General features: G+C 66.7%; 53 protein-coding genes and 1 pseudogene (1 of these 54 cut by a window edge). 32 read left to right on the top strand and 22 right to left on the bottom strand.

Annotation, left to right across the window (positions count from 1 at the left end; all coding sequences use genetic code 11):
• From cheA to flhD, 8 genes are all read right to left on the bottom strand, one after another.
• Positions 1-118: the beginning of a chemotaxis protein CheA gene (gene cheA, locus ACI48D_RS21820; RefSeq protein WP_435573346.1), read on the bottom strand. It extends 2,051 nt beyond the left edge of the window; the window shows 118 of its 2,169 coding nt (coding positions 1-118); the start codon lies at positions 116-118; its stop codon lies off the left edge, out of view.
• Between the two features lie 32 nt (positions 119-150).
• Positions 151-516 (bottom strand): response regulator, encoded by a 366-nt coding sequence (locus ACI48D_RS21815; protein WP_435573345.1) that lies wholly within the window; start codon positions 514-516, stop codon positions 151-153.
• Positions 517-696: 180 nt separating this feature from the next.
• Positions 697-1,245 (bottom strand): chemotaxis protein, encoded by a 549-nt coding sequence (locus ACI48D_RS21810; protein ID WP_435573344.1) that lies wholly within the window; start codon positions 1,243-1,245, stop codon positions 697-699.
• A 14-nt stretch (positions 1,246-1,259) separates the two neighbouring features.
• Positions 1,260-2,240 carry a flagellar motor protein MotB gene (motB, locus tag ACI48D_RS21805; RefSeq protein WP_435573343.1) on the bottom strand — a complete coding sequence of 327 codons (981 nt, stop codon included), beginning with the start codon at positions 2,238-2,240 and terminating at the stop codon, positions 1,260-1,262.
• A gap of 27 nt (positions 2,241-2,267) precedes the next feature.
• Positions 2,268-3,128 (bottom strand): flagellar motor stator protein MotA, encoded by an 861-nt coding sequence (motA, locus tag ACI48D_RS21800; protein ID WP_435573342.1) that lies wholly within the window; start codon positions 3,126-3,128, stop codon positions 2,268-2,270.
• Positions 3,129-3,267: 139 nt separating this feature from the next.
• Positions 3,268-4,068 (bottom strand): class I SAM-dependent methyltransferase, encoded by an 801-nt coding sequence (locus tag ACI48D_RS21795; protein WP_435573341.1) that lies wholly within the window; start codon positions 4,066-4,068, stop codon positions 3,268-3,270.
• 45 nt (positions 4,069-4,113) lie between these two features.
• Positions 4,114-4,662, bottom strand: a complete 549-nt coding sequence (gene flhC, locus ACI48D_RS21790; protein ID WP_435573340.1) for a flagellar transcriptional regulator FlhC — start codon at positions 4,660-4,662, stop codon at positions 4,114-4,116.
• A gap of 134 nt (positions 4,663-4,796) precedes the next feature.
• A complete protein-coding gene (gene flhD, locus ACI48D_RS21785) occupies positions 4,797-5,114 on the bottom strand; it encodes a flagellar transcriptional regulator FlhD (RefSeq protein WP_229437064.1) in 318 nt (105 codons plus the stop codon).
• A 522-nt stretch (positions 5,115-5,636) separates the two neighbouring features.
• Here flhD and kynB point away from each other — a divergent pair.
• The 5 genes from kynB to ACI48D_RS21760 are packed head-to-tail and all read left to right on the top strand — an operon-like array spanning position 5,637 to position 10,041.
• The gene (kynB, locus tag ACI48D_RS21780; protein ID WP_435573339.1) at positions 5,637-6,275 is read left to right on the top strand and encodes an arylformamidase; all 639 of its coding nucleotides are present in this window, start codon (positions 5,637-5,639) and stop codon (positions 6,273-6,275) included.
• A 17-nt stretch (positions 6,276-6,292) separates the two neighbouring features.
• Positions 6,293-7,570 (top strand): kynureninase, encoded by a 1,278-nt coding sequence (gene kynU / locus ACI48D_RS21775; protein WP_435573338.1) that lies wholly within the window; start codon positions 6,293-6,295, stop codon positions 7,568-7,570.
• 10 nt (positions 7,571-7,580) lie between these two features.
• Positions 7,581-8,420: a tryptophan 2,3-dioxygenase gene (kynA, locus tag ACI48D_RS21770; protein WP_435573337.1), complete on the top strand. Its 840-nt coding sequence runs from the start codon at positions 7,581-7,583 to the stop codon at positions 8,418-8,420.
• Positions 8,417-8,971, top strand: a complete 555-nt coding sequence (locus tag ACI48D_RS21765; protein ID WP_435573336.1) for an RBBP9/YdeN family alpha/beta hydrolase — start codon at positions 8,417-8,419, stop codon at positions 8,969-8,971. The genes kynA and ACI48D_RS21765 overlap by 4 nt, the downstream gene beginning before the upstream one ends.
• Positions 8,950-10,041, top strand: coding sequence for an acyltransferase family protein (locus tag ACI48D_RS21760; RefSeq protein WP_435573367.1), 1,092 nt, complete (start codon positions 8,950-8,952; stop codon positions 10,039-10,041). Before ACI48D_RS21765 ends, ACI48D_RS21760 begins: the two co-directional genes overlap by 22 nt.
• Positions 10,042-10,122: 81 nt before the next feature.
• Here the strand turns inward: ACI48D_RS21760 and htpG are convergent, their stop codons facing one another.
• Positions 10,123-12,045 carry a molecular chaperone HtpG gene (htpG, locus tag ACI48D_RS21755; protein WP_435573335.1) on the bottom strand — a complete coding sequence of 641 codons (1,923 nt, stop codon included), beginning with the start codon at positions 12,043-12,045 and terminating at the stop codon, positions 10,123-10,125.
• A gap of 216 nt (positions 12,046-12,261) precedes the next feature.
• Here htpG and ACI48D_RS21750 point away from each other — a divergent pair, with 216 nt between their 5' ends.
• From ACI48D_RS21750 to ACI48D_RS21705, 10 genes are all read left to right on the top strand, one after another.
• Entirely contained in the window at positions 12,262-12,765 is a 504-nt protein-coding gene (locus ACI48D_RS21750) for a VOC family protein (protein WP_435573334.1), read from the top strand.
• Positions 12,762-13,187 carry a YciI family protein gene (locus ACI48D_RS21745; protein WP_435573333.1) on the top strand — a complete coding sequence of 142 codons (426 nt, stop codon included), beginning with the start codon at positions 12,762-12,764 and terminating at the stop codon, positions 13,185-13,187. Before ACI48D_RS21750 ends, ACI48D_RS21745 begins: the two co-directional genes overlap by 4 nt.
• 10 nt (positions 13,188-13,197) lie before the next feature.
• Positions 13,198-14,043 (top strand): YciI family protein, encoded by an 846-nt coding sequence (locus tag ACI48D_RS21740; RefSeq protein ID WP_435573332.1) that lies wholly within the window; start codon positions 13,198-13,200, stop codon positions 14,041-14,043.
• A complete protein-coding gene (locus ACI48D_RS21735) occupies positions 14,040-15,350 on the top strand; it encodes an RNA polymerase sigma factor (protein WP_435573331.1) in 1,311 nt (436 codons plus the stop codon). Before ACI48D_RS21740 ends, ACI48D_RS21735 begins: the two co-directional genes overlap by 4 nt.
• A 56-nt stretch (positions 15,351-15,406) precedes the next feature.
• Positions 15,407-16,102 carry a response regulator transcription factor gene (locus ACI48D_RS21730; protein WP_435573330.1) on the top strand — a complete coding sequence of 232 codons (696 nt, stop codon included), beginning with the start codon at positions 15,407-15,409 and terminating at the stop codon, positions 16,100-16,102.
• Complete coding sequence (locus ACI48D_RS21725) at positions 16,092-17,396, top strand: sensor histidine kinase (protein ID WP_435573329.1); 1,305 nt, start codon at positions 16,092-16,094, stop codon at positions 17,394-17,396. Before ACI48D_RS21730 ends, ACI48D_RS21725 begins: the two co-directional genes overlap by 11 nt.
• Positions 17,397-17,411: 15 nt before the next feature.
• A complete protein-coding gene (locus tag ACI48D_RS21720) occupies positions 17,412-18,452 on the top strand; it encodes a bifunctional UDP-4-keto-pentose/UDP-xylose synthase (RefSeq protein ID WP_435573328.1) in 1,041 nt (346 codons plus the stop codon).
• 52 nt (positions 18,453-18,504) lie between these two features.
• Positions 18,505-18,963, top strand: coding sequence for a RidA family protein (locus ACI48D_RS21715; RefSeq protein ID WP_435573327.1), 459 nt, complete (start codon positions 18,505-18,507; stop codon positions 18,961-18,963).
• Positions 18,964-19,209: 246 nt separating this feature from the next.
• Positions 19,210-20,403 (top strand): PLP-dependent aminotransferase family protein, encoded by a 1,194-nt coding sequence (locus ACI48D_RS21710; protein ID WP_435573326.1) that lies wholly within the window; start codon positions 19,210-19,212, stop codon positions 20,401-20,403.
• Between the two features lie 223 nt (positions 20,404-20,626).
• A complete protein-coding gene (locus ACI48D_RS21705) occupies positions 20,627-21,964 on the top strand; it encodes a diguanylate cyclase (protein WP_435573325.1) in 1,338 nt (445 codons plus the stop codon).
• A gap of 109 nt (positions 21,965-22,073) precedes the next feature.
• Here the strand turns inward: ACI48D_RS21705 and ACI48D_RS21700 are convergent, their stop codons facing one another.
• The 3 genes from ACI48D_RS21700 to ACI48D_RS21690 are packed head-to-tail and all read right to left on the bottom strand — an operon-like array spanning position 22,074 to position 26,823.
• Positions 22,074-23,633, bottom strand: a complete 1,560-nt coding sequence (locus ACI48D_RS21700; RefSeq protein ID WP_435573324.1) for an FGGY-family carbohydrate kinase — start codon at positions 23,631-23,633, stop codon at positions 22,074-22,076.
• Positions 23,630-25,234, bottom strand: coding sequence for a glycerol-3-phosphate dehydrogenase/oxidase (locus ACI48D_RS21695; protein WP_435573323.1), 1,605 nt, complete (start codon positions 25,232-25,234; stop codon positions 23,630-23,632). Before ACI48D_RS21695 ends, ACI48D_RS21700 begins: the two co-directional genes overlap by 4 nt.
• Positions 25,231-26,823, bottom strand: coding sequence for an FAD-binding oxidoreductase (locus ACI48D_RS21690; RefSeq protein WP_435573322.1), 1,593 nt, complete (start codon positions 26,821-26,823; stop codon positions 25,231-25,233). Before ACI48D_RS21690 ends, ACI48D_RS21695 begins: the two co-directional genes overlap by 4 nt.
• A gap of 107 nt (positions 26,824-26,930) precedes the next feature.
• Here ACI48D_RS21690 and ACI48D_RS21685 point away from each other — a divergent pair, with 107 nt between their 5' ends.
• Complete coding sequence (locus tag ACI48D_RS21685; RefSeq protein WP_435573321.1) at positions 26,931-27,953, top strand: AraC family transcriptional regulator; 1,023 nt, start codon at positions 26,931-26,933, stop codon at positions 27,951-27,953.
• 16 nt (positions 27,954-27,969) lie between these two features.
• Here ACI48D_RS21685 and ACI48D_RS21680 read toward each other — a convergent pair.
• A pseudogene (locus tag ACI48D_RS21680) lies at positions 27,970-28,695 on the bottom strand (YoaK family protein); the annotation flags it as partial.
• 120 nt (positions 28,696-28,815) lie between these two features.
• Here ACI48D_RS21680 and dapC point away from each other — a divergent pair.
• The 7 genes from dapC to ACI48D_RS21645 all read left to right on the top strand — a co-directional run bounded on the left by dapC (position 28,816) and on the right by ACI48D_RS21645 (position 36,908).
• A complete protein-coding gene (dapC, locus tag ACI48D_RS21675; RefSeq protein ID WP_435573320.1) occupies positions 28,816-30,060 on the top strand; it encodes a succinyldiaminopimelate transaminase in 1,245 nt (414 codons plus the stop codon).
• Positions 30,061-30,103: 43 nt separating this feature from the next.
• Entirely contained in the window at positions 30,104-30,928 is an 825-nt protein-coding gene (gene dapD / locus ACI48D_RS21670; RefSeq protein ID WP_435573319.1) for a 2,3,4,5-tetrahydropyridine-2,6-dicarboxylate N-succinyltransferase, read from the top strand.
• A 153-nt stretch (positions 30,929-31,081) separates the two neighbouring features.
• Entirely contained in the window at positions 31,082-32,230 is a 1,149-nt protein-coding gene (locus ACI48D_RS21665; RefSeq protein ID WP_435573318.1) for a PilT/PilU family type 4a pilus ATPase, read from the top strand.
• A gap of 152 nt (positions 32,231-32,382) precedes the next feature.
• Positions 32,383-32,745 (top strand): ArsC family reductase, encoded by a 363-nt coding sequence (locus tag ACI48D_RS21660; protein ID WP_435573317.1) that lies wholly within the window; start codon positions 32,383-32,385, stop codon positions 32,743-32,745.
• A complete protein-coding gene (gene dapE, locus ACI48D_RS21655) occupies positions 32,742-33,893 on the top strand; it encodes a succinyl-diaminopimelate desuccinylase (protein WP_435573316.1) in 1,152 nt (383 codons plus the stop codon). The genes ACI48D_RS21660 and dapE overlap by 4 nt, the downstream gene beginning before the upstream one ends.
• A gap of 28 nt (positions 33,894-33,921) precedes the next feature.
• A complete protein-coding gene (gene prmB / locus ACI48D_RS21650; RefSeq protein ID WP_435573315.1) occupies positions 33,922-34,809 on the top strand; it encodes a 50S ribosomal protein L3 N(5)-glutamine methyltransferase in 888 nt (295 codons plus the stop codon).
• Between the two features lie 110 nt (positions 34,810-34,919).
• Positions 34,920-36,908, top strand: coding sequence for an ATP-binding cassette domain-containing protein (locus ACI48D_RS21645; protein ID WP_435573314.1), 1,989 nt, complete (start codon positions 34,920-34,922; stop codon positions 36,906-36,908).
• A 39-nt stretch (positions 36,909-36,947) separates the two neighbouring features.
• On the opposite strand, the gene ACI48D_RS21640 is transcribed toward ACI48D_RS21645, so the two are convergent.
• Positions 36,948-37,430: a chemotaxis protein CheW gene (locus tag ACI48D_RS21640; RefSeq protein WP_435573313.1), complete on the bottom strand. Its 483-nt coding sequence runs from the start codon at positions 37,428-37,430 to the stop codon at positions 36,948-36,950.
• Positions 37,431-37,744: 314 nt separating this feature from the next.
• Here ACI48D_RS21640 and ACI48D_RS21635 point away from each other — a divergent pair, with 314 nt between their 5' ends.
• The gene (locus ACI48D_RS21635) at positions 37,745-38,671 is read left to right on the top strand and encodes an HDOD domain-containing protein (protein ID WP_435573312.1); all 927 of its coding nucleotides are present in this window, start codon (positions 37,745-37,747) and stop codon (positions 38,669-38,671) included.
• 39 nt (positions 38,672-38,710) lie between these two features.
• On the opposite strand, the gene ACI48D_RS21630 is transcribed toward ACI48D_RS21635, so the two are convergent.
• The 3 genes from ACI48D_RS21630 to ACI48D_RS21620 all read right to left on the bottom strand — a co-directional run bounded on the left by ACI48D_RS21630 (position 38,711) and on the right by ACI48D_RS21620 (position 43,110).
• Entirely contained in the window at positions 38,711-40,633 is a 1,923-nt protein-coding gene (locus ACI48D_RS21630) for a M2 family metallopeptidase (RefSeq protein WP_435573311.1), read from the bottom strand.
• A 43-nt stretch (positions 40,634-40,676) separates the two neighbouring features.
• Positions 40,677-42,575: a flagellar assembly protein A gene (locus tag ACI48D_RS21625; protein ID WP_435573310.1), complete on the bottom strand. Its 1,899-nt coding sequence runs from the start codon at positions 42,573-42,575 to the stop codon at positions 40,677-40,679.
• A gap of 103 nt (positions 42,576-42,678) precedes the next feature.
• A complete protein-coding gene (locus ACI48D_RS21620; RefSeq protein ID WP_435573309.1) occupies positions 42,679-43,110 on the bottom strand; it encodes a hypothetical protein in 432 nt (143 codons plus the stop codon).
• Between the two features lie 223 nt (positions 43,111-43,333).
• On the opposite strand from ACI48D_RS21620, the gene ompR reads away from it, so the two are divergent.
• From ompR to ACI48D_RS21595, 5 genes are all read left to right on the top strand, one after another.
• Positions 43,334-44,092: an osmolarity response regulator transcription factor OmpR gene (gene ompR, locus ACI48D_RS21615; RefSeq protein ID WP_435573308.1), complete on the top strand. Its 759-nt coding sequence runs from the start codon at positions 43,334-43,336 to the stop codon at positions 44,090-44,092.
• Between the two features lie 23 nt (positions 44,093-44,115).
• Positions 44,116-45,477 (top strand): ATP-binding protein, encoded by a 1,362-nt coding sequence (locus ACI48D_RS21610; protein ID WP_435573307.1) that lies wholly within the window; start codon positions 44,116-44,118, stop codon positions 45,475-45,477.
• 22 nt (positions 45,478-45,499) lie between these two features.
• Positions 45,500-46,471, top strand: a complete 972-nt coding sequence (locus ACI48D_RS21605; protein ID WP_435573306.1) for a threo-3-hydroxy-L-aspartate ammonia-lyase — start codon at positions 45,500-45,502, stop codon at positions 46,469-46,471.
• Between the two features lie 125 nt (positions 46,472-46,596).
• Entirely contained in the window at positions 46,597-47,400 is an 804-nt protein-coding gene (locus tag ACI48D_RS21600; RefSeq protein ID WP_435573305.1) for a fatty acid desaturase, read from the top strand.
• A gap of 79 nt (positions 47,401-47,479) precedes the next feature.
• The gene (locus tag ACI48D_RS21595) at positions 47,480-47,890 is read left to right on the top strand and encodes a YXWGXW repeat-containing protein (protein WP_435573304.1); all 411 of its coding nucleotides are present in this window, start codon (positions 47,480-47,482) and stop codon (positions 47,888-47,890) included.
• A gap of 157 nt (positions 47,891-48,047) precedes the next feature.
• Here the strand turns inward: ACI48D_RS21595 and ACI48D_RS21590 are convergent, their stop codons facing one another.
• Entirely contained in the window at positions 48,048-48,989 is a 942-nt protein-coding gene (locus tag ACI48D_RS21590; RefSeq protein WP_435573303.1) for a c-type cytochrome, read from the bottom strand.
• Positions 48,990-49,263: 274 nt separating this feature from the next.
• On the opposite strand from ACI48D_RS21590, the gene ACI48D_RS21585 reads away from it, so the two are divergent.
• Entirely contained in the window at positions 49,264-49,614 is a 351-nt protein-coding gene (locus tag ACI48D_RS21585; protein WP_435573302.1) for a DUF4124 domain-containing protein, read from the top strand.
• Here ACI48D_RS21585 and ACI48D_RS21580 read toward each other — a convergent pair whose 3' ends face one another.
• The 3 genes from ACI48D_RS21580 to ACI48D_RS21570 form a co-directional block, all read right to left on the bottom strand.
• On the bottom strand, positions 49,615-52,563 hold the full coding sequence (locus ACI48D_RS21580) for an EAL domain-containing protein (protein WP_435573301.1): 2,949 nt from the start codon (positions 52,561-52,563) through the stop codon (positions 49,615-49,617).
• 106 nt (positions 52,564-52,669) lie between these two features.
• A complete protein-coding gene (locus ACI48D_RS21575; protein ID WP_435573300.1) occupies positions 52,670-53,428 on the bottom strand; it encodes an N-acyl amino acid synthase FeeM domain-containing protein in 759 nt (252 codons plus the stop codon).
• 105 nt (positions 53,429-53,533) lie between these two features.
• A complete protein-coding gene (locus ACI48D_RS21570) occupies positions 53,534-54,406 on the bottom strand; it encodes a PhzF family phenazine biosynthesis protein (RefSeq protein ID WP_435573299.1) in 873 nt (290 codons plus the stop codon).
• A 128-nt stretch (positions 54,407-54,534) separates the two neighbouring features.
• On the opposite strand from ACI48D_RS21570, the gene ACI48D_RS21565 reads away from it, so the two are divergent.
• Positions 54,535-54,828 carry an autorepressor SdpR family transcription factor gene (locus ACI48D_RS21565; RefSeq protein ID WP_435573298.1) on the top strand — a complete coding sequence of 98 codons (294 nt, stop codon included), beginning with the start codon at positions 54,535-54,537 and terminating at the stop codon, positions 54,826-54,828.
• Positions 54,829-54,830: 2 nt separating this feature from the next.
• A complete protein-coding gene (locus ACI48D_RS21560; protein ID WP_435573297.1) occupies positions 54,831-55,478 on the top strand; it encodes an SdpI family protein in 648 nt (215 codons plus the stop codon).
• Positions 55,479-55,578: 100 nt separating this feature from the next.
• Here the strand turns inward: ACI48D_RS21560 and ACI48D_RS21555 are convergent.
• On the bottom strand, positions 55,579-56,794 hold a 1,216-nt coding region (locus tag ACI48D_RS21555; protein ID WP_435573296.1), incomplete at its 5' end, for an amidase.

Here is a 56,794-nt window from a genome sequence, read left to right as displayed (position 1 = left end):
GGTCTTCCGCGTCCGGCGCGGCGATATCGACGGCCAGCAGCAGACGCTCCTTCTCGGCGAGGAGTTCTTCCGCCTCGTCGAAAAAGACCTGGTAGAACTGGCTGATGTCGATGGTCATGATGTGTCGCTTATCGCTTATCGCTTATCGGCTCAGCCGATGACTTTCTTGACCACCTCGATCAGGCGCTGCGGATCGAAAGGCTTGACCAGCCAGCCGTTGGCGCCGGCGGCGCGGCCCTTCGATTTCATTTCGTCCGACGATTCGGTGGTGAGCATCAGGATCGGCACCTTGGCGTAGGTCGGCAGGCTGCGCAGCGACTTGATCAGCGTGAGGCCGTCCATCTTCGGCATGTTCTGGTCGGTCAGCACCAGGTCGACGGTCTGCTGCTTCGCCTTGTCCAGGCCATCCTGTCCATCGACGGCCTCCACCACCTGGTAGCCGGCGGCCTTCAGGCTGAACGCCACCATCTGGCGCAGGGAACTGGAATCATCGACTGCAAGAATAGTTTTAGCCATTGTGTGTGTGCTCCGTTGGGGAGGGGTCAGAGCCCGGTTCTTCTTTTAGGGGGCTCTGACCCCGGTGCTATCAGTTAAAGTTCGTATCCAGTTAGATGGGGTCAGAGCCCACCCGTGAAAACCGGGCTCTGACCCCATGGTCCACCCATGAAAACCGGGCTCTGCCCCCATGGTTCATGCTTAAAACAGCTCCACGTCGCCACTCTCCAGATGCCGCTGCTCCACCGACTTGCGCAACATGCTGCGCAGCTCGAGCGACTGGATCGCCAGCGCCATGCTGACCTTGCCCAGCCGGTCGACGATTTCCTCGCTGTGGCTGTCGGGCGCAAGGTCGGCGCCGTGCTCGCTCAGCGTGGTGAGGAATTCGCGCAGGCCGGTCACGCGCCGCAGCGTGCGGTCGAGCAGCTGGCTGGTCATGTCCTGGAACTGCATGCTAGTGATCGCCGTATTCACGTGCACGCCGATCTCGCCCGACATGCCGGTCAGCTTTTCGCTTTCCTCGGCCGACGGCGCCTCGCCCGCCAGCAGACGGTTGATGCTCTGCTGGCGCGCATCGACGGCTTGGTGGATTGCCAGGAAGCTGGAGGTCAGCTTGTCGACGGCTTCCTCGAGCAGCAGCGTGGTCTGCACCAGGTCGGTCTCGACTTCGGACAGGTGGCGGCGCCCGTGGTCGGACACGCCCGACAGCAGGCGCTTCACATGTGATCCTAAAATCTTTTTTCTTGGCATTGAATCCTCCAGAACTATCGCGCGTCCTGCTTCGCTTGCGGGGCCGGGGCCAGGCCGCCCCCGGTCGCAGAGGCGACCGCCTTGACAGCGCCGTCGGCATCGGCCGGGACGTCGAGCGAATCGCCGCTGTCGCCGCCGGCGCGCAGCAGCGCTTCCTCGGTGCGCTTGTTCATCACCAGGATGCTGATGCGGCGGTTGACCGGGTTGAACGGGTTCTTGCGGTCGAGGTGGTTGGCCGCGGCCAGGCCCACCACGCGCAACACCTTGTCGTCGGCCAGGCCGCCGCGCACCAGTTCGCGGCGCGAGGCGTTAGCGCGGTCGGCCGACAGTTCCCAGTTGCTGTAGCCGCTCTCGGTCATGTAGGGCGTCGAATCGGTGTGGCCGGACAGGCTGATCTTGTTCGGCACGTCGTTCAGCACCAGCGCCAGCACGTCGAGGATGTCGCGGGTATACGGTTGCAGCTCGGCCCTGGCCATCTCGAACATCGGGCGGTTCTTCTCGTCCACGATCTGGATGCGCAGACCCTCGTTGGTGATGTCGAGCAGCAGCTGGTTCTTGTATTTCTTCAGCAGCGGATTGGCGTCGATGGTCGCCTGGATGCGTTCCTTCAGCTTCTGCAGCTTGGTCGATTCCTCGTGCTCGAGGGCGGCGCGCGCGGCCTTCAGGTCGTAGGTCTTCTTGTCGGCCGGGATCTCGCCCTTCTTGACCTGGCCGTTGCGGCGCGTCAGGTCCTGGCCGCCGCCCTGCAGGATCGATGAGCTGTCGCCGCTGCCCGAACCGCCCTGCATGGCGACCTTCAACGGCGTCTTGAAGTAATTGGCGATGCCTTCCATGTCGCCCTTGGTGGTCGAGCCGAGCAGCCACATGAGCAGGAAAAAGGCCATCATCGCCGTCACGAAGTCGGCGTACGCAATCTTCCAGGCGCCGCCATGGTGGCCGTGGCCGCCCTTCTTGACGCGCTTGACGATAATCGGCCGCTGGCCTTCGTCAGGCATGCGAGCCTCCGGCGTAGCTCAGCTTTATCACTTGGCCTTCGCTTTCTTGATGTGGTCTTCGAGCTCGGCGAAGGTCGGGCGCTCGGTCGAGTACAGGACCTTGCGGCCGAATTCGACCGCCAGCGCCGGCGCATAGCCGTTCAGGCTCGCCAGCAGGGTCACCTTCACGGTCTGGAACATCTTGGTCGATTCCTCCAGTTTCTGTTCCAGCAGGCTGGCGAGCGGGCCGACGAAGCCATAGGCCAGCAGGATGCCGAGGAAAGTACCAACCAGCGCGTGCGCGATCAGGATGCCGAGCTCGGCAGGCGGCAGGCCCACCGATTCCATCGTGTGGACCACGCCCATCACGGCCGCCACGATGCCGAAGGCCGGCAGGCCGTCGCCCAGCTTGGCGATGCATTGGGCCGGGACCGCTCCCTCATGATGGTGGGTCTCGATCTCGTTGTCCATGAGGTTTTCGATCTGGAAGGCATCCATGTTGCCGGAAACCATCAGACGCAGGTAATCGGTGATGAATTCGACGATGTGGTGGTCGGCCAGCACCATCGGGTACTTCGAAAAGACCGGGCTCTGCTCCGGGCTTTCGATGTCGCCTTCGATCGACATCAGGCCTTCCTTGCGGACCTTCGACAGCACGTCGAACATCAGCGACATCAGCTCCATGTACATCTCGCGCGTGTACCTGGAATTCTTGAACAAGGTCGGCAGTGCCTGCACGGTCGCCTTCACCGCCTTCGGGCTGTTACCGACGAAGAAGGCACCGATCGCCGCGCCGCCGATCATCAGCAGTTCGAGCGGCTGGAACAGCGCTGCCAGGTGGCCCTTGTTCAGGACGAAGCCGCCGAAGACCGATGCCAGGACGACAATGTAACCAACAATGACAAACACAGGACTCCTGATCGAGAAATCCGGGAATGAGCCCGGTGTCTTGAACCCAAGTTAATGAATCCAAAGAGAAATATTTACTTACGGAACTAGATTATCTGGAGAATGGACTACGGGCAAGTAAAAGTGCCGAAAATGTGGCTCAAAAGTGCCATATGTAGAGAATTTTCCTGCTATCGGTAGTGACAATGCGCTGGTCGGGTTCGCGCTCAGCAATGGGGAATTCGTAACTGAGAAGTACACTGCCAGGGCGCATCTCGGCCTCGGCCTTGCGCCACAGGGCGCCCATCGCGGCCGGCGACAGGTAGGCGAAAATCACGTCGTAGTGGCCGAAATCGAGGCGCTCGTAGTCGCCGCGTACGAAGCGGGCGCGGCTGCCCACGGCCCGGGCGCGCAGGCTGCTGGCCAGCCACGGCAAGGGCGCGAGCTCGATGCCGCTCACCTCGCAGTCGGGCCGGCGCCGCGCCAGGTCCAGCGCCAGGCCGCCCAGGCCGCTGCCGATATCGATGATGCGCAGCGGGCGCTCCGGCGGCAGCAGCCGGGCGACCTCTTCCCACACGCGCCGGCCGGACGGGTAGTACGGCACCTGGGTGCGGAAGGTCGACCAGTACAGCAGCAGCAGGAACAGGAACACGGCCAGGAAGGTCGAGGGCGGCAGGGCCAGCGCAGCGGCCGCGCCGCTGGCCAGCAGCAGGGCCGGCGGAAACAGGAACTGGATCGCGCGCCACCAGCTGGCCAGCCCGGCGCGCCAAGCCAGACCCGCGGCCCAGGCGCCCTGCACCAGGGTCACGCCGAGCCAGGGCTGCATGGCCCAGGATTGCCACAAGCCGGCGCGCGCCAGCAGCCAGACCGTGGCCAGCGTCAGGGGGAAGGCAAGAATCTGCAGCAGCAGCGCGCGGACCGCGGGAGCGCGCCAGATGCGGCGCGGGGCAGCGGCGCTCAAGCCCTGCCCCGCGGGTAGGTAGAAACCGGTCGGATCACGCGCCGATCAGGCGCCGGCGAGCGCGGCGGCATCCCTGGCCTTGCGGGTCTTGCCGGCACGCGAAGGCATGTGGCACAGGCCGCACTGGTAATCGTGATTCAGGTCCAGCGAGTTGACGACATACTTGCCCTTGCATTTCGAGCAAGGCGCCAGCACCAGCATGCCGCCCTGGAAGAAGCGCACCAGGGTCCAGGCACGGGTCAGCGACAGTAGCGGCTCTTCGCCCGGTTCCGGCGGCATCTGCTCCAGGTAGAGCTTATAGGCCTTCATCACGGCCTGGATGCCGCTGGCGCCGGCATGCTCGACCAGGAATTTATAGATATTGATATACAGCGAGGAATGGATGTTCGGCTGCCAGGTCAGGAACCAGTCGGTCGAGAACGGGAGCATGCCCTTCGGCGGCGACACACCCTTCAGTTCCTTGTACAGCTTGAGCAGGCGCTCGCGCGACAGCGAAACTTCGGTTTCCAGCAGCTGCAGGCGGGCGCCAAGCTGGATCAGTTCGATGGCCAGCTGGATTTCCTGGGCTTCCGAGACGACGCTTTTCTTGCTCATGACTCACTCACTCCGACAACCGTATTCTGCGATTCACCTGACTTCGGTCAGACCGGGGTCCAAACCGGGGTCAGAGCCCTTTTAAAAGCAACACCGGGCTCTGACCCCTGCCCTGACCCCTGCTCTGATCCTCTTTATGCGATTTCTTCGGCAGGCTGGCCGGCCATCAGGATGGCGGCGTGCGACTGCGCCAGGGCGCGGTCCTTGGTGTGGCTGGTGAGCATCGACAGGATGGCGGTGTCGTCGAAGCGGAAGCGGGCCAGCATCATATTGCCGCCGGCGAGCTTCAGGATCTGGGCGTTGCTCATGCCTTCGATCAGGTCAGCGATGTCGGCCGAGATGCCGAGACGGAAGATTGCGGTGACCTTGTCGGCGCGAATCATCTGCTGGGCCAGCATCAGGTAGCTCAGGTTCGCATCACGAATTTCAGCCATCATATCGTTCGCAGTCATTTCCATCTCTCCGGTGTGATCTATCGTCGGCGGGTTTGTGTTGCCGTTGAGATAGATTCTGACTGTGAGGAAACTTTTCGTATATTGGAGAGAGTCTGGATTTTTCGTCCGGCAAAGACGAAGTCGATCCGTAGGAGTTTGTCTGACAAACCCTCCAGGATCGTGGTCGCGCCCCTATGAAACCGGGCGGATGAGCATGTTTGATAACTCGGGCTTTTCAGGCCCGTCGACGCCGACAGGAATCTTCGTCTATGTTGGTTAACGTCAACCTTTTTGGGAACTTTAGGGTCGAATCGAAATATTTTTCGATTATTTTTCGGCCCTTCCTTGCCCTACAAACCGTTATCGGACGGCTTTGCGCAAACTTTAGGGTGATTCGCAAAAAAATTTGCGACCCAATCCCGGTCATCTAGGTGGGTTATCGGACGGGTTTTCGGAAACTTGAGGCTTGTCGCGAAAATTTTTTTAGCGATGACTTTCTTGCTACACTGCCGGCTCCGCGCATTCCTCACGAAGGCAAGCATGCACGCTCCTACACTCTGGGATATCAGCCCGACGATCTCGGCCGGCATCCCGGTCTGGCCCGGCGATACCCCGTTCGACGCCAGCCCGACCTGGGAAATCCGGGACGGTTGCCCGGTCCATGTCAGCCGCATGACCATGAGCACCCATCTCGGCGCCCACACCGACGCACCTTCCCACTACGATCCGCAGGGAGCCGCGATCGACGCCGTCGGCCTCGCGCCCTACCTGGGCCCGTGCCGGGTGATCCACTGCATCGGCGTACAGACGGTGCGCCCGCAGGACATCGAAGCCCGGCTCGACGGCACGCCGCCGCGGGTGCTGCTGCGTACTTACGCCAGCGCCCCGCAGCAGGCCTGGGACCCGGCCTTCCCGGCGATCGCGCCCGAGACCATCGCCTTGCTGGCGTCGAAAGGTGTGATCCTGGTCGGCACCGACGCCGCCTCGCTCGACCCGCAGGATTCCAAGACCCTTGATGCCCACCACGCGGTGCGCCGCCACGGCCTGGCGATCCTCGAGGGCGTCATATTGGATGCCGTGCCGCCCGGCGACTACGAACTGATCGCCCTGCCCCTGAAACTGGCCGGCATGGACGCCAGCCCGGTGCGCGCGATTTTGCGCACCCTTTGCGCGCACTGAGCAAGGAGAACGCATCAATGAGCAAGACCACGATTTCGATTTCCTCGCGCGCCGATTGCGCCGCCCTCGACGCCGAGGATCCGCTGGCCCCGCTGCGCGACCGCTTCGACCTGCCCGAAGGCGTGATCTACCTGGACGGCAATTCGCTCGGCGCCCGCCCGCGCGCCGCGCTCGCGCGCGTGCACGAGGTGGTGGCGCACGAATGGGGCCAAGACCTGATCCGCAGCTGGAACAAGGCCGGCTGGTTCGAGCTGCCCAAGCGCCTCGGCGACCGCCTCGCCCCGCTCATCGGCGCCCGCCCCGGCGAAGTGGTGGTGACCGACACCACCTCGCTGAACCTGTTCAAGGCGCTGGCCGCGGCACTCCACATCCAGGCCGAACGTGCGCCCGAACGCAAGACGATCGTCACCGAGCGCAGCAACTTCCCGACCGACATCTATATGGCGGACGGCCTGGCGCGCTGGCTCGATCGCGGCTACGCCATCCGCCTGGTGGATGGCGTCGACGAACTGGCCGCCGCGGTGGACGCCGACTGCGCGGTCCTGATGCTGACCCACGTGAACTACCGCACCGGCTGGCAGCACGACATGGGGCTGCTTTCGCGCCAGGCCCACGCGGCCGGCGCGCTGGCGGTCTGGGACCTGGCCCACTCGGCCGGCGCGGTCCCGCTCGACCTGCACGGCGCAGACGCCGCGAGTTCAGCTGATTTTGCGGTCGGCTGCACCTATAAATACCTGAACGGCGGCCCCGGCGCGCCGGCCTTCATCTGGGTGCCGCAGCGCCACCAGGCCGCCTTCAGCCATCCGCTGACCGGCTGGTGGAGCCATGCGGCGCCGTTCGCGATGTCGCACGGCTTCACGGCAGCTAGCGGCATCGGCCGCGCGCTGTGCGGGACCCAGCCGGTGGCCTCGCTGGCGATGGTCGAATGCGGGCTGGAGATCTTCGAAGAGACTGACATGGAGGCGATCCGCGCCAAGTCGCTGGCGCTGACCGACCTGTTCATCGCCTTGGTCGAAGCGCGCTGCAAGGCGCATCCGCTGGGCCTGGTGACGCCACGCGAGCATGCGCGCCGCGGCAGCCAGGTCAGCTTCACCCATCCGCAGGGCTATGCGGTGATGCAGTCCCTGATCGAGCGCGGCGTGATCGGCGACTACCGCGAGCCGGAGATCATGCGCTTCGGCTTCACGCCGCTGTACACGAGCTATTGCGATGTGTGGGATGCGGTCGAGATCCTGCGCGACATCCTAGACAAGGGCAGCTACGACGCCAATGCGGCGCGCAGCGCGGTGACCTGAAGGAGACGGCATGGACGAGCAAACGAAAAACGCGGAATGGCATGGCGCCAAGATGGACTTCAAGGGGTCCATGAGCTACGGCGACTACCTGGGCCTGGACCAGATCCTGAGCGCCCAGCATCCGCTGTCGCCGAACCACAACGAGATGCTGTTCATCATCCAGCACCAGACCAGCGAGCTGTGGATCAAGCTGATGCTGCACGAACTGCAGGCGGTGCGCGCGCAGATCCGGAACAGCGAGCTGCCGCCGGCCTTCAAGATGCTGGCCCGGGTGGCACGCATCATGGACCAGCTGGTGCACGCCTGGGACGTGCTGGCCACCATGACTCCGCCCGAATACACGGCGATCCGCCCCTACCTGGGCGCATCCAGCGGCTTCCAGTCCTTCCAGTACCGCGAACTGGAATTCATCCTCGGGAACAAGAACCCGGCGATGCTGGCCGTGCACCAGGCCATGCCGGAACACCACGCCCTGCTGGAGCGCGAACTGCACGCGCCCTCGCTCTACGACGAGGCGGTGCGGCTGCTGGCGCGCACCGGGCTGCCGGTGTCCCAGGCGCGCCTGGACGCCGACCCGACCAGGCCGACCGTCCACGACGACTCGGTGCTGGCGGCCTGGCTCGAAGTCTACCGCGATCCCGAGCACCACTGGGCGCTGTACGAGCTGGCCGAGAAGCTGGTCGACATGGAAACCGCCTTCCGCACCTGGCGCTTCCGGCACGTCTCGACGGTCGAACGGATCATCGGCTTCAAGGCCGGCACCGGCGGCACGGCCGGGGTGAGCTACCTGCGCAAGATGCTGGACGTGGTATTGTTCCCGGAACTGTTTGCATTGAGGACCGCTTTATGAACTGCGACATCCTGATCGTGGCCGGCCTGTGGAACTCGGGTCCGCAGCACTGGCAGACTCACTGGGAGCGCAAGTATTCGAAGTGGGAACGGGTGGCGCACCGCGACTGGAACGCGCCGGACCGCGACGAATGGGTGGCCGAACTGGACGCGGCGATTGCCGCCTGCGAAGGCCGGCCGATCCTGGTCGCGCACAGCCTGGGCTGCATGCTAGTGGCGCAATGGGCGCAATGGGCCCACGCCGGCTCGCCGCTGAAGATCGCCGGCGCCTTCCTGGTGGCGCCGAGCGACGTCGAGGCGTCCTCCTATCCGGTGCCCGCCAACGGCTTCGCGCCGGTCCCGATGGACAAGCTGCCGTTTCCCTCGACGGTGGTGGCGAGCACGAACGACGAATACGCGGCGATCGAACGCTCGCGCGCCTTCGCCCGGGCCTGGGGCAGTAGATTAATCGAGATCGGCGACGCCGGCCACATCAATGGCGATACCGGTTACGGGCCGTGGCCCGAGGGTGAGCAGATGCTGGAGGAGTTCTGCTCGACTCTCCATCCCTGAGGGCAGCGCCGGCCACGGCGGCCGGCAAGGCCGAGCTCGACCGGCCGTTCTCGCTCTACCTCGACCTGGTACGTATCGCGGCCGCCTGCGCGGTCGTGATGGCGCACTTCAGCTATTTCCGCATCTTCGACGATGCCCAGATCGCGCGCATCGCCGACCTCGGGCGCGAAGCCGTGATCGCCTTCTTCGTGCTGTCCGGCTTCGTGATCGCCTACAGCGCCGAGCAGCGCAACCGCACGCTGCGCGACTACGTAAGGGCCCGCTGCGCGCGCCTGTATTCGGTGGTGCTGCCGCTGCTGCTGCTGGCCTTCGCACTGGCGGCCTGCGCCGACAGCTTCGGCGTGCCCGTCGGCGGCGCCTACCAGTTGCGCAAGCCCTGGCTCTACATCCCCTTCCATCTGCTGTTCCTGGGCGAACTGTGGGGATTCGTCGAGAGTCCGCCCTGGCTGCTGCCCTACTGGTCGCTGAACTACGAGGCCTGGTATTACGTGCTGTTCGGTGTGCTGTGCTACCTGAAGGGCAGGCTGCGCCTGCTGGCCCTGGCCGTGTTCGCCCTGATGGGCCCGAAGCTGTGGCTGCTGCTGCCGCTGTGGCTGTCCGGGGCCTGGCTGTACCACTGGCAGAAGACGCATGGTTTCCCCCTCGGCGCCGCCCGCGCCGGCTGGTTGCTGTCGCTCGTGCTGCTGGGACTGTGGACCTGGTACTACCCGGAACCGGGGCTGCGAAAGGTGGCGCAGTCCCTTTGGCCATTCCCTGGCCTGCGCATGGGCAGCGCCGACCGCGTGCTGGCCGACTACGCCGTCGGGCTGCTGGTCCTGATGAATTTCGCCTGCGCGCGCCACGCCGGCTTCGACCTGCTGGGGCGCGCCGCGCGGCCGATCCGCCGGGTCTCGGCGCATACCTTCACGCTCTACCTGTCGCACAGCCTGGTGATCTGCGCCTGGCAGGCACTGGTCACGTTCCGGCGCGGCGATCCGGCCGTCCTGCTAGGGCTCGCGCTGGCGATCGTGCTGGTGGCCGCGGCGCTGCAGCCGCTTACCGAAGCCCTGCAACGGCTGTTGCGCCGCTAAGCGCCAATCGGCGCCGATAAAAAAATGGCCGGGTCGCCCCGGCCATCATGCTTGCAACGCGCGCTCGGCTTGCGCCGCCGCTTACTTCGCTGCGCCGCCCAGCAGCATCTCGTTCATGCGCTTCACGAAGGCCGCCGGATCGCTCAGGCTGCCGCCTTCGGCCAGCATGGCCTGGTCGAACAGGAGGTGGGCCCAGTCGGCGAAGCGCGCCTGGTCCGCATCCTCGTACTTCAGGCGCGTCACCAGCGGGTGGTTCGGGTTGATCTCGAGGATCGGCTTCGATTCCGGCGCGCTCTGGCCGGCCGCCTTCAGCATGCGCACCAGGTTGGCCGACAGTTCGTGCTCGTCCGCCACCAGGCAAGCCGGCGAGTCGGTCAGGCGGAAGGTCACGCGCACGTCCTTGGCCTTGTCGGCCAGCGCGCCCTTCATCTTCTCGACCAGGTCCTTGTACTGGGTTTCGGTCTGTTCGTGTTCCTTCTTCTCGGCCTCGTCTTCCAGCTTGCCCAGGTCCAGGCCGCCCTTGGCGACCGACACCAGTTCCTTGCCGTCGAACTCGTTCAGGAAGGACAGCATCCACTCGTCGACGCGGTCGGTCAGCAGCAGCACTTCGACGCCCTTCTTGCGGAAGATCTCCAGGTGCGGGCTGTTCTTCGCCGCGGTGTAGCTGTCGGCGGTGACGTAATAGATCTTCTCCTGGCCTTCCTTCATGCGCGACACGTAGTCGGCGAAGGAGACAGTCTGGTCAGACGAATCGTTCTGGGTCGAGGCGAAGCGCAGCAGCTTGGCGATGCGGTCCTTGTTGGTGGCGTCCTCGCCGATGCCTTCCTTCAGCACCTGGCCGAACTCCTTCCAGAAGGTCGCGTACTTGTCCTTGCCTTCCTGCTCGTCCGAGTTCGCCATTTCTTCCAGCATGCCCAGCACGCGCTTGGTCGAGCCTTCGCGGATCACGCGCACGTCGCGCGACTCCTGCAGGATCTCGCGCGAGACGTTCAGCGGCAGGTCGTTCGAATCGATCACGCCCTTCACGAAGCGCAGGTAGACCGGCATCAGCTGCTCGGCATCGTCCATGATGAACACGCGTTTTACATATAACTTGATCCCGCCGCGCTTGTTGCGGTCCCACAGGTCGAACGGGGCGTGGCTCGGCACGTACAGCAGCTGGGTGTATTCGCTGCGGCCTTCGACGCGGTTGTGGGTGTAGGCCAGCGGCGCCTGGAAGTCGTGCGAGACGTGCTTGTAGAATTCCTCGTACTGCTCCAGCGTGATGTCCGACTTCGAGCGGGCCCACAGCGCGCTGGCCTGGTTCACGGTCTCGAACTCGTCCTTGACGACGGTTTCCTTCTTCTCTTCGTCCCACTCTTCCTTCTTCATCTCGATCGGCAGCGAGATGTGGTCCGAGTACTTGCGGATGATGGATTTGAGCTTCCACGACGACAGCAGCTCGTCCTCGCCTTCGCGCAGGTGCAGGGTGATGTCGGTGCCGCGCGAGGGCTTGTCGATCTGCTCGATCGTGTAGTCGCCCTCGCCGGTCGACTCCCAGCGTACGGCCTCGGAAGGCAGCGCGCCTGCGCGGCGGGTCTCGACGGTGACGCGGTCGGCGACGATGAAGGCCGAGTAGAAACCCACGCCGAACTGGCCGATCAGCGCGGCGTCGGCCTGCTGGTCGCCCGACAGCCTGCTGAAGAATTCCTTGGTGCCCGACTTGGCGATGGTGCCCAGGTGCGAGATCGCCTCGTCGCGGCTCATGCCGATGCCGTTGTCGGAGATCGTGATGGTTTTGGCAATCTTGTCGAACAGGACCTTGATCTTCAGTTCATGGTCGTTGCCGTACAGGGCATCGTTGTTGATCGCCTCGAAGCGCAGCTTGTCGGCGGCGTCCGACGCGTTCGAGATCAGTTCTCGCAGGAAGATCTCCTTGTTCGAGTACAAGGAGTGGATCATCAGTTGCAGCAGTTGTTTTACTTCTGCCTGAAAGCCAAGGGTTTCTTTTTCGGCAACAGCCATCTTATGTCCTCGTTATGTTCAAGGGTTAAACAGACCGGGCCGATATTGGGACCCCGGCAAGGATTTCAAGAGGTTTTTTGCAGACAATCATCTTTTTCTCGACTTCGTCCGACAGTCGTCATACCGTATCGAAAAAATCCGCATATTTTTGCGCACCGATGTCGAAAGCGGAATGCGCCGTTCGTCGTCATAACAGGACAACCAAGGAGACCCATCATGCAAGACCAAGTACGCGCCATCCCCGAAGGCTTCCACACCATCACGCCCCACCTCGTGTGCGCAGGCGCGCTTGACGCCATCGAGTTCTACAAGAAGGCCTTCGGCGCCGTCGAGACCGGCCGCATGCCCGGCCCCGGCGGCAAGATCATGCATGCCCAGCTGCGCATCGGCGACTCGCCGATCATGCTGGCGGACGACTTTCCCGAGTTCGGCTGCAACGGCCCGCAAGCCCTGAAAGGCACCCCGGTCTTCATCCACCTGTACGTGAACGATGCCGACGCCGTCTTCCAGCAGGCGGTGGCGGCCGGCGCCAAGCCGGTCATGCCGATGGCCGACATGTTCTGGGGCGACCGCTACGGCCAGCTCGACGATCCCTTCGGCCACCGCTGGTCGATCGCCACCCACAAGCGCGACATGACGCCGCAACAGATGCGGGAAGAGATGCAGAGGTCGATGCAGCAGCGCCAGGGCGGCGATGACCAGCAAGGGGGCCAGCCATGAAATTCATGGTCATCGTGAAGGCTACCGCCGCCAGCGAGGCCGGCGTCATGCCGACCCGGCAGCAGCTGGCCGACATGGGCCAGTTCAACGAAGAGCTGGTCAAGGCCGGCGTGCTGCTGGCCGGCGAAGGGCTGCATCCCTCCAGCCGCGGCGCGCGCATCGTCTTCGACGGCGACAAGCGCAGCGTGGTCGACGGTCCGTTCGCCGAGACCAAGGAGCTGATCGCCGGCTTCTGGCTCATCGAAGTCAGCTCGAAGCAGGAAGCGATCGAGTGGATGAGGCGCTGCCCGAATCCGTATGGCGAGGGACGGGGCGACATCGAGATCCGCCAGCTGTTCGAGGCCGAGGATTTCGGCGCCGAGCTCACGCCCGAGCTGCGCGCGCAGGAAGAGCGCCGGCGCCAACAAGTCACGGCGCGCTGAGGAGACAGCGATGCAATTCATGGTCATCCGCAAGGCCGACGAGGCCACCGAGGCCGGCATGCCGCCTTCGGCCCAGGCGCTGGACGAGATGGCGCGCTTCAACCAGGCGCTGGCAGACCAGGGCCGGCTCGGGCTGGCCCTGGGCCTGCGTCCGAGCAGCCGCGCGGTGCGCCTGAAGCTGTGGCCGGGCGGCGAAAGCCTGACCGACGGCCCGTTCGCCGAAGCCAAGGAACTGGTGGCCGGCTTCACCGTCTTCGAGGCGGCGTCGAAGGAAGCCGCGCTCGAACAGCTGAAGGGCTGGCCGCGCAGCGACGTGCAGGCCACCGGCGAGGCCGTGCTGGAACTGCGCGAGACCGGCTGCCCGGGTGGCTGTGCCCAGGTGCCGCCGGCCCCGGAGGGCGCCGACCGGCGCTACGTGATCCTGCTGCGCGCCGACGCCGGCACCGAGCGCGACCGCATCCCGCCGCAGGAGATGCTCGACGCGCTGAACGCCTTCAACGCCGCGCAGGCAGCACAAGGCAGGCTGCTGGCCGGCGACGGCCTGAAGTCGAGCGCGCGCGGCAGCCGCCTCCACTTCAAGGGCGCCCAGGCTAGCGTGATCGACGGCCCGTTCGCGGAAGCCAAGGAACTGATCGCCGGCTTCTGGATGATCAAGGCAAGCTCGATGCTTGATGCGATCGCGTGGGCGCGCACCCTGCCCTACCCGACCGGTCCCCATGTCGAAGTCGAAATCCGCGAGGCGATGACGATGGACGACCCGGCACCGGCGCTCGGCGCGGCGCAGCGCCAGGAAGACGCCAGCCTGCGCGCCGAGCAGCTCGATGCCGCCCTGCGCGGGGTCATGACGCGGACATGAGCTCGGGCGACAGCGCGGACAACAGCGCGCACGACATCGGCCGGACCGTCGAAGCGGTCTGGCGCATGGAATCGGCGCGCATCGTCGGGCTGCTTTCCCGCATGCTGCGTGACGTCGGCATCGCCGAGGAGCTGGCGCAGGATGCGATGCTGCGGGCACTCGAAGCGTGGCCCACGGACGGCGTGCCGGACAAGCCCGGCGCCTGGCTGATGCAGGTGGCGAAGCACCGCGCCCTCGACCACCTGCGGCACATGAACATGCATGCGGGCAAAGAGGGCGAGCTGTCCTGGGAGCTGGACGAGCAGCTGCGCGACGGTCAGCGCCAGCCCGACGAACTGGCCGAGATCGCGCAACTGGCGGAAGACGGGATCGACGACGACGTGCTGCGCCTGATGTTCGTGGCCTGCCACCCGGTGCTCCCGGGCGAGGCGCGCGCCGCGCTCACGCTCAAGCTGCTGGGCGGCCTCTCCACGGCCGAGATCGCGCGCGCCTTCCTGGTGCCGGAAGCCACGGTGGCGCAGCGTATCGTGCGCGCCAAGCGCACCCTGGCCGAGGCCAAGGTGCCGTTCGAGGTGCCGCGCGGCGAGGAACGCAAGCCGCGCCTGGCCTCGGTCCTGCAGGTGATCTACCTGATCTATAACGAAGGCTATTCAGCCAGTGCCGGTGCCGACTGGCTGCGGCCCGGCCTGTGCCGCGAGGCGCTGCGCCTGGGCCGCGTGCTGGCCGAGCTGGCCCCGCAAGAAGGCGAAGTGCACGGCCTGGTCGCGCTGATGGAAATCCAGTCCTCACGCGAGCGCGCCCGCACCGGGCCAAACGGCGAGCCGGTGCTGCTGCTGGACCAGGACCGCAGCCGCTGGGACCGGCTCCTGATCCGGCGCGGCCTGGCGGCGCTGGAGCGCGCCGGGCGCCTGGGCAGCCTCGGTCCCTACGCCTTGCAGGCCGCGATCGCCGCCTGCCACGCGCGCGCCTTGAGCCCGGAGGCCACCGACTGGCCGCGCATCGCCGCGCTGTACGATGCCCTGGCCCAGCTGCTGCGCTCGCCGGTCGTCGAACTGAACCGCGCGGTGGCCCTGGGCATGGCCTACGGTCCGGCGGAAGGCCTGGCGCTGGCCGACCAGCTGCTGGACGAAGCACTGCTGCGCAACTACCACCTGCTGCCCAGCGTGCGCGGCGACCTGCTGGCCAAGCTGGGCCGCCACGAGGAAGCGCGCGCCGAGTTCGAGCGCGCGGCCAACTTGACCCGCAACGAGCGCGAACGCACCCTGCTGCTGGCGCGCGCGCGGGACGAGGGAGGAAGGATCGGCTGAACAAGGGCGCCGCAGTATGGCATGATGGCGGCTTCCGCCCTCCTCAATGCAATCTCATGCGCGTTCTCATCATCGAAGACGACCCGGCCATCGCCGCCAATCTCTACGACTATCTCGAAGCCGCCGGCTATGTTCCGGAACACGCCGCGGACGGCGTCACCGGCCTGCACCGCGCCGTCAGCGCGCAATGGAGCGCAATCCTGCTCGACGTCGCGCTGCCCGGCATGGACGGCTTCACCCTGTGCCGCAAGCTGCGCGAAGAAGCGCGCCGCGACACCCCGGTCCTGATGCTGACCGCGAAGGACACGCTGGACGACAAGCTGGCCGGCTTCGGCAACGGCACCGACGACTACCTGGTCAAGCCGTTCTCGCTCAAGGAAGTGGGCGCGCGCCTGGCCGCGCTGATCAAGCGCCACCAGGGACAGGTCGTGCCGGGCGCACTGCACTGCGGCGACATCAGCATGGATCCGCGCACGCTCGAGGTGGAGCGCGCCGGCCGGCCGATCCGCCTGCCGCGCAAATGCCTGCACCTGCTGCAATTGCTGATGGCGTCGCCGGGGCGGGTGCAGCGCCGCACCGAGCTGGAAACCGCCGTGTGGGGCGAGCCCCTGCCGGACAGCGACACGCTGCGCTCGCACATGCACACGCTGCGCCGCGCCCTCACCGCCGACGGCGAGGCGAACCCGATCGAAACGCTGCATGGGATCGGCTACCGGATCAGCGCCCCGGGCAATCCGCACGATGCGCCTTAGCCTGCGCCTGAAGGTCGCGCTGGCCCTGTTCGCCGCCGCGATCGTCCTGCTTGCCGTGCAGACGCTGGGCGTGCGCGCGCTCGCCGAGTCGCAGGAAGAACGCCTGATCGAATCGATCATCGACGACGACATGCGCAACCTGCTGCAGTCCTACCGGGACGAACCGGCCTCGCTGCCGCCGGTGGATCCCGTGCTGGGCGCGCGGGTGTCGCAGGAAGGCGGACAATGGTTCGGCCTGCCGGGGTCCCTGGCTTCGCTGCCGGAAGGCGTGCATAAAGTCCTGGTGGGCGGCCGCGACATCCATGTGGCGGTGGTGCGCTTCGGCGCCGAACGGGTGTACCGCGCCTACGACTACAGCGCCTACGAAAAGCAGTTCAGGGAAGGCATCGAAACGCTGACGCTCGTCACCGCCGTCTTCGTGCTGCCGACGGTGTGGCTGGCGTACTGGCTGTCCGGGCTGCTGGTGCGGCAGGTCGGCGGCCTGGCCCGGCAGGTCAGGGACCTGCGTTCGGGCGCCGCCTCGGCCATCGATCCGCGCGGCTACGACGAGCGCGAAGTGGCCGAGCTGGCGGACGCCGTCAACGATTACCACGTGCGCATGGCCGCGATGGTCCAGCGCGAGAAGGAGTTCACCGCCAACGTCAGCCACGAACTGCGCACCCCGCTGACCCGGATCCGCACCAGCTGCGAACTGCTGGAGCCGGTCGCCGGGTCGCTCGACGCCAAGTCGCGCCAGCGCCTGCTGCAGATCGAACAGGCGGCCGTGGACATGCACGCCCTGGTCGAGTGCCTGCTGGCGCTCGCGCGCGAGGAATCGGCCACGGTGGCGGCATCCGCGCAGCTCGCAGGCATCATCGGCACCGTCCTCGATCGCTACGCCGACCGGCTGGAACGGCAAGCGGTGCGGGCCGTCGTGTCGGTGCCCGCCGAGGTGCGGGTCGCGGCGAATGCGCCGGCGCTCGGCATCGTCCTGTCCAACCTGATCGACAACGCGCTGCGCCACACCCAGGACGGCGAACTGCGCTTCCTGTACGAGCACGGCACGCTAAGGGTCGAAGACACCGGCTCGGGCATCGACCCGCAAGCCCTGCCCCACGTGTTCGAGCGTTTCTACCGCGCGCCGGGCGGACGCGGCGACGGGTTCGGCATCGGGCTGGCGATCGTGAAGAAGATCTGCGACCGCTACGGCTGGCGCATCGCCGTCGAGAGCGCCGAGGGAAGCGGGACCCGCGTCCTGCTCGGCCTGGAAGCGCGGCAAGCCGTGGAATTTCACGAAAACTTCGCCAATTCTTGATTTGAAAGCTAGCACATGAAAAAAGTCCTCATCCTCGGCGTCAACGGCTTCATCGGCCACCACCTGTCCAAGCGCATCCTCGAGACCACCGACTGGGAAGTCTACGGCATGGACATGAGCACGGACCGCATCACGGAACTGCTCGACCATCCTCGCATGCACTTCTTCGAAGGCGACATCACGATCAACAAGGAATGGGTCGAATACCACGTCAAGAAGTGCGACGTGATCCTGCCGCTGGTGGCGATTGCGACCCCGTCGACCTACGTGCAGCAGCCGCTGCGCGTGTTCGAACTGGACTTCGAAGCCAACCTGCCGATCGTGCGCTCGGCCGCCAAGTATAAAAAACACCTGGTGTTCCCGTCGACCTCGGAAGTCTACGGCATGTGCCACGACGACGAGTTCGATCCGGAGAACTCGGAACTGGTCTACGGCCCGATCAACAAGCCGCGCTGGATCTACGCCTGCTCGAAACAGCTGATGGACCGCGTGATCTGGGGCTACGGGATGGAAGGCCTGAACTTCACCCTGTTCCGCCCGTTCAACTGGGTCGGCGCCGGACTGGACTCGATCCACACCCCGAAGGAAGGTTCGTCGCGCGTGCTGACCCAGTTCTTCGGCCACATCGTGCGTGGCGAACCGATCTCGCTGGTCGATGGCGGCGCGCAGAAGCGTGCCTTCACCTACATCGACGACGGCATCGAAGCGCTCATGAAGATCATCGAGAACAAGGACGGCAAGGCGAGCGGCCAGATCTACAATATCGGCAACCCGGCCAACAATTACTCGATCCGCGACCTGGCCGGCATGATGCTGGAGCTGGCGGCCGAGTATACGGAATACGCGGCCGGCGCGCAGAAGGTGCAGATCGTCGAGACCAGCTCGGGCGCCTACTACGGCACCGGCTACCAGGACGTGCAGAACCGCGTGCCGAAGATCGAGAACACCCGGAACGACCTGGGCTGGGCTCCGACCACCAACATGGCCGATGCCCTGCGCCACATCTTCGACGCCTACCGCGGCCAGGTCGGGCTTGCGCGCGGACTGGTCGATTGAACCACGCTGGACGTACAATATCGGCACTTTATTACGTAACCCTGGGGATTCCATGTCCGTCTACGACAAACTCAAAGAACTGAACATCACTCTCGCGGCGCCGGCCACCCCGGCCGCGGCCTATGTCATGTACGTCCAGACCGGCAACCTGGTCTTCATTTCCGGCCACATCGCCAAGAACGCCGACGGCTCGCCGAACACCGGCCTGCTGGGCAAGGACAAGACCACGGCGGACGGCCAGGCGGCGGCGCGCTCGGTCGCGATCGACCTGATGGGCACCCTGCAGGAAGCCTGCGGCGGCGACCTGGGCCGCGTGAAGCGCATCGTCAAGGTGATGAGTTTGGTCGCGTCGACCCCGGAATACAACGAACAGCACCTGGTCACCAACGGCTGCTCGGAACTGCTGGGCGAAGTGTTCGGCGACGCCGGCAAACACGCCCGCTCGGCCTTCGGCGTGGCCTCGCTGCCGCGCGGTACCTGTGTAGAGATCGAAATGACTGTTGAGGTCTGAAGGGGGCGCGCAAACCTACTACGCGTCGCATTTTCGCCCTGCGATGCTCGCCGTACCGTAAGTACGGCTGCGCTTCTCGGACGAAACTGCTTCCGCTCGCTACGGTTTTCGCATCCCCCGATGCTGTATTGGTGTTCAATATAATCCCCGAGGCTTGCCCACAAGGCAGGCCTCTTTAACGGAGCGGCTCATCAAGCTGCTTTATAATGGCCGACGCACCCAAGCCGTCCTTCCTGTGAGATCAGTATGAAAATCGAAAATCCCAATCCCATCCAGTGGCAGTTTTCGGAACGCGCGCAGCAGCTGCAAAGCTCGGCGATCCGCGAAATCCTGAAGATTACCCAGCGTCCCGAGATCATCTCCTTCGCCGGCGGCCTGCCGTCGCCCGCCACCTTCCCGGTCGAGCGCATGAAAGCGGCCTACGACAAGGTACTGTCGGAAGCTGGCAAGCAGGCCCTGCAGTATGGCCCGACCGACGGCTATGCTCCGCTGCGCGAATGGATTGCGGCTTACCTGTCCACGCCGGACTGCAAGATCCTGCCCGAGCAGATCCTGATGGTGTCCGGTTCGCAGCAGGCGCTCGACCTGCTGGGCAAGGTACTGATCGACGAAGGCAGCAAAGTGCTGGTCGAGACCCCGAGCTACCTGGGCGCCCTGCAGGCGTTCTCGGTGTACCGTCCCGACTTCCACTCGGTCGAAACCGACGAGCACGGCCTGGTGCCGTCCTCGCTGGAAGGCCTGGCCGACGGCGCACGCCTGCTGTACGCGCTGCCGAACTTCCAGAACCCGACCGGGCGCTCGCTGTCGATCGAGCGCCGCCGCGAACTGGTCGAAACCTGCGCCCGCCTGGGCCTGCCGCTGATCGAGGACGATCCCTACGGCGCGCTGTCGTACAAGGGCGAGCCGATGCCACGCATGCTGAACATGAACCCGGAAGGCGTCATCTACATGGGTTCCTTCTCGAAGGTGCTGACCCCCGGCATCCGCCTCGGCTACGTCTGTGCCCCGCTGCCGCTGGTGCGCCGCCTCGAGCTGGCCAAGCAGGCCGCCGACCTGCACACCGCGCAGCTGACCCAGATGGTCGTGCACGAGGTGGTCAAGGACGGCTTCCTGGCCGAGCACATCCCGACCATCCGCAGCCTGTACGCCAACCAGTGCCAGGTGATGCTGGAAGCGATGGACGAGCACTTCCCCGAAGGCGTGACCTGGACCCGTCCGGAGGGCGGCATGTTCATCTGGGTCGAACTGCCGAAGCAGATCGACGCCAGCAAGCTGCTCGACCAGTCGATCGCCGCCCGCGTCGCCTTCGTGCCGGGCGCGCCGTTCTACGCCAACGAGCCGGCCACCAACACCCTGCGCCTGTCCTTCGTGACCGTGCCGCCGGAGCGCATCCGCGAAGGCATCGCCGTGCTGGGCAAGCTGATCAAGGACCAGCTGTAACCCTGTCATACTCCTGCCGCGCGCGGACCGCCCGGTCCGCGCCGCACGGCGCCGCATTTGTTACCCGCGGCGCCACACTGCGTAACTTTTTGTTATTTTCAAGAACCAAGAGTTGCGCCAAAGTCACAAGTTTTTCCGACAAACAATCATACTTGCTCCAAAAGGGTAGGCAAGGATGTATGATTTTGAAAGAACATCTTCGTGCAGCCTCTCAAGGCACCGTATGCCCAACCTAGCCAGCCCGGGGCCAGCAGCGCCCCGCAAACCCGCCATCCTCATCGTCGACGACGCACCGGACAACGTGGCGCTGCTGCGCACGATGATGCTGCGCCAGGATTACCAGGCCTTCGTCGCCACCTCGGGTGAGCGCGCGCTCGAGATCGCCCAGCGCATCAAGCCCGACCTGGTGCTGCTCGACGTCGTCATGGCCGGCATGGACGGACTCGAAACCTGCCGCCGCGTGAAGGCGCACCCGGTCACGGCGCGCATCCCCGTGATCTTCATGAGCGCGCGCGGCCACACCGAGGACATCGTGGCCGGCTTCGACATCGGCGCCGTCGACTACATCACCAAGCCGCTGCGCATGGAGGAAGTCTGCGCGCGCGTGCGCGCGCAACTGCGCCTGAACAGCGGCAGCGCCCCCCAGAACGCGCAGACGGAGCGCCTGCGCATGATCGTCCACAGCATGGACCAGGGCCTGCTGATCGTCGAGCGCAACGGCCGCATCCAGTATGCGAACCCGGCCTGCGACCGCTGCCTGGGCTATGCGGCGGACGAGCTGGTGGGCCGCTCGCTGGCCGACCTGCTGGTCCAGCAGGACAGCTACCCGGACGGCTGCTCGGCGATGGAGGCGATCGGCCACGGCACCCGCGAGGTGTTGATCCGCCACCGCGACGGCGTCCTGCACGCGATGGACCTGACGATGACGCCGATGCACGCGAACGACGGCCTGTTCGTCGCCCTGCTGCACGACATCAGCCACCACAAGCAGTCCGAGGATGCGCTGCAGCGCGCCGCGATGCTCGATCCGCTGACCCAGATCGCCAACCGCCGCCACTTCGGCGCCTTCCTGCAAAAGGAATGGCAGCGCGCGATCCGCAGCGCCCAGCCGCTCTCGCTGGTGGTGCTCGACGTCGACCATTTCAAGCTGTACAACGACACCCTCGGCCACGCGGCCGGCGACGTCTGCCTGCAGAAGGTGGCCCACGCGCTGGATGCCCACGCGCTGCGCCCGACCGACCTGGCGGCGCGCTACGGCGGCGAAGAATTCGTGCTGCTGTTCGCCGAGACCCCGATCGATGCCGCGGCGCGCCTGGCGGAAGGCATCCGCACCACCGTCGAAGCCCTGCAGCTGCCGAACCCGCGCTCGCCGACCTCGCCGTGGATCACGGTGTCGGTGGGCGTGGCGACCATCGTGCCGACCCAGCTCGACGATATCGAGCAGTTGTTCGTGTGCGCCGACCGCGCCATGTATGCGGCCAAGGCGGCGGGACGCAACCGCGTGGAGACCGCGGTGGCGGGGGCGGCGTGGGAAGCGGTGCGCAACGCGGCGATGCTTTAGCCGTCATTCCCGCTTACCCAGCGTCGTTCCCGCGCAGGCGGGAACCCAAGTTCTGCATGCGTCACCGGAACGCCGGCACCTCGGGTTCCCGCCTTCGCGGGAACGACGGTCACGTCACTCGCGGATACCCGGTGATCTCCGCAATGTCCCGGTACAGCGGCTGCAACTGCCGGTACATCCGCCGGTACACCTGCCGGTACAACTTGTCGTACACCTGCCGGTGCGCCGGCACCGGTTCGAACACCCTTCCTACCCTGGTCATCGCCGCCACCGCGGCATCGAAGTCGCGATGCAGGCCGAGGCCGACGGCGGCGTCGATGGCCGCGCCCAGGCCCGAGGTCTCGTACACGTGCGGGCGCGCGGTCGGCAGGCCGAAGATGTCGGCCGTCAGCTGCATCGCGCAATCGCTCTGCGAGCCGCCGCCGGAAACGCGCAGCTCGGTGATCGCCACCCCGCTCCTCTTTTCGATCCTCTCCTTCCCCTCGCGCAGCGCATAGGCCAGCCCTTCGAGGATGGCGCGGTAGACGTGGGCGCGGGTGTGGACATCGCCGAAACCGATGATGCCGCCCTTCGCTTCCCGGCCCGGCATGCGGATGCCCGGCGTCCAGTAGGGTTGCAGCATCAGGCCCATCGAGCCGGGCGGAACTCCCATCGCCATGCGGTCGAACAGCTGCTCCGGCGCGACGTCTTCAAGCAGCGCGCGCAGCTGCTCGGGGTGGCCGAACTGCTCCTTGAACCAGTTGACCATCCAGTAGCCGCGGAACACCTGCACTTCGTTGCTGTAGGCGCCCGGGATCGCCGCCGGGTATGGCGGGATGAAGGGCGTGGCCTCGAGGTAGCGCGTGCTGGTGGTGTTGATGGTGGCCGTGGTGCCGTAGCTCAGGCAGCCCACATGCGGTTCGCGGCAGCCGGCGCCGATCACTTCGCAGGCCTTGTCGGCCGCCGCCGCCAGCAGCGGCAGGCCCTGCGGGATGCCGGTGTCGAGTGTCGCCTGCGCCGAGATCTCGCCCAGGCGCTCGCCCGGCTCGGCCAGCTCGGGCAGCATGTGCGGCTCGACCGCCAGCGCCTGCCATTTCCAGTCGCGGCGCGCGGCCCAGCGGCGGCGCTTGTAGTCGAACGGCAGGTAGGCGACCTGCGAGCCGCTGGAGTCGGCGAAGCGCCCGCACAGCCGCCAGTTCAGGTAGCCGGACAGCAGCAGGAACTTGTCGGTCGCCGCCCAGACCTCGGGCTGGTGGGCCTTGATCCAGTTGATCTCGGCCTCGCCGCGGAAATAATCGATGGTGCCGCCGAACCGGGCCAGCCGGAACGCCGCCTGCCACCACCAGGCGATCGGCGGCACGACATCGGTGCGGCGCTGGTCGAGCCAGGTGATGGCCGGGCGCAGCGGGCGGCCGTCCCTGTCCAGGTTGACGACGGTGCCGCGCTGGGTGGTCACGGCCACGCCCTGCACGGCCGCCTTGTCCACGCCCGGCTGCCCCCATAGTCCCCGGCAGGCCTTGCACAGCGAAGCCCAGTAATCCTCGGGGTCGTGCTCGGCCCAGCCGGGCTGATCGGAAAAGTAAGCCTCCAGCATCACCTGGGACTTCGCCACGATATTCCCCTGCAGGTCGAACAGCAGCGCGCGCACGCTCTGGGTGCCGTTGTCGATGGCGAGGATGGTCGGATTCATCGGGCTCCCTCCTGCGGCAGGCCGTAGTGGGAGTGCCACAAGGCGGCGTAATCGCGCGCCTCCCGTTCCCAGCGGGCGTCATCCCAGCCCAGCTCCGGCTGGCAGATGGCGCGGATGCGCGGCATCAGCGCCGTCCCGCCCTCCCTGAGCTGGAGCCCCAGGCGGGTGCGGCGCAGCAGCAGGTCGTCCAGGCGCTGCACGGCTTCCGCGCGCGCGGCCCAGCGCAGCTCGGCCCACGGGGTCTCGGTGCCGGGGATGAGTGCGAACTCGTCCTCGCCGGCGGCAAGCAGCAAGGCCTCGGCCGCGGCGCCGTGGCGGCCCTGCAGGCGGCGCACCAGCCCGGCGGGCAGGCGGCCGTGAGTCGATGCCGGCGCCGCTGCGAACACCCGGCACGGCCGCAGCGCGTCGCGCCATTCCGGCAACTGGGCGCGCACCTGCTTCAGCGCGTCGAGGGCGATGGCGCGGAAGGTGGTCAGCTTGCCGCCCGCCACCGCCACCAGCCCGTCCTCGCTCCACACGCTGTGCTCGCGCCCCTCCCGGGACGCCTCGGCATGGCCGCCGGCGATCACCGGGCGCACCCCGGCGAAGGTCGACAGCACGTCGGCTTCGACGATGCCGAGCCCGGGAAACTGGGCCTGCAGCGCCGCCAGCAGGTAGTCGAGTTCGGCCCGCGTGATGCGCGCTTCCCTCGCCATCGGCTGCTCATGGTCGAGGTCCGTGGTGCCGACCAGGGTCGTGCCTTCCCACGGATAGGCGAACACCGGGCGTCCGTCCCGCGGATGCATCAGGCTCACGGCCTGGGCCAGCGGCAGGCGCCAGCCCGGCAGGACCAGGTGGCTGCCGCGCAACGGGCGCAGGCGCGGGCCCTTTCCATGCAAAGCGCCGGACCAGGCGCCGGTGGCATCGACCGTCACCCGTGCGCGCACCTCGTGGGTGGTGCCGGCGATGCCGTCGCATACAAGCGCGCCCGCGACGCGGCCGTCGACGCGCAGGAGCGTGCGCGCGCCCACGTAGTTGAGCGCGGCGGCGCCATGCGTCATCGCCTCGCCCAGCACGCGCAGCACCAGGCGCGCATCGTCGGTCTTGGCATCCTGGTAGACGATGCCGCCCGCCAGGCCCGTATTTGCCATATCCGGCGCCACGTTCGGCGCGCGCGCCAGGAACTCGTCGCGGCCCAGCCAGTGCCGCTCGCGCCGGCCGGCCAGCAGGTCGTAGACCGCCAGGCCCGCCAGGAAGCTGCGCCGGCCGCGCTGGCCGTCGTAGTGGGCGAAGGCGAAGCCCTGCGGCTCGACCAGTCCCGGCGCATCGCGCAGCAGGCTTTCGCGCTCGCGCACCGACTCCCTGGTCAGGTGCAGGTGGCCGCCCTTCAGGTAGCGCAGGCCGCCGTGCACCAGCTTCGACGAGCGGCTCGAGGTGCCCCAGGCGAAGTCGCGCTGCTCGACCAGCAGGGCATGCAGCCCACGCCGCGCCGCCTCCAGCAGGATCCCGGCGCCGGTGATGCCGCCGCCGATCACCAGCAGGTCCCATTCGCGCTCCATCAGCGCGGGCAGCGCGCTGCGTCCGTCGCGCCGCCACAGCGGGTTCACGGCATCGTCCTTCATGGCGTCAGCAGCTTGCCGGGGTTCATGCAGCCGCTTGGATCGAACTGGCGGAACAGCGCGCCCAGCGCGTCCATGCCGAGCTGGCCCTTTTCCATGCGCAGCCAGGGTGCGTGGTCGGTCCCGACGCCGTGCTGGTGGCTGATGGTGCCGCCGCCGGCGACGATGGTCTCCGAGACGGCGCTCTTGAGGCGCCCCCAGCGCACCAGGTCGGCATCGTAGTTGCCGGCCAGGCGCCAGATGAAGGTCGTGTACACGCTGGCGCCCTGCGGATACAGGTGCGACAGGTGGGTATAGGCATGCACCCGCTCGCCGTCCACGGCCAGGGCGTCAAGCGCGGCCCGCTCCACCGCGCGCATCGCCGGGCTCACGCGCGGCCAGTCGAGTGCCGTCTCGACGGTGTCGATCGCGTAACCGCGTTCCCAGGCGGCGTTGCGCAGGTAGACGTTGCGGAAGCGGTTCTTCTTCCAGCGCTCGCCCAGGCCGCGCCCCGCATGCACGCCACCATGCCGCCGCGCGATCTTCAGGGCGGCCGCCAGCGCGGCGCGCGCCTGGCCCTGGTTGCCGCTGGCACCGACCAGCAGCATGCACTTGGCGTCTCCGGCGCCGCGCAGGCGCAGCAGGGTTTCCAGCAGCGCGACCTGCTTTTGATTGCCGGCCAGGGTCAGCATGGTCGCCGTCTCGACCGGATTCGACAGCCGCAGCATCGACAGCCCGAGCCGCGCCTGCACGATCGCGCGCACGGCCGGTTCCGCGCGCTCCCAGTCGGGCAGGAACACGGCGTGGAAGGCTTCGAAGTCCGGCAAGGGGCTGATGCGCACCGTGGCTTCCGTGAGGATGCCGAGCCGTCCTTCCGAACCGAGCACCAGCTCGCGCAGGTCCGGTCCGGCGGCGGACGCCGGAAAAGTCGGGATATCGAGCCTGCCTTGCGGCGTCTCCATGCGGCCGCCGGCGAACAGCTGCTCGATGCGGCCATAGCGCAGCGACTGCTGGCCCGAAGAACGCGTGACGACCCAGCCGCCCAGGGTCGAATACTCGAAGGATTGCGGGAAGTGGCCGAGCGTATAGCCGTGCGCGCGCAGCTGGGCTTCCAGGTCCGGCCCGGCCACGCCGGCGCCGAAGGTGGCCAGCAGGGAGTCGCGGTCCAGCGCCGTCATGGCGCGCAGGCGCCGCATGTCGACCGACAGCGTGGGCCGGCCGCGCGCCGCGTCCAGGTGGCCGCACACGCTGGTGCCGCCGCCGTAGGGCACTACCGCCGCGCCGGCATCGATGGCGAAGCGGAGCAGTTCGCGCACGTCCTCCGCGCTTTCCGGGAAGGCGACACCGTCCGGCGCCGCCTCGACCCGGCCATGGCGCAGGCGCAGCCAGTCGGGCAGGCTCTGGCCCAGCGCATGGGTCAGGCGCACCGCCGGCGCGCTGTCCACCAGCGGATGCGGCGGCAGGCGCGAAGGCGGCAGCCGCGCGCACACGGTGTCGAAGGCGGCGTCACGCGGCGCCGTGCCCGGCCCCAGCTCCCGCGCGAGAAAGCGCAGCGCGCCCTCGCCGATCGGCACCTCGATCGAGGCGTCTCCCCAGCCGTTCCATCGCCGCATGGTCTGTCTTCCTTCGTGTTTTTTGCGTAAGATAAGCCAACCGCCCTCCCGCGTATTGCGGATTCATGCCAAGCGCTTGTTCGAACATGCCACCGACGAATGATCCAATGCTCGCCCGGGTTACCGGATCCTATCTGCAGCCGCTGCTGGAGGCGGCCGCCGCGCGCGGGGTCGGCGCAGGCGCGCTCGCGCGGGCGGCCGGACTATCGATCGCGCTCGATCCGCTGCCGGAATCGCTGGCGGCGCGCGACTACATCGCCCTGCTGGCGGCGGGCGCCGAACTGGCCGACGATCCGCACTTCGGCCTGCACGTGGGCGAACGGGTCCGCCTCGGCACCTACAGCGTGTACGGCCTGATCCTGCTGGCCTGCGCCAACTTCGCCCAGGCCCTCGAACAGACGCAGCGCTACGAACAGCTGGCCCACGACCTCGGGCGCTCGCGGCTCGAGGTCGACGCCGGCGCCGATGTCGCCCGCTACACCTGGACCAGCCACTTCCCGGACGCCGGCCGGCACCTGGCCGAAAGCGTGTTCGCCGGCATCCGCACCCTCGGCTCCTGGCTCGCCGGCCGTCCGCTGGCACCGCTGCGCCTGGCCTTCGCGCACGCGAGCGATGCCGGCGCGGCCGAGTACGAGCGGGTGCTGGGGATAGTGCCGGAGTTCGGCGCCGGCGCCCACCTGGCCTGCTTCGATGCCGCCCTGCTGGCGATGCCGGTGCCGAACGCCGACGCCGGCATGTACCCGGTGCTGCAGCAGCACGCCGAACGGCTGCTGCGGGACAGGGAAAGCGAGCGCGAACGCCATGGCATCGTCGCCCAGGTGCGCGCCTGCGTGATCCGCAACCTGGCCAATGACCGCGTGCGCCTGGCCGGCATCGCCGGCGAACTGGGCCTGTCGCCGCGCACCCTGCAGCGCAAGCTGGCGGACAGCGGCGCCAGCTTCCAGCAGGTGCTCGACGGCGCCCGCCATGCGCTGGCCCAGGACTACCTGCGCCGGCGCGGCCTGTCGCTGGCCGACATCGCCTTCCTGCTCGGCTACCAGGAACAGAGCGCGTTCACGCACGCGTTCCGCGAATGGTCGGGGATGAATCCGGGGGCGTGGCGCGAGCGGGCGCTGGCGGGACTCGCCTAGCCTAGCGCCCCAGGCGGCGCAGGTCATCGACCGCCGGCACGATCGCGAGCAGGCACAGCAGGCCAGCCAGCGGCAGCGTCGCCAGGTAGCCGGCATGCTTGAAGCCGAGCGCCCCCGCCAGCCCGCCGCTAAAGAAGCCCAGCAGCAGCGACAGCAGCAGGCGCAGCCTCGCGCGGTTGGCCGTCACCTTCGGCTTGGCCGGGTTGCGGTTCCAGTACAGCATGCGTCCGAGTTCGATGCCGATGTCGGTGACGATGCCGGTCATGTGGGTGGTGCGGATCTCGGCATGCGAGAGCTTGGTGATCAGGGCATTCTGCAAGCCCATCATGAAGCACAGCAGCATCACCGTGGCCCGCACGGACAGCGCATCGACGCTCGCCAGGCGCGCGCCCAGCACGCCGAAGGCCAGCAGCAGGATCGCTTCGAACAACAGCGGCAGCGCATATTCGCTGGCCAGGCCGCGCCGGCGCGCGAAGTTCACGGCGAGCGCGGTGCAGGCTGCGCCCAGCAGGAAGGACAGCACGGCGCCGAGGGCATCCAGCGCCAGGTCCCAGGCGCCCAGGGCCAGGTTGTCGGCCGCCGACGAGATCGCCCCGGTCAGGTGCGAGGTGTACTGGTGCACGGCGAGGAAGCCGCCGGCGTTGATGGCGCCGGCCACGAAGGCGAGCGCCACGCCGAGGTGGCGGTTGGCGCGCGGGCTGCGCGCCTGGCCGAGAAGGCTGCGGGCGTAGTGGAGTGGCACGGCGGACCTGGGCAGTAAATTCCTATGTTTAATATTACTGCATTCCAAGCCAGAGCAGCATCGGTCCGGCCTCGCTATAATTGACCTTCTCACACCGATCCCATCTGACCTGGTAAAGCCGTGAATCCACATCTCGAAAGACTGTACCCCTACCCGTTCGAAAAACTGCGCCAGCTGTTCGCCGGCATCACCCCGAATCCCGAGTACGCCCACATCAGTCTCGGCATCGGCGAGCCCAAGCACCCGACCCCGGCCTTCATCCAGAAGGCCCTCACCCACAACGTGACCGGGCTGGCGAACTATCCGAGCACGCACGGCGGCGAGCCGCTGCGCGCGGCGATTGCCGGCTGGCTGGAGCGCCGCTACGGGGTGCCGGCGCTGGATCCGGACACCATGGTGCTGCCGGTGAACGGTTCGCGCGAGGCGCTGTTTGCAATCGCCCAGTGCGTGGTCGACCCGCGCGCGGCAGGGAACCACGGTGCGAACGGCGGCGCGCTCGTCATGTGCCCGAATCCGTTCTACCAGATTTATGAAGGTGCGGCCTACCTTGCCGGCGCCGAGCCTTATTTCGTGAACTCGGTCCCGGCGCGCAACTTCGCCCCGGACTATGCCAGCGTCCCCGACGACGTCTGGGCACGGGTGCAGCTGCTCTACCTGTGCTCGCCGGGCAATCCGACCGGCGCCGTGCTGACGCTGGATGACTGGCGCGAACTGTTTGAACTGGCCGACCGCCACGGCTTCGTGATCGCGGCCGACGAGTGCTATTCCGAGATCTACTTCGGCGCGACCCCGCCGCTGGGCGCGCTGGAAGCGGCGCACCAGCTCGGCCGCAGTGCCGGCCTGCGTCCCTACGCCAACCTGGTCGTGTTCTCGAGCCTGTCGAAGCGCTCGAACGTGCCGGGCATGCGCTCGGGCTTCGTGGCGGGCGATCCGGACGTGCTGAAGAAATTCCTGCTGTACCGCACCTACTGCGGTGGCGCGATGTCGCCGACCATCCAGGCGGCCTCGATCGTGGCCTGGAACGACGAGGCCCACGTGCAGGAGAACCGCAACCTGTACAAGGAAAAGTTCAACCTCATCACGCCGCTACTGAAGCAGGTGATGGACGTGGAACTGCCCGACGCCGGCTTCTACCTGTGGGCCGACGTGCGCGCCAGCGGCCTGTCGGACACCGAGTTCGCACGCGGCCTGTACGCCGAATATAATGTGACGGTTTTGCCGGGCTCCTACCTCGCGCGCGACGCGCACGGCAGCAACCCCGGCCGTAACCGCATCCGCATGGCGCTCGTCGCCGGCGTGGACGAAGGACTGGAAGCGGCCAACCGCATTGTCCAGTTCTGCAAGGACCTGAAGCCGTCCGCCTGAGACGCCGCACCGATCTATCCATAACCTGAAACGCTGACACATCATGACCCAACAACTCCAGACCATCATCGACACCGCGTGGGAACAGCGCGCCGACATCAGCCCGACCGCAGCCAGCGCAGAAGTGCGCGACGCGGTTGCCCACGTCCTCGCCGGCCTTGACGACGGCAGCCTGCGCGTGGCGCAGAAAGACAGCGGCAGCTGGGTCGTGAACCAGTGGATCAAGAAGGCCGTCCTGCTGTCCTTCCGCCTCGAGAACAACGTGCCCGTCGAAGGCGGCGGCATGCAGTTCTACGACAAGGTGCCGACCAAGTTCGCCGGCTACAGCGCCGAAGATTTCGCCAAGGGCGGGTTCCGCGTGGTGCCGCCGGCCGTGGCCCGCCGCGGCTCCTTCATCGGCAAGAACGTGGTGCTGATGCCGTCCTACGTGAACATCGGCGCCTACGTCGACGAAGGCACCATGGTCGACACCTGGGCCACCGTCGGCTCCTGCGCCCAGATCGGCAAGAACGTCCACCTGTCCGGCGGCGTCGGCATCGGCGGCGTGCTGGAGCCGATGCAGGCCAACCCGACCATCATCGAAGACAATTGCTTCATCGGCGCACGCTCGGAAATCGTCGAAGGCGTGATCGTCGAAGAGAACTCGGTGATCTCGATGGGCGTGTACATCGGCCAGTCGACCAAGATCTACAACCGCGAAACCGGCGAAGTCAGCTACGGCCGCATCCCGGCCGGTTCGGTGGTGGTGTCGGGCTCGCTGCCCTCGCCCGACGGCAAGTACAGCCTGTACTGCGCCGTGATCGTCAAGCAGGTCGATGCGAAGACGCGCGCGAAGACCGGCATCAACGAGCTGCTGCGCGGCATCTGATACGCCGTCGCCCCCGCGAAGGCGGGGGCCCATTTCGTTTCGCAGGGCACTTGGATTCCTGCCTTCGCGGGAATGACGGAGTCGGCATTTCCTCCGCAACAAGGTAGAATCTCCCAAACGCAAAAATTACCGCGAAGCAAGGGAGAGAAAACCATGATGATGGAACGCCTGTTCCAGTTGATGAAGGAAAAGAACGCGTCGGACATGTTCTTCGCGGTGAATTCGCCCGTCCACATCAAGATCAACGGGAACCTCATCCCGATCAACCAGAACAAGCTGGAGCCGGAAAACATCCAGGTGCTGCTGTCCGAGGTCGCCTCGAAGGAGCAGATGGCCGAGCTGGAGCGCGACAACGAGCTGAACATGGGCATTTCCGTGCCGAACCTGGGCCGGTTCCGCCTGTCGGCGTTTCGCCAGCGCGGTTCGATCTCGGCAGTGTTCCGCTTCGTGCCGGCGACTATCCCGCCGCTGTCCGAGCTGGGCCTGCCGCCCGTGTTGTCCGAACTGATCATGGAAAAGCGTGGCCTGCTGCTGATCGTCGGCGCCACCGGTTCCGGCAAGTCGACCACGATCGCGTCGATGCTCGACCATCGCAACGAACAGCGTCCCGGCCACATCCTGACGCTGGAAGACCCGATCGAATACCTGTTCAAGAACAAGAAGGCGATCGTCAACCAGCGCGAGATCGGCAGCGACGCGGCCAGCTTCGAGCTTGCCCTGCGCAACTCGATGCGCCAGGCGCCGGACTGCATCCTGATCGGCGAGATCCGCGACAAGGACACCATGGCCGCGGCCCTGGCCTATGCGCAATCCGGCCACCTGGTGCTGGCAACCCTGCACGCCAACAACAGCTACAACGCGCTGAACCGCATCATCAGCTTCTACCCGATCGAGAACCGCCCCGCCCTGTTGCAGGATTTGTCGTCGGCGGTCAAGGCCATCGTCTCGCAGCGCCTGGTGCGCTCGAAGGCCGGCGGCGCGCGCCAGGCCGCGGTCGAGATCATGGTGAATACCCGCTACATCGCCGACCTGATCGAAAAGGGCGAGATCGGCCAGATCAAGGAAGCGATCGACAAGAGCCTGTCGCCGGGCTCGCAATCCTTCGAAAAGGCGCTGCTGGAACTCGTGCAGGCCGACCTGATCACCCAGGAGGAAGCGCTGGCGAACGCCGACTCGGCCACCAACCTGCTGTGGCTCATCAACAATGGGCCGGACAGCCAGGGGGCGAAGGCCGACGAGCAAGCCATACCGGCCGAGGATGCGGCCGGGCCGTCGTTCACCGAGTTCACGCTCGACAACTGAACGCCGGAAATAGGACGCAGGGATTTGTGACGCCGAGTCACGAATCCGCCGCCGCCCGCAGGGCAGCGACAGGCTTGGAACCGTGTTGTTAAACTATTCTTTGGAGGTAGCGGCCTGTGCTATCCTTCGCGCCTTTCCTCTGCACCAACGCCATGAAAAAAATTCTATACGGCATTCCGAACTGCGACACCGTCAAGAAAGCACGCACCTGGCTGGCCGAGCATGGCCAGGACGTCGAGTTCCACGATTTCAAGAAGCAAGGTCTCACACGGGAGATCCTTGCGGCCTGGCTTCAGCAGCTCGACTGGGAAATCCTGGTCAACCGCAAGGGCACGACCTGGCGCAAGCTGCCGGACGAGCGCCGCGCGCAAGTGGTCGACAAGGGCAGCGCCCTCGAGCTGATGCTGGAGAACCCGTCCGTCATCAAGCGCCCCGTGCTCGAAGGCGCCGGTCCGCTGAAGGTCGGTTTTTCGGCCGACGAGTACGAACGCAGCTTCGGAGACTGGCCCGCATGAAGACCTCGCGCACCCTGCAGCTGACCGAGGAACTGATCGCCCTCGATTCGGTCACCCCGCAGGACAAGGGCTGCCAGCAGCGCCTGAGCGCGCTGCTGGCGCCGCTCGGCTTCCATTGCGAGACCATCGAATCGAACGGGGTGACCAACCTGTGGGCGCGCAGGGGTAGCGAATCGCCCGTGTTCGTGTTCGCCGGCCACACCGACGTGGTGCCGGCCGGCCCGCTCGACCAGTGGCACTCGCAGCCCTTCGCCCCGACCCGGCGCGACGGCAAGCTGTACGGCCGTGGCGCGTCCGACATGAAGACCTCGATCGCGGCGATGGTCGTCGCCGCCGAGGAATTCGTCGAGGCGCACCCGGGCCATGCCGGCTCGATCGCCTTCCTGATCACCAGCGACGAGGAAGGCCCGGCCGTGGACGGCACCGTGCTCGTGTGCGACATGCTGGAAGAACGCGGCGAGACGATCGACTACTGCCTGGTCGGTGAGCCGACCTCCAGCCACGTGCTGGGCGACATGATCAAGAACGGCCGCCGCGGCTCGCTGTCGGGCTGCCTGAAGGTCAAGGGCGTGCAGGGCCACATCGCCTATCCGCACCTGGCGCGCAATCCGATCCACCAGGCGGCGCCGGCGCTGGCCGAACTCGCCGCCGAAGTGTGGGACGAGGGCAACGAGTACTTCCCGCCGACCAGCTGGCAGGTCTCGAACATCCATGCCGGCACCGGCGCCAACAACGTCATCCCGGGCCTGCTGACGGTCGACTTCAACTTCCGCTTCTCGACCGCCAGCACGGCCGACGGCCTGGAAGCGCGCGTGCACGCCATCCTCGACCGGCACGGCCTCGACTACGACCTGACGTGGACCCTGTCCGGCGAACCCTTCCTGACGCCGAAGGGCACGCTGTCCGAAGCGGTGTGCGGCGCCATCAAGCACGAGCTGGGCGTGAGCACCGAACTGTCGACCACCGGCGGGACCTCGGACGGGCGCTTCATCGCCCGCATCTGCCCCCAGGTGATAGAATTCGGGCCACCGAACGCCAGCATCCACAAGATCGACGAACACATCGAGCTGCGCTACATCGACCCGCTCAAGAACATCTACCGCCGCACGCTGGAAGCGTTGCTGGCGCCTTCGCCGCCCGCGGCGTAACCGACTCAGCGAGACCCCCGACATGGCCATGACCACGCCCAATTTCTGCACGCCGCGCGACCTGCTGCGTTATGCCGTCACCCGCTTCAACACCGCCAAGCTGTTTTTCGGCCATGGCAGCGCCGAAGCCCTCGACGAAGCCGCCTACCTGATCCTGCACACCCTGAAGCTCCCGCTGGACAAGCTCGAGCCCTTCCTCGACGCGCGCCTGCTGCAAGAGGAGGTGCTGCAGGTGCTGGCCGTGATCGAGCGCCGCGTCAGCGAGCGCGTGCCGGCCGCCTACATCACCAACGAAGCCTGGCTGGGCAGCTACAATTTCTACGTCGACGAACGCGTGCTGGTGCCGCGCTCCTTCATCGCCGAACTGATCCCGAACCTGTTCAGCCCCTGGATCCAGGATCCGGATGCGGTCGAGAACGTACTCGAACTGTGCACCGGTTCCGGCTGCCTGGCGATCATGCTGGCCGACGCCTTCCCGAACGCGACGGTGGATGCGGTCGACATCTCGAAGGACGCGCTGGCCGTCGCCGAGCACAACATCCGCGACTACAAACTGGCCGGCCGCGTGAACCCGATCGAGTCCGACCTGTACGAGAACGTGCCGTTCAAGAAGTACGACCTGATCGTCACCAATCCGCCGTACGTGAACAGCGATTCGATGTCGCGCCTGCCGCCGGAATACATGCGCGAGCCGCAGATCGCCCTGGCCGGCGGTGAGGATGGCATGGACCTGGTGCGCAAGATCGTCGACGGCGCCGCCGAACGCCTGACGCCGGAAGGCATGCTGGTGGTCGAGATCGGCAACGAGCGCGAGTACGCGGAAGCGGCCTTCGGCCACCTGGGCCTGACCTGGCTGACCACCAGCCAGGGCGACGATGCGGTGTTCCTGCTGACGGCTGAGCAGCTGGCGAAATAAAGCAAGCCCGTCGTTCCCGCGCAGGCGGGAACCCAAGTTCTTGCGATTCGAAGAGCTTGGATTCCCGCCTGCGCGGGAATGACGGATCAAACGATTACTGTGGTTTCTCCATGATCCGATTCTCCAACGTCAGTCTGATGCGCGGCACCAAGCCGCTGCTGGAAGACGCCGACCTCACCCTCAATCCCGGCGACAAGATCGGCCTGATCGGCGCGAACGGCGCCGGCAAGTCCAGCCTGTTCGCCATGCTGCGCAGCGAGCTCCACCCGGACCAGGGCGAGATCGATTTCCCGCAGCGCTGGCGCATGGCCTACGTGGCCCAGGAGACGCCGGCGCTGGACCGTCCGGCGATCGACTACGCGATCGACGGCGACGCCGGCCTGCGCACGCTGCAGTCGGAACTGGAACGCCTCGAAGCCGCCCCGCACACCCAGGAAAACGGGATCGCGATCGGCAATCTGCACGCGGCGCTGGCGGACGCCGACGCCTACACGGTGCAGTCGCGCGCCGAGCAGCTGCTGCTGGGCCTGGGCTTCTCGCTGGAGCAGATGCAGCAGCCGGTGGCCAGCTTCTCGGGCGGCTGGCGGATGCGCCTGAACCTGGCGCAGGCCCTGATGTGCCCTTCCGACCTGCTGCTGCTGGACGAACCGACCAACCACCTGGACCTGGACGCCATCATCTGGCTGGAAGACTGGCTGAAGCGCTACCCCGGCACCCTGATCATCATCTCGCACGACCGCGACTTCCTCGACGAGATCGTGAACGTGGTCGTCCACATCGACGAGCGCAAGCTGAAGCGCTACTCGGGCAACTACTCCGCCTTCGAGCGCCAGCGCGCCGCCCACATGGTGCTGGCCGCGGCCGCCTTCGAGAAGCAGCAGCGCACCCGCGCCCACCTGCAATCCTTCGTCGACCGCTTCAAGGCCAAGGCCACCAAGGCGCGCCAGGCCCAGAGCCGCATGAAGGCGCTGGCCAAGATGGAGGAGCTGGCCCCGCTGCGCGCCGCCGCCGAGTTCTCGTTCGAGTTCCGCGAGCCGCTGTCGGCGCCGAATCCGCTGCTGGTGATGGAAGACGTCGACGCCGGCTACCCGATCCTCGACGGGCACGGCGACAAGGTCGGCGGCAAGACCATCGTGCACCGCGTGAATTTTTCGCTGCAGACCGGCCAGCGCATCGGCCTGCTGGGCGTGAACGGCGCCGGTAAGTCCACGCTGATCAAGACCATCGCGAACGAACTGGCACCCCTGGCCGGCACCGCCACGCTGGGCAAGGGCCTGGTGATCGGCTACTTCGCCCAGCACCAGGTCGAGATGCTGCGCCACGACGAATCGCCGCTGTGGCACCTGCAAAAGATCGCGCCCACCGTGCGCGAGCAGGAGCTGCGCAACTTCCTGGGCGGCTTCAACTTCCCGGGCGATATGGTGACCAGCCCGATCAAGCCCTTCTCCGGCGGCGAAAAGGCGCGCCTGGCGCTGGCCCTGATCGTCTGGCAGCGCCCCAACCTGCTGCTGCTGGACGAACCGACCAACCACCTGGACCTCGAAACGCGCGAGGCGCTCACGCTGGCGCTGGCCCAGTTCGAAGGCACGCTGGTGGTGGTCTCGCACGACCGCCACCTGCTGCGCGCCACCACCGATGAATTCATCATCGTCGCCGACGGCCGCCTGCAACCCTTCGACGGCGACCTGGACGACTACAAGAACTGGCTGTTCCAGACCAAGCTGGGCAAGGGCGACGCCGCCACGCCGCTGCCGTCGAAGATTGATGCGCCGGCGTCGAACGCGGCCGCCGCGGCGCCCATCGCGGCCGTCGACCGCAAGGAGCAGAAGCGCCTGGAAGCCGAGGAGCGCCAGCGCATGGCCGCCGTGAAGAAGCCGATCGAAAACCGCATCAAGCGGCTCGAAGAGCAGATGGCCAAGCTGAACGCACGCAAGGCCGAGATCGATGCGCGCCTGCTGGAGCCGGCGATCTACGAGGCGGACAAGAAGGAAGCGCTGAAGACCCTGGTCTCCGACCAGGCCTTCGTGGTACGCGACCTGGGAACGCTGGAAGAAGAGTGGCTGGAGTTGCAGGAGCAGCTCGAAAGCCTGGCGGCGTAGAGATGCCGTCGTCCCGCGCGGGGACGACGCTTTCGGGACTCAAGCCACTTGCCGCGCCGCCGCCGGCTTGCGCACCGACATCAGCCGCTCGATGTCGACCAGGATCAGGCGCCGCCCGCCCGCCTGCCCCAGGCCGAGCAGGTATTCGGGCCGTTCGCCGTTCGCCGCCGCGACCGGCAGCGGCGCCACCTGTTCCGGCACGAGGGTGAGCACGCCGGTCACGCCATCCACCACCATCCCCATCACGCAGCTGGAGAGCCGGAGGATGATCACGTCGGTCATCGGATCGGGCGCGTCCGGCGAAGTGCCGCAGGCGACGCGCATGTCGACCAGGGGGATGATCACCCCGCGCGACACGGCGACCCCGTCAATGATCTCCCCGCTCGCGGCGAAGCGCTCGAGGGCCTTGAGGACGCGCAGTTCCTGTACCTTGGCGAAGTCGATGCCGTATTCGCGGCCGCCGAGCGAAAAGCTCAGGAACTGGGTCGGATGGAAGCCGGAGGAAGTCGTGGTGTCATGCATGGCGCGCGTCCTTTATTCAGGATGGTCATACTAAGGCGGACAGTTCCTGATAAAGTTGAGTACAGTCAACTTTTCCTTGAAGCAAAAGCAAGTTTGCTTTCGCCGGGCGCGCCCGTACAATGTCCGCCCATGTGCGCAAGCGAAACGATGAGGACCTGACCATGTACCGGTGGCTGCGACGCCTGATTTACGGCCCTTCCGTGCCTGCGCGGCCGGCGCCGTCCACGACCGCGCGGTCAGCCGCCCCTGCGCCCGTCCCGCAGCCTGCGCCGGCTGCGCCCGCCCCCGCCCCCGCCCCCGCTCCCGCCATCCCCGTGCCGGCCGGCCAACCGATCGGCATACCGATCGCCTTCGAGCTGCTCGACCGCGTCGGCGGTGCCTGGAACGCCTGGCTGTTCGAGCGTGCCGACGAGGGCGGCCTGGAACTCAATCCTCATGAAGCCCAGGTGCTGGAGACGCTGGCCGGGATCCTGACCTCGCAGCAGTCGGGCGCCGCGCTGGTGCGGCGGATGCCGGGCCTGATCCCGCAACTGCTGCAAAGCCTGCGCAGCGAAAGCTTTTCCGGCAGCGCGCTGTCGCGCACGATTTCGTCCGACGTGGTGCTGGTGGCGGCGGTGATCCGCCTCGCCAACAGCTGCTACCAGGGCACCGGCGCCACCGTCACCAGCGTCGAGCAGGCGGTGATCCTGATCGGCCAGGAAGGCCTGCGCCAGCTGATCACGACCGTCGCCTTCCGCCCCATCATCGACGTCCATTCCGGCTTCTACGTGCGGCGCCTGGCGCCGATCCTGTGGGAACACTCGGAACGCTGCGCGGTCGCCGCGCGCGCGATCGCGCCGAAGCTCGGCATCGAAGCCTTCGACGCCTTCCTGGCGGCCCTGCTGCAGAACGTCGGCCTGACCGTGGCCCTGCGCACGATGGACCAGGTGACCAAGGGCGAGCCGCAGCTCGGTTCCGGCGTGTTCTGGGCCCAGCTGGGCCGCGACACGCGCCGCCTGAGCGTCAGCATCGCGCGCGAGTGGAATTTCCCGGACAGCGTGGTGCAGGCATTGGCCGAACAGGGCGGGCTGCGCAAGGGGGCGGCGATGTCGCCGCTGGGAAGGCTGCTGATGCTGGTCGACTACCTGGGCAAGCTCAGGATGCTGGCCGAGCAGGGGATGGTGGAGGATGACGATGCCACGCTGTTTGCGGGGCTGCCGGAGACTGCTGGGGAGTGTTACGGGCTGCTGGCATCCAGATGACCGTCGTTCCCGACCTGGTCGGGAACGACGGAGCAAAACTTACGGTTTTACGGACGCATCGGTCTTGGCCAGTTCGCGGTTCTGCTCATCCAGCCACTGCTTCAGCGGCGCAAAATAATCCAGCATCGCGGTCGCATCCATCTTGTCCTCGCCGGTGACGGCTTTCAGCGCCTCCGGCCAGGGCTTCGATTTACCCATCGCCAGCATCTGCTGGAACTTCGCGCCCGCCTTCTTGTTGCCGTAGACCGAGCAGCGGTTCAGCGGGCCGGTGTAGCCGGCTTCGCGGCACAGCGCGCGGTGGAACTGGAACTGCAGCACGTGGGCCAGGAAGTAGCGCGCGTACGGGGTATCGCTGGCGACGTGGAACTTGGCGCCGGCGTCGAAACCGCCCTCCGCGATCGGGGCCGGACGGCCGACGCCCTGGTACTGCTCCTTCAGCGCCCACCAGGCCTTGTCGTAGTCGGCCGGCTTGACCTGGCCGGAATACACCTGCCAGCGCCACTTGTCGACCATGTAGCCGAACGGCAGGAAGGCGACCTTCTGCAGCGCGGTGTACAGCAGCGGGCCGATGTCCTGGGACGAGTTCAGCTCTTGATTCGGCTCCTGTTTCATCAGGCCGATCTGCTTCAGGTAGGCCGGGGTGATCGACAGCGCCACGGTATCGCCGATGGCTTCGTGGAAGCCGTCGTTGGCGCCGTTCTTGAACATCGGCGACTGTCCGCTGTAGGCCAGGTCATAGTACAGGTGGCCCAGCTCGTGGTGGATGACGCGGAAATCCTCGGCGGTCGGGGTGATGCACATCTTCACGCGCACGTCGTCCTTGCCGTCCAGGTCCCAGGCCGAGGCGTGGCACACGACTTCACGGTCGCGCGGCTTGGTCAGCAGCGAACGCTCCCAGAAGGTCGCCGGCAGCGCGCGCATGCCGAGCGAGGTGTAGAAGCCCTCGGCATAGCGGGTCATCGCCACGGCGTCGGTCTTGCGCTCTTCCAGCAGTGCGGTCAGGTCTTCGCCCCCCTCCTTGGTGGCGGGTTTCAGCAGCGGGTACAGGTTGTCCCAGCTCTGCGCCCACATATTGCCCAGCAGGTGGGCCGGGATCGGACCGCTGGCCGGCACCACCGATGCGCCGTAGGCCTGGCGCAGCTTGTAGCGGGTATAGGTGTGCAGCGCGTCGTACAGCGGCTTGACCTGCTGCCACAGGCGCTCCATCTCTGCCGAGAAGGCTTCCGGGCTCATGTCGTAGCCCGAACGCCACAGCGCGCCGGTGTCGGCATAGCCCATCGTGCGCGCGCCCTTGTTCGAGACTTCGACGTACTTGACGTAGTCGTCCTTGTAGGCCGGCGACTGGGCGTGCCAGCCGAGCCAGACTTCCTTCAGGCGGTTCGGGTCGCGGCTGCTGGCCAGCACCTTTTCGAGTTCGCCGAGCGGCATGCATTCGGCTTTAACGGCGTCAGGCTTCGCCCCAGCGCCGGCGGCCGGCGCGGTGGCGGCCGCCGGGCAGTACTTGGCCTTGCCGTAGGCCCCGGTCATGCCGGCCGCCAGGCGCGCGTAGGCGGCGCGGTCGACGGCCTCCGGCAGCATCAGGGTCTGCTGCAGCAGCATCAGCTTGCGCGCGCTGGCTTGCGGCAGCTTCAGGTCCTTGTAGCGGCGCGCCTTCAAGGCCGTTTCTCCGCGCAGGGTCAGGAAGCCTTCGTTGGCCTGGGCCGTCATGGTCTGGGTGTCGAGCGTGATGAAGTTCTCGGCCACCCACTCGGCGCGCTCGGCGTCCAGGCCGAGCTGCTCGAGCTTCTCTTCGGCGTCCTTGATGAAGCGTTCGGCTTCCAGCACGGTCGGTTTGCCCTGGATTTTCGCAGGGGCTGCTCTGGTGGCGGCCGCCGCCGGCAGCGCCAGCACGGAACTGGCGCAAACCGCGGCGACCAGCGCCGCGATCATGCCGCGGCGGTACGCTGGATGAATCGTGTTCAAGTTTTCTCCTCCTCTTGGTTTTTTTCGGTCGTCAGGCGGCGCATCAAGCCGCGCTTGCCTGCTCGCTGCTCCAGCTGAAGCTGCCCTGCGCGCCGGAGAACAGCAGCTCCCCGGACTGCGGTCCGCGCAGGCGGGCCCTGGCCTCGCGCGGCGCAATGATATACGGAGAGCTAGCCGCCGGGCTGAATCCGAGCACGCGCACCAGGGTATCGCCCTGCACCCGATGAACGGTGACGGCCGCCGCGCTGGCGGCATCGCCGCGCTGGCGCTCGAGGTCGGCCAGCAGCTTGCGGCCCTCCTCGCGGTCGGCGTCGAGCTGCTTCAATTTGCCGGATACCTCGCCGATCGCCTTCAGCGCCGGCGCCATGTTTTGGCCCATGCGCTGGAACTGGCGCGCCTGCTCGGGCGTGAAGCTGATCTCGTTCTTGCGCACGCGCGAGGCCAGCATCAGGTAGCGGCGCACTTCCGGCTGAGCCGTCAGCGCGTCCATCTGCGCCTTGTGCTGCGCCGCCAGCTCGTCGCACCGGGCCAGGCGCGCGCCGATCGCGGCGATGATCTCTTCCACCTGCGCGCCTTCCGGGCGCAGCACGTAAACCAGCATCTCGCCCTGCTTGCGCGGCATCGCGAAATCGACCGTCACGCGGCGCCCGGCGACGGCGCTGCCCTCGGCGTGGCCGATATTTACCTCGTCGCCGATCACCTCGCAATTGACCGCGTGGCCGATCGTGACACGGGTGCCGGACACCACGCAGTTCTCGGCGCGTTCCAGCACCACCGCGCCGTCCTCGGCCTGCAGCACCGCGCCGGACGCCACCCCGCGCACGCGGATGTCGCCGCGCTTGTTGTGGGCGCTGCCGCCTACCAGGTTGGCATGCAGCAGGATGGTGCCGCCGCGCGAGACCAGCTCCCCGAACACGTCGCCGTGCACAGTGATCCCCTCTCCTTCGATGACGCGCTTTTCCTGCACCTCGCCAAACTCTTCATAATCGCCGCTGAGCTGCAGGTTGCCGGTGGTCTTGGCGCTGACGCCGTCACGGCTGACGATCTTGTCGCCCACCGAGATCCTGCTGGTCGACGGTTCGACGCTCAGGAAGCCGGCCTGCTGCGAGACCAGGAATTCGCCTTCTTTCAGGCGCTCGACCTTCGTGCCCTCGCCGGCATACTCGCCGAGGTCGAAGTCGCTGCCGGGCTTGGGCGCCAGCGGCGCGCCGGACATCTCGAAGCCGGGCCTGCCGATGCTGAGCGGGACCTTCTGCAACAGCCGCACGCCCGGCTGGATCTGCGGGAAGCGGTTCTGAAAGCTGTTCAGGTCGAGGCGGCCGTCGGCCAGCTGGCGCGGAGCGTCGTTGCGGTGGATGTCGTCGGAGACTTCGACGATGCGGGCATCCTGCCCCGGCTCCGGATCGAGGCGCCGGGCCACCGTGACCCGCTCGGCCTTGCCGGTGTCGATCGCGCTGCGGACGGCGTCGAGGTCGATGCCGAAGCGGATTCCCTTGAGCCACATGTCGGCGATGAACTCGTCGAGGTCCAGGCGGGCCGGCACGCCGGGACCGTCCGGATCCGCGGGATCGGGCAGCCAGACCGGCTCGAAATAGTATTCGGCGCGGCCGCCGCCGATCTTCACCGAGCGGTACAGCTCGCGCCGGGCGGGATCGAAAGGCAGGATGGCGGCGGCGATCCGCGCCTGCACGCTGCCGTCGGCAGCCTTCGGCAGCGCCGGGCCGTGGTCGAACAGGGCCTTGAGCAGGATGGGATAGTCGATCGCGGCGAGGTAGTGGCCACCGCGGAAGATGCCGTCGATGGCGGCGACCAGGGTCGTGCCGAGCACGGCGGGATCGGCATGCACGCCGTCGGGGCGCCTGTCGATGCAATGCTCGGGGCCGGTGGCGGTAAAACGGGCCGCCTGTGCTTGCGCCGGCGCGGCAGCGAAATCCGTAGACACGTCGAACTCCCAGTCCATTGAGACTGGCTAGCGTATCACGTTGCCGACGCTAAATAAACATCTTGCAACTAGATTGCGTTTTTGCAATAAAATGAGAGAGGAATCAGCGACGCGGCGGATACAGGTCCATGCCGGCTTCGTTGATCTGGCGGCGCAGGTCGCGCCGTTCGTCCGGCGTCATGCGGCCGCTGCCGCGGCGTGCGTCGCGCTGCTCCTGCTGCAACTGCTGCTGTTGCTGCTGTTGCTGCTGTTGTTGCTGCTGTTGCTGCTGCATGCGGCGCTGCTCTTCGTAGGCGCGGACGTCGTAGCGCGGGTCGCGGTCCTGCGACAGCTGGTAGCGTCCGCCATGCTCGCCGTGGTCGGACTGCTGCATGGACGCATTGTCGCGGCGATCGTATTGGCGTTCCCCGTACTGCTGGGCAAACGCGGCGCCCGATGCGCCGAGAACCAGGGCGCACGCCAGCGCACTGCGAAGCGCGCAGCGGGCAAACCGCCCTGCCTTCGTTCCTGCGTAGTGGTTGGTGACGCTGTTCATGGTGTGCCTCTTCCGCGATGCCAAGTAAGGGGATAAGCTAAGCTGTGATTCGTAAGCTGTGTTTCGGTTTTGATGTGAGGCCAGTGTATGAGGATTCCCCTGGAGGTATAAGACCAAATGGGTAAAGTTTGTAACACAATGTAATGCCTCGGCAATATCCCCCGTCCGCGAAGGCATATGAAGTTACCATAGCGACATTAATCTGACAAATCCTGACAGACTCATGAATGCAACAAGCCCGAATAACGGAGGCCAGAACAACGGCCATTCCGCGAAAATCATGGTGGTCGACGACGACGTGCGCCTGCGTGATCTGCTGCGCCGTTACCTGACCGAACAAGGATTCCAGGTCGTGACGGCGGAGAGCGCGCCGGCCATGAACAAGCTGTGGCTGCGCGAGCGCTACGACCTGCTGGTGCTGGACCTGATGCTGCCCGGCGAGGACGGCCTGTCGATCTGCCGCCGCCTGCGCGGTGCCGGCGACCAGACCCCGATCATCATGCTGACCGCCAAGGGCGAGGACGTGGACCGCATCGTCGGCCTCGAGATGGGCGCCGACGACTACCTGCCGAAGCCCTTCAACCCGCGCGAGCTGGTGGCGCGCATCAACGCGGTCCTGCGCCGCAAGGGTCCGGACGAAATCCCCGGCGCGCCGTCCGAAACCCCGCAGACCTTCGAGTTCGGCGACTTCGTGCTCGACCTGGGCACGCGCACGCTCAAGAAAAACGGCGAGACGGTGCCGCTGACCACCGGCGAATTCTCGGTACTGAAGGTGTTCGCGCGCCATGCGCGCCAGCCGCTGTCGCGCGAGAAGCTGATGGAACTGGCGCGCGGCCGCGAGTACGAAGTGTTCGACCGCTCGCTCGACGTGCAGATCTCGCGCCTGCGCAAGCTGATCGAACCGGATCCGTCCAGCCCCCTGTACATCCAGACCGTCTGGGGCCTGGGCTACGTGTTCATCCCCGAAGGCCAGCCGCGCTGATCGGCCCTTAGCCAACCGCATCGATGTCCGAAGCACCCCACGCGCATCTGCTCGGCCGCATGAAGAGCGGCCTGTTCTGGCGCACCTTCCTGCTGCTGTCCTTCCTGACCGGGCTGTCGATCGCCTCGTGGATCGGCATGATCAACGTGTTCCAGCGCGGTTCGCAGGCCGAGCAGACCGCCGAACTGCTGGTGTCGGTGGTCACCCTCACCAAGGCCGCGCTGACCCACTCCTCGCCCGACCTGCGGCGCGAGCTGCTGATCGAGCTGGTGTCGAACGAAGGCATCCGCATCCTCACGCTGGAGCCGGACGACAAGGTCGAGCCGCCGCCCGCGAATTCCCTGATGCCCGAAATCGCCGCCCGCGTGCGCGAGAAGCTGGGCCAGGACACGCGCTTCTCGCGCCGCGTGAACGACATGCCGGGCTTCTGGATGAGCTTCGACATCGACGGCGACAAGTACTGGCTGATGCTCGAACGCGAACGCATCGCCGGCCTCACCGGCGTGCAATGGCTGGGCTGGGCCACGGTGGTGGGCGCGCTGTCGCTGCTTGGTGCCGCTTTGATCTCGGGTCTGGTCAACTTGCCGCTGGCGCGCCTGACCGCCGCCGCGCGCGCGATCGCCCAGGGCAAGCGCCCCGCCCCGCTGCCCGAAAAAGGGTCGAAGGAGATCCTCGAGGCCAACCGCAGTTTCAACCAGATGGTGGACGACCTGCAGCAGCTCGAAAAGGACCGCGCGATCATCCTGGCCGGCATCTCGCACGACCTGCGCACGCCGCTGGCGCGCATGCAGCTGGAGGTCGAGATGGCCAACCTGTCGCAGGAAGCGCGCGAGGGCATCCAGTCCGACATCGCGCAGATGGACGCCATCATCGGCCAGTTCCTCGACTTCGCGCGCCCGACCGAGGCCGCCACCTTCGTGCCGATCAACCTGTCCGAGCTGCTGGAGGACTGCGCCCACGCGGCCGCCCGCCTGCCCGACGTGCGCACCGCCACCGCCATCGAGCCCGACATCCACGTGCCGGCCAACGCCACCGATTTGCGGCGCGTCTTCAACAACGTGATCGAAAACGCGCGCAGGTACGGCAAGACCCCGGGCGGGGACATCACCGAGATCGACATCGCCTGCCATGTCAAGATGACGGGCCACGGCCGCCGCGCCGTGGTCGAGATCGGCGACCATGGCGTCGGCGTGCCGGACGACCAGATCCAGCAGCTGCTGCGCCCGTTCACCCGCCTCGACAGCGCGCGCGGCCAGGCCAACGGCGCGGGGCTCGGCTTAGCGATCGTCGAGCGCGTCACCAGCCGCCACAACGCCGAGCTGCAGGTGCGCAACCGCGAGGGCGGCGGCCTGGTGCTGCAGTTCGCCTTCCCGCTGGCGGCTTGAGATATTCATCCTTGAGACAGATATGACCGAAAACACCACCCAACTCACGTATTCCGACGTCGAACAGGCCGCCGCGCGCATCGAAGGAGCGGCCCACCGCACCCCGGTCCTGAGCTCGCGCACGGCCGACGCCATGGCCGGCGCGCAGCTGTTCTTCAAGGCCGAGAACTTCCAGCGGATGGGCGCCTTCAAGTTCCGCGGCGCCTACAACGCCATCGCGAAATTCAGCGAGGCCCAGCGCCAGGCAGGCGTGCTGACCTTCTCGTCCGGTAACCATGCGCAGGCGATCGCCCTGTCGGCCAAGCTGGCCGGGATCCGCGCCGCCATCATCATGCCGAAGGACGCGCCGGAGCTGAAGGTACGCGCCACCCAGGGCTATGGCGGCGAGGTGATCTTCTACGACCGCTACACCGAAAACCGCGAAGAGATCGGCGCCCGCTTGGCGCAGGAGCGCGGCATGACCCTGATTCCGCCCTACGACCATCCGGACGTGATCGCCGGCCAGGGCACCGCCGCCAAGGAACTGTTCGACGAGGTGGGCGAGCTCGACCTGCTGCTGGTGCCGCTCGGCGGCGGCGGCCTGCTGGCCGGCTGCGCGCTGGCGGCCTCGACACTGTCGCCGAATTGCAAGGTCATCGGCGTCGAGCCGGAAGCCGGCAACGACGGCCAGCAGTCGCTGCGCAGCGGGCGGATCGTCGACATCGGCGTGCCGCAGACGATCGCCGACGGCGCCCAGACCAGCCACCTGGGCCAGCACAACTTCGCCGTGATCCGTAAACTGGTGTCCGACATCGTCACCGTCAGCGACGCGCAGCTGGTCGACACCATGAAGTTCTTCGCCGAGCGCATGAAGACGATCGTCGAGCCGACCGGCTGCCTGGCCGCGGCCGCCGCCATGCACGGGATCGTACCGGTCGAAGGCAAGAAGGTCGGTATCTTGATCAGCGGCGGCAACGTCGACCTGGGCCGTTTCGCCAAGCTCGTCGGCGCCTGAGCCATCGGCCGGGATCGGGCAATCCTGAAGATCGGGCGGTAAAAACGGCTGTAATCGTGGCTTAGAAAACAACGCCGTCCCGCTATCCTTCTTTCCTGTTTGTAATCTCACAAAAAGGGAAGATGATGTTTTCAGGATTTATCCATCTGACGCCGAAAGCAGTCCTGCTGGCCATGGCGATCTCGTACGTGCTGACCACCGTCGCCAGCGAACTGTATCTGCACCGGTCGCGCAGCCACCGCGCCATCACCTTCCATCCAGTGCTGTGCCAGTTTTTCCGGATGTGGATCTTCCTGACCACCTTCGGCGTGACGGTGAAGATGTGGGTCGCCGTGCACCGCAAGCACCACGCCAAGACCGACACGGTCGAGGACCCGCACAGTCCGGTCATCCACGGTCTCTGGACGGTCCTGAGCAAGGGCGTGCTGCTGTACCGCAAGGCTGCGCGCGACGGCGAGGTGATGAAGACCTATGGCGTGGGCATCAAGGAAGACTGGATGGACACGCACCTGTACACGAAGCACCGCTTCAAGGGGGCGTGGTTCTTCCTGCTGGCAGAGATGGCGCTGTTCGGCATCGAGCACGGCTTTTACATCTGGCTGTTCCAGCTGTCGGTGTCGCCGATCTGGGCGGCCGGCTTCATCAATGGCTTTTTCCATGTCGTCGGCTACCGCAACTTCGAAACGCGTGAGCATTCGCGCAATTTCTTCCCGATCGGGATCATCTTCTGCGGTTCGGAACTGCACAATAACCACCATGCTCATCCGGCCTCGGCCAAGCTCTCGATGCGCTGGTGGGAGTTCGATTCCGGCTGGCTGCTGATCCGGGTGCTGGCCTGCTTCCGCCTCCTGACGATCAACCGCGTGGAAACCGGCGTGTTTGAAGCGCGCGACCGCACCGTGCTCGCGGACACCGGCATCAAAGCCTGAGCGCGTTAAGCCGCGCACAGTCGGGCCCGCATCCCGGGCGTAGAGTCGACTTGCAACATAACTCTACATGGAGGCCACAATGAACAAGTTGCACAAGCTTCTCATCGCCACCCTGGCTGCCGGCTCGTTCGGCAGCGTTGCCGCACCGGCCCTGGCCGATACCGTCATCATCCGCGAGGCGCCGCCCGCGCCGCGCGCCGAGCGCACCCCGCCGCCGCGCCGCGGCCACGTGTGGGCACCGGGCCACTGGGAATACCGTCACGGCCGCTACGTCTGGACACGCGGCACCTGGCTGCGCGAACGCCACGGCTACGCCTACAACGCCCCGACCTGGGTCGAGCGCGACGGCCGCTGGGTGATGGAACGCGGCGGCTGGCGCCGTGGTGACCGCGACGGCGACGGCATCCGCAACGGGCGCGACCGCGACCGCGACGGCGACGGCGTGCCGAACCGCCTGGATGCGCGTCCGAACAATCCGAACCGCAGCTAAGCCCTTCCAGCCCCCCACTGGGCGGCGTGTCGACGGAAACCGGGCTGACCGACGACATGCCGCCCTGCCCGGCCCGTCGCTGGCCGCTCACCATGCCGCAGTGCTGGCCACCTCGACCAGGGGCCGCTTACCCGAAGATCGTTTCCACCACCGACGCCTAGCGCCGCACCGGCGCCGGCGTCTGCTGCTGCTTGCCCTGGGTGCCGGGGCCGCGCACCGTGCTGCTAGCGGCCGGGGGCGGCGCCGGCTGCGCTGCGAAGTAGCTCGACAGGGCGGCGACGTCGGCATCCGCCAGCGCCCTGGCGATATGCGGCATCTGGCCGCTGCCGTCGGTCTTGCGGGCCCCGCTCTTCCAGGCGCCCATCGCCGCCGTCAGATAGTTCGCGTGCTGGCCAGCCAGGTAGGGATAGTCGGGCTGCTTGCCCACGCCGCCCGGACCGTGGCAGTTGGCGCAGGCCTGCACGCCACGGCTTTCGTCGCCGACCTCGGACAGCAGGCGTCCGCGCGTCCAGCCGGCGTCGGACGGCTTCGCAGCGGCCGGCGCCGTCGACGTGGCGCCGGGCGTGCTCCCCAGCGATGCATAATATGCGCTGACGTCGCGGATCTGCTGCGCGCTCATGGCCTTCGCGATCGGCTGCATGATCGGGTTCACGCGCGCATCGTTGGCGTAGGCGCCGAGCTGCCTGCCGAGATAGGCCTGGGACTGGCCGGCAATGCGCGGCAAGCCGCCGGCCGCGTTGCCCTCGCCCTGGGCGCCGTGGCAGCCGCCGCAGGCCATCACGTTGTTCGCCCCGCCCTGGATGCTGAGCCGCTCTCCGGCCTGCAGGTTCGCTTCGCCACTGGCCTGGGCTGCGGATGCGCCGGGGAGGCCCAGCGCCGTCGCCGGGCCGCCCTGCTGGTCCTGCTGCATCAGTTGCGCGCCCGGGCCCTGCTGCGCGCCCGGCTCCGGCTGGGCCGGATGGCCGTTACTTTGCGTGGCCTGCGCGGCTTTCGACTGAGCGGTTTCGCCGCCCTTCTTGCCCTCATGCTGGCAGGCCGCCAACACCAGCGCCAGCACCGCCGCCATGGCCACCGTTGGGGTAAAAGTGGACGCTTTCATGCTTGCACCAGCGCTCGCCCGGGCGACTTCGGATAGCGGTTGAGGATCGCATCCGCCTTGAAGAATGTTCGTTGCGACAACTTCTCCATCTCCAATCCTTTACTCCAACAGGTTTGTCGAGCAGGTCTTCGGGCAGGTCTTGCAGCCTGGGCCAGCGCTTGGAGCGGGATATCAAACAACAATGCGCGAACAAGGATTCGCGGACAGGGTGAGTCAACGTACAGAGAACGGCGGGCGCGGCAGGCACTATCTGAACATAGCACAGGAGATCATCATGAAGCGCCCAGTTAGATTGCTGAGCATGATTGCCGCCGCCGCCCTGTGGGCTGCCGCGGTGCCGGCCGCGACGGCCGGCAACGAGATCGTGAAATGTGTCGACGCCAACGGTCACGTCACCCTGACCGACCAGCCCTGCGAGGCCGGCGCCGCAACGGTGAAGTTGAGCAGCGAGACGCGGCTGCCGCAGCGCCACGTCGTGCCACCCGCCGAGTTGCGTCATGAGGGATGGAAACGGCCGCAAGTGGCCCGCCCCGCCCCGCTGTCGCGCGATGTCGCCACCCTGAAGGAAGCGCGGCGCACGCTGATGCTGCAGGAAGCCCGGCCAAGCCTGGCCGGACTCAATTGATCAATGTAGATCGCGCAGCGGCCTGATCTCGATCAGTTCCGGCTCGTTGGCCGAGGCCCCGAGGGTGCGCACCACCTGCTGCACGTCCTCGCCCTTGATGAAGCTGGCCGAGGAGCTGGCCGCCAGCAGTTTTTCCGGCGGCTGCGAGCGCGCGATCGCATAGCCCTGCACGTAGTCGACGCCGATCTCGGCCAGGGTGCGCACCGTCTCCGCATCCTCGGCCCACTCGGCGATCGTCTTCATGCCCAGGTTCACCGCCAGGCTGACGATGGCCTCGACGATGGCGACGTTGGCCGGATGGGCGTTGATGTTGACGATGAAGTTGCCGTCGATCTTCAGCACGTCGGCCGGCAGTTCCTTCAGGTAGGAGAACGAGGTGTAGCCGGCGCCGAAGTCGTCCAGCGCCACCTTCACGCCGAAGGCCCGCACCTGGTCGATGAACCTGCGCGTGTTGTCGAGGTCGTGCAGGGCCACGCTTTCCGTGATCTCCATGCACAGGCGCCCCGCCACGTGCGCATAGCGCGCCAGGATTTCCAGCGTGTCCTGCACGAAGCGCTCGTCGTTCAGCGAGGCGCCCGACAGGTTCATGCAGACGAAGCGGGTATTGCTCAGCGACTCGACGTGGTCCTCGATCCAGGCCAGGGTGGTCGACAGCACCCAGCGGTCGATCACGCCCGCGCGTCCGCTCTTCTCGGCGGCGGCGATCACCGGGCCGGCCGCCGACACGCGGCCGTCCTCCCCGCGCATGCGCAGCAGCACTTCGAAGTTCAGCGACTCGTGCGGCGAACGCAGCGACATGATCGGCTGCATCTCCAGGAACATGCCGTCGGTCGCATTGGGGCCGGACAGGTGCGCCACCAGGTTCAGCTCAGCCTCGCGCTCGTGGAAGGCGCTCGATCCGCGCTTGTACACCACCAGCCCTTCGCTGTGGCCGTCCTTGGCTTCGCGGCAGGCGCGGTCCGCGGTCGAGACGGCATCCTTGATCTCCATGCCCGGCGCGACTTCGATCAAGCCGACCGAGCCGCGCACGTGGAAGGCCTTGTCGCCGACCCGGTAGGGCGAGCCGCCGATGCGGTCGACGATGCTGCGGCAGATCAGCGAGGCCATCGAGATCGCCGTGTCCGGCATCACGATCACGAATTCGTCGCCGCCCACGCGTCCGACCTGCTGGTTGCCGGCCAGCGTCATCGCCACGCGCTCGCAGACTTGCTTGAGGACTTCGTCGCCGGCGGCGTGGCCGAACAAATCGTTGATCAGCTTGAACCGGTCGAGGTCGAGGTAGGCCAGCGTCAGCGGACGGCCCGGCGCCGCCGCCGCGGCGGCGGACTCGAACATCTTCTCGATCCCGCGCCGGTTGAAGACCTTGGTCAGCGGATCGTTGTTGGCCATGAAGCGCAGCTGCTCGGTGGCCTTGTATTTTTCGGTCACGTCCTGCAGCACGGCCTCGATGCGGCCGCGCGCGAGGGTGGCGCTGATCATGAAACGCTGGCTGCCGTCGCGGCTGGCAAGCTGCATTTCGGCCTCGCTCTGCTGGTGCACCCGTTCGTGCAGCTCGACCCAGATGTTCTCGGCGAAGAACTGCTTCCAGCTGGTGCGGCCCGGCATGATCGTTTCGGTGCCCAGCATCTTGCGCAGGGCCGGGTTTGCGCTCAGGAAGTTACCGTAGGTGTCGAGGGTGAACAGGCCGACCGGCATCGCCTCGTAGGCCTGCTGCAGCTTTTCCTGGGCCTCGAGGCGCTGCTGGGTTTCGATGCGCATCTGCTCGGCCACCGCCAGTGCGGCCAGCAGGGTGGAGGTCAGCGCCGCCGTCACGCTGTTGACGATGCCGGCCAGTTCGCGCTTCCCGAACGCCGCGGCGCTCACTTCCGCCAGCGAGGCCACGAAGGTCACCGCGAAGGATGCCGCGAACCAGATCGCGACCCGGTTCCGCGAGTACACCATGATGTTGACCAGGCCCAGGGTCATCACCGACAGGCCGAATGCGGTCACGCACCACATCACCGGCAGGAAGTGGCGGTACGGCAGCAGCACTGCGGAAGCCAGGAACGGCAGGCAAACCCATTGGGAGAAGCGCAGCAGCGCATTGAAGCGGGTATTCGCGAGGGCCGATCCGAACAGGGTCTGATACAGGGTCAGCGTCATGATCGAATACAGCGCGATCGTCACCGCGCGCAAGGGCAGCAGCCACTCGGCGGGAATGGCCTGGCCCAGCCACTGCACATCCCACCCCGCCGACAACCCGCCAACGCGCAGGTTCAGCAGCAGCCAGCCGGCAAACTGGACATACAACACTTGTCGGTTGATGAGCGCGGTGACCAGGACGAACAGGGTCAGCACGATCATGCCGCCGTCGAGCAGGCCGGACTTGCGGTGGAAACGCTGCACCGACAGTTCGAGCTGCTCGTGCGGCCAGACGACGGCGGTCAGGCGCGCCGGCCCCATCGACACCGTGCGGCACAGGACCTCGGTCGTGCCGGTAGGCAAGTGCAGCACGAATCCGGACTTGACCGCCGCCATCCCGGGCGTCGCGGCGTCGCGCGCGACCTGGCCCAGCGACTGCAGGGTCTGCGCATTCCAGCAGGCCATCTCGATCGTGTGCCGCGACGGGAACTCCACCTCGTTCCCCTGGTCGGCAGCGCGAACGGAAAACGCCAGCCACACCGGATCTTCGGAAAGATGGGTTTCGACATGGTCGACCGGGGATTGCCGCGCCAGCGCCTGCAAGGCCTGGGCCGGGGTAGTTGCGGCGCTGTCCATCACAAACCGCAGGTCCAGCGGCTGCTCGCCGCTTGCCACGTAATGGTCGCGCCAGGACGCGAGCGCGACCACCGACAGGATCAGGACGGCAATCGGGATGATGTAGACGGCCAAAAAACGCAGGGCCGCATCGATCGCGTGTTGCGCCAGTGACAGCTTGGTTTTACGGTGTGTGGAAAAGGGTTTGAGCATGGGCGGCAGTGGGCTGCAACAGGATGTCCATCGCAGCTAGTCCTGCCGACGGCATCGATTTCGCAAGGATACAGGCTGAAATCAATACCGTCATGCAATTTTTGTGTTATGCCATCGCAAAATGGCTTTGCGAAACCACACTGGCCGGAACTGGACGCGCGGCGGCTGGTGTCCTGGACAAGGCCGCGGCGCGTGGCGCGATGTCGATATCCGGATGCCGGGTATGGCGGAAGTAGGCCAGCAGCGGGTGGCGAGCCGCAGTCCAGCGCGCTTCGCCGGTAGCGATCTCGAAGGCCATGACACGGTGCGGAATATTGCCTACGTGACGAAGCGGGATCATCGCCTTGTCCTCGAAAACGTCGCTGAAAAGCAACTGTTCGTACTGGCGATCGATCGGTGCGCGTCCGGTGACGACCGCGTAGTCGATGGCATTCTGCTCGCAATAGTCGAAGCAGGCTTTAATGAGAGCAATCTTGACAACGCGGCCGATCCGCCCTTCGTCGACCCCCAGCCGGGTGACTTCGGCAAGGCGGCGGCCCTGCAGCCAAGCCGGCAGCGCCACCGACTCCTCGATGTGCAGGGGTCCGTGCAGGTTGGTCTGGATGCGCGCGGTGCCCAGGGGCGAGCCGTCGAGCCTGGATTCGGCCAGCAGCACCACGGTGTCTTCGGCATAGTCGCAAGCTTCCGGGTCGACCAGGGTGCGCGCGAAGTCGGGAACGTGGCGCGCATAGGCCGCGTGACGAATGCCGACCGCCTTCCTCAGACTGCTTTCCGTCTCGACACGGCGAATCGTGAACGGCAGGCGCTCGACAGGCATCCCTTCCGCTGCGGCGGAGAGGAGAATCGCGGGGTTGCACATATCCATGACTGGGCTTCCTATAAGAGAGAGACAACGACATTTCGTGTTGAGTATTATCAATCCCTTATAAAAAACCCAAGGCCGAAAGAAGGGCAGTTTTTGCCCCCTAATTCATTTATTTCCAGACATGAAACGCGCCGTGCCGGCCACCCGGATCGAGCCGCCGGGCGCATCGCCTACACCGGCGTGCAGGAGCGAACGCATGCCCATGTCCTCGCCCTGCACCACATCGATCGCGCCGCCGTGCGGCCAGCCGAGATCGCGCAGGTAGCCGGCCAGGGCCGCGGTGCCGGCGCCGGTGGCCGGGTCTTCGTACACGCCGCCGGCCGCGAACGGGTTACGGGTGTGGAACAGGCGCGCACTCTCGGCCCACACCAGCACGATGGTGATCAGGCCATGGGCCAGCATCAGCGCGCGGCCGGCCTGCAGGTCGTAGCGCATGGCGGCCAGCAGGTCGCGGCTGGCCAGCGCCAGCACCAGGTGGTCGTTGCCGGCATGGGCCAGGCCCGGCGGGATGCGCGGGTCGAGGTCGGCCTCGCTGTAGCCGAACAGCTCGAGGGCGGCGGCCACCAGTTGCGGGTCGGCCGGAGCGCTGCGCGTCGGCGGCGACTGCAGCGCCGCCGCTATCGGAGCATCCGCGCGGGAGCCGTCGTGGCGGCCTTCGACGGTGATGTTCGCCTGGTTCAGCGCCAGCGCATACACGCCGTCGCCGAAGGTGTGCGCCAGCGCGGCGCCGAGGGCGATGGTGGCGTGACCGCAGAACGGCACCTCGGCCTCCGGCGAGAAGTAGCGCACGCGAAAGCCTTCGCCATCTGGTTGTTTGACGGCGAACGCGGTCTCGGAAAAGCCGACCTCGTATGCCAGGCGCTGCATCTCGGCATCCGGCGGCAGGGCCGGGCCGATCCAGACGCCGGCCGGATTCCCGCCCTGGTCGCCGTCGGAAAAGGCGGCAATGCGCAGCACCGGGGTGATCGATGAATTCATGGGACGCTCCTTGCGCTGTTTAATGGAAGAAATATGATAATGCCGCCCCGCGAAGCTTGCTGACGGCTTGACAATGCCACGCGGCCGCCCTACATTTAGATAACCATCTAATTAGAGAAATATCGAACATGACGGGCACGCTCACCGCCGCCTTCAAGGCCATCGCCGATCCGACGCGGCGCGAGATCCTGCACCTGCTGCGCAAGGAAGAGATGACGGCCGGCGACGTCGCCGCCCGTTTCGACATGACCAAGCCGACCATGTCGCACCATTTTTCGGTGCTCAAGGAAGCCGGCCTGGTCACCAGCCGGCGCGAAGGCCAGACCATCTGGTACGCGTTGAACACCACGGTGCTGGAGGATGTGCTGGCCTGGACCATGAACATGGCGCACGGTGCGAAAGATGAAAGACGAGGAGACTGAAGATGACGAAGAAGCGCTTCCTGTGGTGGTCGATTCCGATGCTGGTCCTGGTCGTGGCGGCGACCGCACTCGCCTATCCGGACCTGCCGGCGACCGTCCCGACGCACTGGAACGCCGCCGGCCAGGTCGACGGCCAGGGGCCGCGCAGCACGATCTTCCTGCAGCCGGTCATCATGGGGTTGCTGCTGCTGATGTGGCCATGGCTGCCGAAGGTTTCGCCGGACAGGTTCCGGGTCGAGGGCTTCGGCGACACCTGGTGGTTCAGCGGCATGGTCGTGGTCGGGCTGCTCGCTTATGTCCAGGGTGTGGTGCTGGCGGTGATCGTGCACGGATCCCTGGACATCGGTCGCGCCCTGCTCGGCGGCATCGCCATCGCCCTTGTCCTGCTGGGGAACGTACTCGGCAAGGTCAAGCGCAATTTCTGGCTGGGCGTGCGCACGCCGTGGACCCTGGCCAGCGACCGGGTCTGGTATGCCACGCACCGCCTGGCCGGCAAGACCATGTTGGCGGGCGGGCTGCTGGCGCTGGGCGCCACGCTGGCCGGCTTGCCGCCGTATGTTGCCACCGCCGCGCTGCTGGCGGGGGCGCTGGTGCCGGCAATTTACTCGCTCGTCTATTACAAGCGGCTCGAGCGGAGCCGCGGCGCGTGAACCGGTGATCGTGGGCACGTGGTGCCTACGCCGGCCGCGCCCACCCTACGTCGCCGATAGCCTGTAGGGTGGGCTCCCCGAGCCCACCACCACACCGGTATCAGAAACCAGGCGGACGCTCGCCCGCCACGCCCGCCGTCTTCTCCAGCGCCAGGCCCACGCGGCCGATGGTGCCCTCGTCGAACAGGCGCCCGATCAGGGTCACGCCATGCGGCACGCGGCGCGCCGGCGAAAAGGTCGGCAGCGGCTGCGCCGGGTTCGGTGCCCAGTCGCTGCGCGCCTGCTCCACCATCACGGAACCGGTGCGCAGGGTCAGCGACGGGTGGCCCGTAAAATTCGAGATCGTCAGCATCTCGTCGCGCAGCGAAGGCACCAGCAGCAGGTCGACGTCGAGGAAGATCCGCGCCATCTCCAGCGCCACCTTGCGGCGCATCCGGTCGGCCTGCACGAAGTCGACCGCCGACAGGAAGCGCGCCTCGCGGAACAGGTTCGGCCAGGCGTCCGGCAGCTGGGCCTTCAACTGGTCGACGCGGTGGTCGAGCGTGATCTCCTCGAAGGCCGCCGCCGCTTCCGCGAACAGCACCGCGTTCAATGACTGGTAGGGCCAGTCCGGCAAGGAAACCGGCACCGGGTCCAGGCCCAGCTTCTTCAGGCTCTCCAGCGCGGCGCGGTCGACGTCGGTGGCCGGCGCTTCCTTCATCCAGTCCGCGAAATAGCCGACCTTCAGGCCGGACACTTTCGCGGTCGCGTCGAAGTCCAGCCGGGCCGGCACGCCCGCGACGTCGCCGGGGTCGGTGCCCGAAATCGCCTTCAGCACCAGCATCGCATCCTCGACACTGCGCGTCATTGGTCCCAGTTTGTCCAGCGACCAGCACAGGGTCATGGCGCCGGTGCGCGGCACCCGTCCATAGGTCGGGCGCAAGCCGGTGACGCCGCAGCGCATCGACGGGCTGACGATGCTGCCGCCGGTCTCGCTGCCGATCGAGAACGCGACCAGGCCGGCGGCGGTGGCCGCGCCCGGGCCGGCGCTGGAGCCCGAGGCGCCCTCCTCCGGCAGCCACGGGTTCATGGTCTGGCCACCGAACCAGATGTCGTTCAGCGCCAGCGCACCCAGGCTCAGCTTCGCGATCAGCACGGCGCCGGCGGCATCCAGCTTCGCCACCACGGCGGCGTCGCGGGCCGGCACGCGGTCGCGGTAGAACTCGGCGCCCCAGGTGGTGCGGATTCCCTTGGTGTCCAGCAGGTCCTTCACGCCGTACGGGATGCCGTGCAGCGGGCCGCGGTATTTACCGGCCGCGATCTCGCGGTCGGCCTGG

It is taken from the genome of Massilia sp. LXY-6 (assembly GCF_051233485.1).
Lineage (GTDB): Bacteria > Pseudomonadota > Gammaproteobacteria > Burkholderiales > Burkholderiaceae_D > Telluria.
The sequence above is the reverse complement of the archived record's forward strand: the minus strand, read 5'-3'. Positions and strand labels throughout refer to the sequence as shown.

Bases quoted from the DNA above. Each gene is read 5' to 3' on its own strand.
- ACI48D_RS21815 (WP_435573345.1), bottom strand. From the start codon at position 516: ATGGCTAAAACTATTCTTGCAGTCGATGATTCCAGTTCCCTGCGCCAG.
- ACI48D_RS21810 (WP_435573344.1), bottom strand. From the start codon at position 1,245: ATGCCAAGAAAAAAGATTTTAGGATCACATGTGAAGCGCCTGCTGTCG.
- motB (WP_435573343.1), bottom strand. From the start codon at position 2,240: ATGCCTGACGAAGGCCAGCGGCCGATTATCGTCAAGCGCGTCAAGAAG.
- flhC (WP_435573340.1), bottom strand. From the start codon at position 4,662: ATGAGCAAGAAAAGCGTCGTCTCGGAAGCCCAGGAAATCCAGCTGGCC.
- flhD (WP_229437064.1), bottom strand. From the start codon at position 5,114: ATGACTGCGAACGATATGATGGCTGAAATTCGTGATGCGAACCTGAGC.
- kynB (WP_435573339.1), top strand. From the start codon at position 5,637: ATGCACGCTCCTACACTCTGGGATATCAGCCCGACGATCTCGGCCGGC.
- kynU (WP_435573338.1), top strand. From the start codon at position 6,293: ATGAGCAAGACCACGATTTCGATTTCCTCGCGCGCCGATTGCGCCGCC.
- kynA (WP_435573337.1), top strand. From the start codon at position 7,581: ATGGACGAGCAAACGAAAAACGCGGAATGGCATGGCGCCAAGATGGAC.
- ACI48D_RS21765 (WP_435573336.1), top strand. From the start codon at position 8,417: ATGAACTGCGACATCCTGATCGTGGCCGGCCTGTGGAACTCGGGTCCG.
- htpG (WP_435573335.1), bottom strand. From the start codon at position 12,045: ATGGCTGTTGCCGAAAAAGAAACCCTTGGCTTTCAGGCAGAAGTAAAA.
- ACI48D_RS21750 (WP_435573334.1), top strand. From the start codon at position 12,262: ATGCAAGACCAAGTACGCGCCATCCCCGAAGGCTTCCACACCATCACG.
- ACI48D_RS21745 (WP_435573333.1), top strand. From the start codon at position 12,762: ATGAAATTCATGGTCATCGTGAAGGCTACCGCCGCCAGCGAGGCCGGC.
- ACI48D_RS21740 (WP_435573332.1), top strand. From the start codon at position 13,198: ATGCAATTCATGGTCATCCGCAAGGCCGACGAGGCCACCGAGGCCGGC.
- ACI48D_RS21735 (WP_435573331.1), top strand. From the start codon at position 14,040: ATGAGCTCGGGCGACAGCGCGGACAACAGCGCGCACGACATCGGCCGG.
- ACI48D_RS21730 (WP_435573330.1), top strand. From the start codon at position 15,407: ATGCGCGTTCTCATCATCGAAGACGACCCGGCCATCGCCGCCAATCTC.
- ACI48D_RS21725 (WP_435573329.1), top strand. From the start codon at position 16,092: ATGCGCCTTAGCCTGCGCCTGAAGGTCGCGCTGGCCCTGTTCGCCGCC.
- ACI48D_RS21720 (WP_435573328.1), top strand. From the start codon at position 17,412: ATGAAAAAAGTCCTCATCCTCGGCGTCAACGGCTTCATCGGCCACCAC.
- ACI48D_RS21715 (WP_435573327.1), top strand. From the start codon at position 18,505: ATGTCCGTCTACGACAAACTCAAAGAACTGAACATCACTCTCGCGGCG.
- ACI48D_RS21710 (WP_435573326.1), top strand. From the start codon at position 19,210: ATGAAAATCGAAAATCCCAATCCCATCCAGTGGCAGTTTTCGGAACGC.
- ACI48D_RS21705 (WP_435573325.1), top strand. From the start codon at position 20,627: ATGCCCAACCTAGCCAGCCCGGGGCCAGCAGCGCCCCGCAAACCCGCC.
- ACI48D_RS21700 (WP_435573324.1), bottom strand. From the start codon at position 23,633: ATGAATCCGACCATCCTCGCCATCGACAACGGCACCCAGAGCGTGCGC.
- ACI48D_RS21695 (WP_435573323.1), bottom strand. From the start codon at position 25,234: ATGAAGGACGATGCCGTGAACCCGCTGTGGCGGCGCGACGGACGCAGC.
- ACI48D_RS21690 (WP_435573322.1), bottom strand. From the start codon at position 26,823: ATGCGGCGATGGAACGGCTGGGGAGACGCCTCGATCGAGGTGCCGATC.
- ACI48D_RS21685 (WP_435573321.1), top strand. From the start codon at position 26,931: ATGCTCGCCCGGGTTACCGGATCCTATCTGCAGCCGCTGCTGGAGGCG.
- dapD (WP_435573319.1), top strand. From the start codon at position 30,104: ATGACCCAACAACTCCAGACCATCATCGACACCGCGTGGGAACAGCGC.
- ACI48D_RS21665 (WP_435573318.1), top strand. From the start codon at position 31,082: ATGATGATGGAACGCCTGTTCCAGTTGATGAAGGAAAAGAACGCGTCG.
- ACI48D_RS21660 (WP_435573317.1), top strand. From the start codon at position 32,383: ATGAAAAAAATTCTATACGGCATTCCGAACTGCGACACCGTCAAGAAA.
- dapE (WP_435573316.1), top strand. From the start codon at position 32,742: ATGAAGACCTCGCGCACCCTGCAGCTGACCGAGGAACTGATCGCCCTC.
- prmB (WP_435573315.1), top strand. From the start codon at position 33,922: ATGACCACGCCCAATTTCTGCACGCCGCGCGACCTGCTGCGTTATGCC.
- ACI48D_RS21645 (WP_435573314.1), top strand. From the start codon at position 34,920: ATGATCCGATTCTCCAACGTCAGTCTGATGCGCGGCACCAAGCCGCTG.
- ACI48D_RS21640 (WP_435573313.1), bottom strand. From the start codon at position 37,430: ATGCATGACACCACGACTTCCTCCGGCTTCCATCCGACCCAGTTCCTG.
- ACI48D_RS21620 (WP_435573309.1), bottom strand. From the start codon at position 43,110: ATGAACAGCGTCACCAACCACTACGCAGGAACGAAGGCAGGGCGGTTT.
- ompR (WP_435573308.1), top strand. From the start codon at position 43,334: ATGAATGCAACAAGCCCGAATAACGGAGGCCAGAACAACGGCCATTCC.
- ACI48D_RS21610 (WP_435573307.1), top strand. From the start codon at position 44,116: ATGTCCGAAGCACCCCACGCGCATCTGCTCGGCCGCATGAAGAGCGGC.
- ACI48D_RS21605 (WP_435573306.1), top strand. From the start codon at position 45,500: ATGACCGAAAACACCACCCAACTCACGTATTCCGACGTCGAACAGGCC.
- ACI48D_RS21600 (WP_435573305.1), top strand. From the start codon at position 46,597: ATGTTTTCAGGATTTATCCATCTGACGCCGAAAGCAGTCCTGCTGGCC.
- ACI48D_RS21595 (WP_435573304.1), top strand. From the start codon at position 47,480: ATGAACAAGTTGCACAAGCTTCTCATCGCCACCCTGGCTGCCGGCTCG.
- ACI48D_RS21590 (WP_435573303.1), bottom strand. From the start codon at position 48,989: ATGAAAGCGTCCACTTTTACCCCAACGGTGGCCATGGCGGCGGTGCTG.
- ACI48D_RS21585 (WP_435573302.1), top strand. From the start codon at position 49,264: ATGAAGCGCCCAGTTAGATTGCTGAGCATGATTGCCGCCGCCGCCCTG.
- ACI48D_RS21580 (WP_435573301.1), bottom strand. From the start codon at position 52,563: ATGCTCAAACCCTTTTCCACACACCGTAAAACCAAGCTGTCACTGGCG.
- ACI48D_RS21575 (WP_435573300.1), bottom strand. From the start codon at position 53,428: ATGGATATGTGCAACCCCGCGATTCTCCTCTCCGCCGCAGCGGAAGGG.
- ACI48D_RS21570 (WP_435573299.1), bottom strand. From the start codon at position 54,406: ATGAATTCATCGATCACCCCGGTGCTGCGCATTGCCGCCTTTTCCGAC.
- ACI48D_RS21565 (WP_435573298.1), top strand. From the start codon at position 54,535: ATGACGGGCACGCTCACCGCCGCCTTCAAGGCCATCGCCGATCCGACG.
- ACI48D_RS21560 (WP_435573297.1), top strand. From the start codon at position 54,831: ATGACGAAGAAGCGCTTCCTGTGGTGGTCGATTCCGATGCTGGTCCTG.